Raw genomic sequence first — 57,671 nt, 5'->3', positions numbered from 1 at the left:
GACCCGCAGGTCCTTGGTGGAGCGGATTGTGAACGTGCCTTCCAGCACATCGACTTGCGGCAGTCGGATTTCGGGGATCGCGAATTCGAGCGGTTGGTCCTCGACCGGCCAATCATCCGGTCGCCATTGCGCGACGAGTCCGATTTGCAGCATTTGGTCGGCGGGGAGTGGTTTTTCAAAGGGAATTTGCACGTGCTGCACGCCGTCGGCCAGTGATGTGACGCGCCAGGCAGGCGTTGTATTGCCGACAGTGATTCTGGAAATTTCCCAGGCTGCCGGCAGCGAGAGATCTAATCCAAATAGCGGCACAAAACGTGGTTCGATGCTGATGCTGGACCGCAAGTCGAGTCCGATGGTGCCTACGTCTAATTGTGTGGCGATGGCCGCTTGCAGTTCCCCCGCCTTGGGTTGCGTGACAAAGGCCAGTTTGAAATCTTCTTGCCAAGCGGCGAAATACAATGACTGCCAGTTTTTTTCTCCCGGAGCGGTGTCGGCGGCGATGCGGCGGATTTCGGTGGCCACTTCGTCGGAATCGGCAATGCGGCGTACTCCGTCGAGTTGGTCGGCTCGCAAACGCAGCATCGGCGCGTGTTGTACGATGATGCGGCTGGTGTGCGCCGTGGCGTTGCTGAGGGTTAAGTTGGGAACGTTCCAAGGAGTTCCGGTCGTGGTGGAAGTCACGCCGCGAAAGACGATTCGGCGGGTATCGCGAAACGCCTGCCGGTAGGAGAGGGTCAGCATCGTACGTTTCTCTGCTGGGTTTGGTTCAAAGCCCCAACCTTCTAGGCCGGTGGATTCGACCGAGACGATGTCCAGTGAATCGGGAATGCTGAAGGTCAATCGGTCGATCGGTTTTCCGTAGACGCTCACGTCGCTGATCGCCTGCCAGGTCAGTTCTTCAGGAGCGACGCGGACGCCGATGCCGGTGGTTCCGAAGACTAATGCATCTTCGCCTTGTTGTGCTTCTTTGCCGGTGATGCGCAGGCTAATGTTTTGTTTTCCGCCAATGGCTTCGCGGTAGTGCGCCGGTTGGTCCTCGTCGGCCCCGCGTTGGGGCATCACGCTGTTGAGTACCAGATAACGACCGGCGGGCAAATCGATTTCTAGTGTGGCTGAGGGGATCGCCATGCAGCCGAATTTTGCCAACTGATCGCTGCCGCTACTGACCAAGGGGGCGGAAAGTTCCAGCGTGAGTGTTTGTTTGCCGACTTGGTCATTCAACAGATAGACCGTATCCAACTTTTGCGAGTGCCGGCCTAATTGCGCGGGGCCGTCGCCTAGTTTGGCCTGCTCCACCGACAATCCCGTAAAGCGTAACGGGACTGCGTGCCAACCTGCTTCGAGTTGTGTGACTTCAATCGTGGCGGTGATGAGCAAACGATCGCCGGAGGTGCGTGCGCGGTAGGCGGCCTGGGAGAGAATCACACCGTGGGGTGGTTCTGCGATTTGTTCGTTGTTTTTCTTGGCGGCGGCATAGAGTTCGGAGAACTTGTCGCGAGGCAGTAACACGCCTTGTTTGTCGCGGTTGAGGACAACGTCCAGGTCTTCGACGGGCACGAAGATGCGTCGTCCCGGAATTTCCGCCGTCGGTTGCTCCTGGGCGATGACTGGCCGTTGTGGAGAGAACGCGGCAGCGACGAGCAGTAAACCGACCGCTGCGATCACGCACCGTCGCGGACTGAATTCGAAACGGGCGGCCGACAAGTCGTGTGGGGTGCGGCGCTGTAACATGACGATTCCTACCTGAACTGAGTTGCATCTGGCTGGATGTTGTGACTCAACGATTCGGTCGACCGGGCGACGAATTAATCACGCCGCTTGCGGAAGTTTGCATTCCAGTCCGCAAACACGCCCGGAGGGGGGACGACGGTTGCGAGGGAAACCGGTTGCGCGAGTTGAGAAACGTTTTCGCCAATCGGCAAATGCGGACGTAGCCGGAATAAGCTATGCACACACCACAATGCCGCCATGGCAATGATTCCCAGTAGGGCAGCACTGAATGCGTGAACGGCGAGGTTCGGGAAGCGGACCGCCAACAGGGCCAACACGAATCCGCCGATAACCAACACGCTGAGTTTGTTGTGCCATGATGTTCTGCTCAAAAGTAGTGCCACCAAGAACAGCGCGCCGCTAATAACGACCATATACATCGCGGACCGCCAGTAGGTGACAGTAAAGTGGTCGGTGCCGCCCAGGTTGGTGTAACTATAGGCGTGTCCGGAGATGGGAAATTCAAACAGTCCCGCCGAGTCTCCGCCAATCCAGGTATTGAGGTCGTTGGGGTTGTCGGTCGAGGCGATTGCCGCGGGATTCCAGTTGGGGAAAGCCTGGCGGTCATTACTGAATTGCTCGGGAGACCCGACGAGCGCGTATTCGTCCGGGACCCAGGCGGCGACGCGAAGTTGCTGGACCGGTACGGCGTTGGAGCCGCCAATGCGGGGGATGTCGATCGTGAGTGGTCCGCCCCATTGGGGGAAAGTCGCAGTTGCGCGTTCCACGCGGAACAGGACCATTAAGTAAAACGGTTTTTCAGAGCTGCCTTCGCGGGCGACGTTGACAAAAAACGATTCCCAACCGGCCGGGGGTTTTGCGGCGGCGTTGCGTTCGAGCGATCCCCGTTTACCGGCGACCGTCACGCCCAGCAATTCTGCTTCGGCGGGTAAATCGATCGAGAGGCGTTGGCGTTCGCTAGAGGTGATTTTGTAGCGGCAGCGATAGGTCGTTCCCGCATCGGTGCTGGCCACGGCTTCGATTAAAGCGCGGGGGACGACTGTTTCGACGACCTCTTGGAGTTCGTGTTTCGAGGCGGTCAGTTGGACGTCGACCGGCTGTTTGAAGTAACGATAGGCCAGATCCGTGTTTTGATCGAGCAGTTTTAGTTCGCGTACGTCGATGGCTTCCAGCGTCTCGGTGGCAGCGGCAACGGACAATGCGCGATCCTTGTTGACGGAGACTTCGCCATAGACGCGCGCCGGGGTGACCGCTGCTGTGCCGCGGGAATTATTGGCCGGAACGTCCAAGATGCGCGGCGGTTCGATCAGCACCGTTGCGGTTGTCCCCTCGGTCTCGGGTTTGAGGTCATATTTGACGCGAAACTGTTGTGAACCGGTGACATCGCGTTGCATCACGACGGTCCAGGTGGCCCAACCCTCTTCAGCTTCGTCCGCGCGGCTTCTCTGTTTGATGGCGGTTCCGTTTCCGGAATCGACATTTTCGATTTGAACATCCTCAACGGACTCCGGCACGGAGAAGACAAACGTATCGATGCCGGCGTATTGAATGTTGAAGTGCAACAGAGCGTTGACTTCAACAAGTTCTTGTTTGATGTTCACCTGCGTTCCGACCGATGCGGACAAACGCGTCGGTTTGCGGAGCGTGGTGACGGTGATTTCCATGGGACGCCGCGTATACGCCCAGACGGCTGCGAGCCGCATATTGTGGACGGGATGGATGTTGCGGGGACGGATGGGTTGTGCGGCGATGACCGCATCTTCTTCGGTGACGATTTCTATCGCCTCCGGCGCGAAGACAGCGACGGTCCCCGTTTCGCGGGTGGTGCCGATGGGTGTCAGCACGGGGAGTTTGAGTTCGGTTTTTTCCTTACCGGCCTGGAAATCCACATTGCCGCTGATGGCGACACGGATCTGGCCCATGTTTTTTTGCGAGAGGGCAACCACCAATTCTTGCGTGTCGTCGGTGACCGTATATTTTTCCATTTGCTCGCAATGGACGGCGGTAACTTTGAAGTTTTCAGGTAACTGATAGCGGAGTTCAAAAACGCCGGCTCGTTCGACGGTATAAATTGAAATGGTGTCGACGTGCAGTTCATCATCCCGAAATTCCAGTCGCGTATTTTGCGCAACGACTATCCGTGGTTCCACGGGTTTGGCACGCAGTTGGAAGTCGAAGTCGCGGGTGTAGAATTTGAAGTACATGCCGCCCGGTCGCCGCAGGGATTTGGGGATTTCGGCCGATTCAATCCGTGTGAGGCCGGTTTGGGTTTCGATCGGCAGGGTGATGTCCGCAGCATGGTTGACGGAAATCAAACCGCTTTCCCGAACCGCGCCTCGCGCGTGAATCCCATGATTCACGCCGTCGGGATCGATGCCTGCGAGGGCAAACGTGTCATCCGGGACTGGACGTTCGGTATGGACTTCGATCGTGATTGTCCGTGATTTGCCCGGCAGCAGATCGACAGTGATCACCTGTCCCGATTGTTCCTTGGCCGCCTGCCAGCCTTTGAGCGCGGGAGAGGCGACATCGAGAATGCGATGCCCGGTGGGCACGGCGATGCGGACTTGGTCCAAATTGCCCCGTAGGACTTTGTAGGCAAGCGCTGCGTGCGTGTGGATCAGCCCGTCCGCGACGCGAATGTCCAATTGGTTTTCGACGCTGGCCAGCAGGTCCATTTCGGGAGCGGAACTAACACGGGGATGCCACCGCGCGGAAATGGTCTTCGTCGCTCCCAATCCCGCTTGTACGCGGGTGAGGTTCCCTTCGGTTTTGATCGGTGTCGAGACAAGATGCGGCGTGACTTCGACCGTTTGGTCGGCGGCGGGGATTTCCAAATCGAAGTTGGTGATGCCGACCGTGGGACATTGCAGTGAGAAACTTCGTCCATCGGGCGAGGTGCGGATTCGCGACACGAGTTCCAACGTCACCGTGTGTTCCCCTTTTTCGGGAAGCAGTAAGGCATACGTCCCTTCGCCGGTGCCACGTAATAGAATCTGTTCGTTACTGGCAGTCATCTTTCCGACAGCAGCGTCGCCGAATTGCAAGGGGACCTCAGCCCATGGTTTGCCGAGCACTTGCACGGTGAAGACCGCTTCGATTTTCACCAAATCATTGACGACTTTTCCGCGATAATCCGCCCGAGAAATCACAGCCCCGACCGGGGGTTTGGGGGTGTCGCCATCAGGTATGGTCTTGCCGGCCCAGAGTTTGAGGTACTGGGAGTACGGCATGAAAACGGTCGCTGTTTCCTTTTCAAAGACCTGTTTGAGGTTTTTGTAGGGCAGGTAAATCAGCCGCTCCCAGTCTGCCGCTGGATTGGTCTTCGCGGCCGGATTGGGTTCCTCGGGGGGACTGGTTTCCGGTTGCGAATCGTCCGCGACTTCCGTAGCGGGCGTCTCTTGGGGAAAGGCGTTGATGGGCAGTGCGGCGACTAATCCGCAGCACAATGCGCCAAATAACATGCGTGTGGTGAGCGAACGTATTCGCATGGGACAATGCCTCGCAGATTTATACAGAAGAGTTGTGGTGTCTAGCGGAATCAAATTGCCGTGAGCTAATTAACGGTCTTAGGCAGCGGCGGATGCAATGGTCCACGTTATAAGACGTCGGGAATGGTGAAATCATTGCAAGAAAACCAAGTTTTTTTAAAAATTGCGCAGCATTTCTCACGGGAGTGATTGGTTTTGTGACAACGGTGTCACAAACGCGAGCATGTCGCGTACCGCATAGGGGCACTGCGCGCAAAGATCGATCATGTCGGCGAGACGCCGAAAAGCGAATGTCGATGATTTCGTTCCCCCCGTGGTGACGCCGACTCCCAATCCCGTGGCGTTACGCGTCCCATACCGCCCCATGGGCGGCGGCTTCTCCGGCGCGGAGAAGCGAATCATTAACCCGGCATCATGCAGCCCGCGCCGGTGCAATCGTTTGGGATTTTTCGCTGTCCATCACTTCTTCGATGAGCGCGCCATAGTCTTCTGAGCCATGGCATTTGGGTGCATATTGAAAAATAGGTTTGCCGTGACTGGGAGCCTCGGCCAATTTGATGTTTCGGCGGATTTTGCTGCGGAAGATTCTAGCGCCCGCCCAAGGAGCGTGCGGATCGGCGTGTTCCAAGAATTCGGCCAGGTCTTCGGCAATGTCCGCTGCCAGACGTGTTCCCGTCTCATACATACAGAGCACGACTCCGCTGACCCGCAGTTGTCGGTTCAGTCGTCGATTGACGAGAGCTGTGGTTTCGAACAATTTCGACAGCCCGTGCAGTGCTAGGAAGTGCGGCTGCAAGGGGATGAATACTTCTTCGGCGGCCGCCAACGCGTTGACTGTCAACACGCCCAGCGACGGGGGGCAATCCATGACGACGTAATCGTAGGATTCATTTTGACGCAATTCGTTGATGGCAGCTTTTAAGATGAGTTCGCGGCCCGGGACATCGGCCAGTTCCATTTCGGCGGCGGCCAGATCAATGCTCGAGGGAATGCACCACAAATTCGAAGCGACCAGTTGTCGAGCGTCGGCCATGGTTTTAGAGTCGGCGAAGACATCGTAGATGGTGGGGGTATTGCCATGTGCTTCGATGCCTACGTGAAGTGAGGCGTGGGCTTGCGGGTCGAGATCGACCAAGCAAACGCGGCGTCCGGCATTTGCCAACCCGGCGGATAAATTGACGCTGGTTGTGGTTTTTCCGACGCCCCCTTTTTGATTCATTACAACGATCGTGCGCATGGGATTCCCTTCCCTCTCTGTTTTTTGGGCAACGTCTAAACGGCTCGTGTGTCGATCACCTGCTCGTGGCGCCCCGGTTTTCTCCTAGGGCAGGCAGGCGCGGAGTATAGACTTCATCCCAAAAGAGCGAAAGAGGAGTTCGGCGGCAGATTGCCCAGGGTTTTAGGATAGGAAAGCGGGGCAAAAACGGTGTTGCGTCAGCGGTCCGGATTCCGTAAAAACCGTTCCCCCGAAATTCCGAATTGTCGGACGGCCCCAGGTAACTAGTTGTGTTATGTCAAAACTCCCCAAAAATCGAATGATGCGGACCATGGGGTGGTTGCTGGTCGGGCTGATGTTCTTAGGGGTCGGCTGTTCCCGACGACCACGTACTTCGGCGCTGCCCCGTCCCTCGTCGGCCGGATTTAGCCGCGTGGACGGTGCGTCCGCTGCGCGAGATGTCGCCGAAACGGGCGATGGACAGGCTGAACAGGCTGGTGTGGTCAGCAACACCGCCACCGCATTGCAGGTCCCGGCCGCTGATGAAACCATTTCGGAGCTGGACGGCGCCATCGCTGCTGCGACCGAAGGTGTGGCGATCGATGATGAGACCGTGGCAGAGCAGCCGGCGGACAAGTCCACTGAATCGTTCAATCCACTGCGCCGGTTGATCAATTGGAATAGTGGCGATTCGCCGAAATCGGAAACGCTTGAAAACGTCGTTGAAGAGAACGACGCAGCTTTGGCCGAACAAATTGACACGAACGCCGATCCCGAAGCGGAAGAGGCACCCGTGCCTCCGGTCCGCACGCGTGGCCAACGATTGTTGTCGATGTTGCGGTTTCCTTGGGGGAATGGGGCCGAGGATGCTAACACGACTGAGACTGACGAAACAGACTTGGATGATGCCGGTTTAGAACCGGAGACCTTGGACAGCTTACCCGCGTTGGGTGCGAGTGAGGATCAGTTATCAGACGACGCGGAGTTGTCCAAAGAAATTGGCGTCATCGAGATCGACGAATCGATACCAGAGAGTGTGCCGACGATTCGCGAACCGCAACCTTGGAGCGAATCTCCTTCCACGACGCCGCCGACCGGTGTCTCCAATCAGTCCATCACAACGTTGGCCGACTTTAATTTCGACGAATCCGCCGAGGGGGGGGCCAAGACATCTTCTGCAGAGACTGCCGATACTTCAACCACTGAGAATCCGGCGGGGCGATCGAAACTTGCTAATCAATTCCGGTCGCCGGCACGGCCTTTGGCCGACAGAACGCCTGCGCCGGTAGACGCACTTCGCCGCGCCATTTTTCCTGAGGCGTTGATGCCCGAGGGAGAACTGGACGAGATCGACGCCGGTCTGGTTGACGAAGAAGAGCAACAAGCTCAAGCCGCTGTTGTGCAAATTCCGAATCGGCTGCCGGCTCCCAAATTCCGGGGGGTCGCCAAGGCTTGGCCGACGAAATTGGCGGATCGCAATTCGTTGCTGATCGGCTCGCTGGTGGGCATTGGGCTGTTGTTTGCGTGGGGCGTCTGGCGGCGATCGCGCGCCCGTGATGAGGTGTAAACCTCCGGTCCTGAAAAATACTCCTGCGCCGGTCAACGGCGCTGCTGAGTGATGCCCAGGGTACCCTGGACGTTGGGTGTCACGGTGGTTGTTCGCGAAATTCCGGTTGCAACGGTTGTCGGAGCAATGGATTTCACCCGGCCGGATGTGCACGTCCGCCTATCTGCTAGCGGCGACCTATACTTCAGGGAATTGAACCGCGTCTCCGTCCCGTTAATCAACGTATTTTCAACTTGGAGTGGCAGCGATGTCGAGCGATCCCTGGAGCCGACCCACAACAGATGACTTAAAACGTGTTCTGGAAAGCATCGGCGATTCTGAGGACCATCATGACCGGGCGGTGGAGCGATTGGATCTATCCGTCCCTGCTGAAATCGTCACTTCGCGGGGCAATATCATTGCCTGCATGACGCGTGAGATCAGCCGTCTGGGGATTGGACTGTTGCACAAAGGTTCGGTTTCACCTGGAATCGTGTTGGTGAAATTGGCCAGCGACAGCCGCGAGTTTCACTATCGCGTGCAGTTGGAGTGGTGCCATCCTTGCGAAGGCGGCATGTTCATCAGCGGCGGAACATTTCTGGAAAAGGTCGACCCCAACGAGTAGTGTGGGGGATGAACTTCGCGATCGCTCGGTCGAGCAAGTTGTGAAATTGTCGCACTTGCCGGGAATAAAATGCGTCTGCGTTGCATCGTAGTTTGTATGCAGACGCTGTATTCCCTACTTGCCGATGCCGTCGTGTTTCTGCACGGCGCCTATGTGGCCTTTGTGATCTTCGGCCTACTGGCCGTATTAGTCGGGTCGCTGTCGGGCAAACGGTGGGTCTCCAACTTTTGGTTTCGCAGCGTGCATTTGACGATGATTCTGATCGTCGTCATTGAATCCTGGCTGGGGATAGTTTGCCCGTTGACGACGCTGGAGAAATTCCTCCGCCAAAAAGCGGGAACCGGCGACTATCCTGGTGACTTCGTTGGTCGATGGGTGCACGATGTGCTCTTCATGGATTTGTCGCCTGCGACCTTCACGGTGATGTACACGCTCTTCGGATTATCTGTGGTTGCGACATTGATCATCGTGCCGCCCAGATGGCCCTGGCGGAAATCGGATTCGCGGCCTGCGGATCATATCAGCGGTTGATGACTTGGCGGTTCCGCCCCTGAGACTTTAAACTTGCGGGATGGAAACACACGCTCTCAACAACCTGCCTCGTTATGACCCGCGTCGAAGTTATGCCTGGAACTACGACCATCCGCCGGAACCGGTCGAGTTGGATCTTGCGCCCGTTGAGGGGACATGGTCGTTTTGCGGGTTGCCAGTTCCTTCACCGTTGGGAATTCCAGCCGGGCCGTTATTGAACGGTGCCTGGCTGTTGTATTATGCGAGTTTGGGCTTTGACGTCTTGACCTATAAGACGGTTCGCAGCAGTGCGCGGGACTGTTATCCGCTGCCCAACCTACAGCCGGTTGAAGTTGACGGCATGATGCGCGGCGGCGAGTCGGCGATTCCCGTTTCGGAGACGATGCGGGGGAGTTGGGCCGTATCGTTTGGAATGCCTTCGCAACCGCCGGACGTTTGGCGGGCGGATGTGCAACGTACACGCGATCAATTGGCGCCGGAGAAAGTGCTGTCGGTGTCAGTCGTCGGTAGCATCGAGCCGGGGTGGTCCATCGAGGATTTAGCCGCCGACTATGCACAGTGCGCGAAATGGGCGGTCGACAGCGGCGCCGACTGCGTGGAGACCAACTTCTCTTGTCCCAACGTCAACACGTGCGACGGCCAGTTGTATCTGCAACCCGATGCCGCGCGTTGTATTGCCGAGGCGGTTCGCCAAGCGGTCGGCCGCACACCTTACATCATTAAGATCGGCCATGTTACGGATGATGCAGCGATGTTGGCATTGATCACAGCTGTGCATCCGTATGCGGATGGATTGGCGATGACCAATAGCGTGGCGGCGACAGTGGCTGCTGATGGAGCGGACTTGTTGTTTTACGGCGATCCGCGCGGAATCTGTGGTCTCGCGACACGTGACGCTGCGCTAAAGCAGGTCGAACGCTTCCGGCAGGAGATCATCGAGCAGCGGGCTGAATTAGAAATCATCGGCGTCGGAGGGATTGGCAGTGCGGATGACGTGCGTGCTCATTTGAGTGCAGGGGCGTCCAGCGTACACATTGCGACAGCAGCGATGGTTGATCCATTGATCGGTGAGAAGATTCGCCGGGCATTCGGCTCCGAGTCACGGTGAAATGAGCGCACAAAAAAACGGTTCGACTCTTTTTTGAGAAGAGCCGAACCGCGTTGTGTGTCGTGGTTCATTGAGCATGGCCAGACAGCAGTTAACGCCCGCCGCCATAGTATTGGCTGTGGTTCATGAACGATGAGGTGTGTCCGGTGATGCCCAAGCGGGAGCCGGCGGCCTGTCGGCGAATATAATTCACCGTGTCTTGCTGTTCCAACTGCAGGTTGTTGGTTTGCTGCCGCAACTGTCCGATCTCTTGGTTGTTATTCACAATCCCTTGACGGAATTCTTGTTGCGGACGGACGAGGTTGAAATAATTCTCGCCAATTGAGGCGTCGCGGCGCAACAAGTTCAAGTAAGGGCTGACGGGAGGATTACTGCGGACGCTGGGCCGGCGCGGTCGTCGAGTTGGTGCTTGCGCATTGGCATCCACTTCAACAACGGTGCTCAGAATTAACATTACCGCGGGTACGAGCAGAGTTCGTCGTAACATGGTTCGTCACCCTATTTAAGTCGTTGGGGGTTTGTCACATCCGGTACCATCGAAAATCCGTTGATCCAAATGTGCTTGCCTTATCAACGATTATACCTGGAAAAGCAGCGAAGTAAACTAAAATGTCTAGGCCATTCGCCACATCAGACTTGGTAAACTCTTTACTCGGCATTTTGTGGATACCATCGCTTCAAATTTACCAAGTCTGCTTATTAAATATTCGGCATCCGTAGAACTAACAATTAGAACCCGCCGCCTCCGCCTCCACCGAATGAGGTGCCTTGCTGAATGTTCCGCACAGCACCGTTGCCGAGAATCGTGAATCCAAACAGTCGTTCAAACGGTGCAATGACTTTGGCAATGAAGATGTCTGAGGCGAACATCGGGTCAGCGGCTACGTAGATGCGGTCACCCGGGAGGATTTGGTAGTTCGTTCGCGTCGATCCCCCTTTGACGATGGCATCCCAGTCGACCGGCAGAATCTGTTCGGCATCCAACTCCGCCGGGGCGGGGCGTGCGATCCAGATTTTTTTCTTGCTCCCGATCGTCGGCAATCCTCCGACGAGTGCGAAGGCGTCGAGCACGGTTTCATTTCCTTTAATTGGCAGGCTGTAGAGTTGATCTCCTTCGCCGCCCCCGTCGTTGATGATGTAGTAGACTTTGCTGTTGTAGCCGGACACATCAACATTGACTTCCGGATTGAGAATATATTGCGACAGGTGCTCTTCGAGCAGCATCTTGGCTTGTTCCAACGTGTAACCGGCGACAACCACACTGCCGTAAACTCCCAGGTGAACGGTCCCGTCCATACGGACGAGGTGCGGACCATCGACGACTTGCTTGCCGCCGAGTTGTTCCAACTCCACAGAGAGCTTAGGTGGATTGATGAAGATTTCATTCAAGTGATCCAGCACCGCGTTTTGAGCTTCGTCGATGGTCATTCCAGCGACTTCGACTTTGCCGTATTCCGGCCCCAGGTTGACCTTGCCGTCATTCTCGATGAGATAGGCGCGGGCAATTTCCTTAAATGAGATCGTGACTTCAGTGTCTTCCGGCAAGATCGGAATGGTCGTGTTCGACAGGATCCGCAGGCTATCGCCGGGAAGAAGTTTATCGTCGCGACGACGGATGTTGTTGACCGTTTGGATCAACAATTCGTCAGGCGGTTCGATGACGTATGCCGGCATCATCGTTTTCTGCAGCTCTCGGGGCACATTCGTATAAATGGGCGTCGGAGTATCTGTCCGATTCGCCGCTGCGCACCCGGTGGCAAACAGAGAACTGATAGTAATCAAAGCCAATAGGCTAGCGCGTTGAAGGCGGCATGAGTGTCGCATGGCTGGGTCGATGCTCGCGAAAGGTTGGGTCGTTGTCCATCGAGCACGAGAACTAGTAGTGCGAGTGCGGGAACACCGCCCGTTGTTCTCGTGTTGTGTGACCGAACCGGTTTTGCCCGTCCGTCACACGATCTTCGATCTGAAACATTCCGTTCATCGACCAGCGGCTGAGGACCCTTTGAGCGAATCGTGACGATTGTGCCAGATTTTCCCCTTCTACCGTGATTAACATCTGCGCCTGCTCGGTGAGCAGTCGGCGTATTTCCTGTCCCCATCGAAACTTGCAGCGACGGGAGTGCCTAACTCGTTGGTTGAAAAGGTTTTGCAACTTTCAAAGGTCCGGTTGGGTAGACTTTAACGTTTGTAGCGATTGCGACGGGGCGTGATTACCGATCGTACGTGTTCCTCCGGCAAAACCCGATTGTATTGTGCCGGTTTTCCTGAAAATGTCGACGTTCGATACCACAAGACGTGGTCCCGCCAGTAAGGTTTCGGCGCTGCCAGTGGAGTCTTGTTTGCGACAAAATTTGCGATAACGAGCGGGTATTGATCAGTGGAGGAATATGATGGTGGCTATGATCCAAAAATACCGCGGACGATTTGTGAGCTTGTCCTTGGCGTTGGCCATCGGCTGCTCCGGATCTCAAGGGTACAACACTGTTGCTCGCCCAGCCGGTGAGTCGGATATTGCTCAGGCGCCACAGGCCTCCTCCTCAGCGGTTATGGTGCAGCAGATTCCACAACAGCAAACTCCACAACTTCAGGCTCCACAGTCACGTCAACCGGTGCAGCCAATCGCAACGGTTCGCCGTCCCACGAACGGCACAGTTCGCTTGGTGGGGCATACCGAACCACAGCATAAGGCGATTCAACGGGCAGCTGCCTCGCATCCGCAACATGTGGCCCCACCGATTAGCGCGCTGCATCTCACGCAGATGGAAAAGGACCGGCGTTCGATCGGTACGAAACCGGAAACACCGGTATTGATTCTCACAACGTTGCCTCCTCAGGCCGAAGGTGATGTTGCTGTATTACTGTCGCAAGTTCGCTCGGGTGATGCGGCGACGTGTCGCGAAGCCATTTATCAGTTGGGCCGTCGCGGAGAAGACGCAATCGCAGCCGCACCCACGTTGACGGTGATGCTCCGTGACCGTGATCACATGATTCGTGTTCAAGCGGCATTGGCGCTGTGGCGGATTACTCAACAAGCGGAGTTTTCAGTCCCCACCTTGGCAGATGCGATAAATTTCAGCACGCCGCGGGCCAAGTCGTTTGCCGCCGTCGCGCTGGCGGAAATGGGACCGGCTGCCCGTGAAGCGATTCCGGCGATGAAGATCGCTGCCCGGAAAAACTCAGGCAAAATTCGCGTCCAAGCAGCAGAGGCATTGTGGACGGTCACGGAAGGGAATCGCGATGCGCTGGAAACGATGGCCTTGGCCTTGCGGGATGACGATCCGGAAGTCCGTTGGGCCGCCGCTTATGCATTGGGCGACATTGCTCCGAAAAATGCCATGATTGTCGACGCCCTAGCGCGTCGCCTGCGGGATGTCAACGACGGGGTCCGCGTTGCGGCTGCCTTTGCATTGGGAGAAATCGGGCCGCCAGCGAAAGACGCCGAAACGGTTTTGACCGCCGCCGCCAGTGATCCGAACCAAGAAGTCCGCCAAGCAGCAGCGATGGCGCTCGATCGTGTGCGAGACTAAGCGGCCACTGGAAAAGCGATCATAGGAAACTTCGGTTGACGAAACGTGCGCAGTTCGGGATAAAGTGGGTCATTACCTAATGATTATCCCTTACTCCCATTGAACCGTTGGCGTTGTGACGAACGAAAACGATATCACTCTCGAAGACTTGGAACTAGTTCGGCAGAGTTTTCAACGTTGCAGAACGCACGCGGAGTTTTCGGATATATTCTACGATCATCTGGCGCAACAGTCGTCAGAAATCGGCCCCATGTTCGCCGCGACCGATATGGTTAAACAGAACGAACTGTTGCAGGTGGGGATTGAAAGTCTGATCGACTTTTCCGCGGGCGACGCGAACGTTGAGGTCGAGATCCGCCGCTTAGGTGTGCTGCATGATCGTCAACATCATGCGACGCGCCCCGAGCTTTATCCGTTGTGGGTCAATGCCTTGGTGGCGACCATAGGCGAAACCGATTCAGACGTTACGCCTGAAATCACGGCCGCGTGGCAGCGCGTGGTGGCTCCCGGGATTGCGTTGATCGGCTCGTACTATTGAGCATGGTCCGCAGGCAGCTCGCCCCGAGAGCCCTCCTCATCCTTTGAGACCTGTCGTGGCGATGCCGCGGATGAAGGTTTTTTGCGCCAGGAAAAACAACACGATGACCGGAGCGGTGAACATGACCGCAGCCGCCATTAAGGGGCCGAATTCGGTGTTGTAGGCGCTAACGAATTGCTGCAAGGCATAGGCGAGCGGAAATTTGTGGGGTGCATTGAGATACAGCAGCGGTCCGGCGAATTCGTTCCAAGTATGCAGGAATTGAAACAGCGCCACCGTGGCCAGCGCCGGCCAGGCCAGTGGGATGATGATCCGCGAGAAAATCGTCCATTCCCCCGCGCCATCCAGTCGCGCCGCTTCGGAGAGTTCCTCCGGAATTGTCAAGAAAAATTGTCGCAACAAAAAAACGTAAAACGCTTCTCCGGCCAACCAACTTGGCAGCACCAGCGGCCAGTAGGTGTTGTACATTCCCAGCGCGGCGAACAATTGGAACCGCGGCAGCATCGTCACATGAAATGGCAACAGCATGGTGGCGATCAGCACAAAGAACAACAAATCCCGCCCCGGCCAACGCAGCCGCGCGAATCCATAAGCAACAACCGAACAGGAGAGCAACGTGCCAAGCACGTTCAGCACACACAACACGATGGAATTGGCCAAGTAGCGGCCGAAGTTCCCGGCACTCAGCGCTTGCGCATAATTTTCCGCATGCCACTCGCTGGGCCACATCTCACTTTCGAGTTGCCCCGGCGGCTTAAACGAACTGAACAACATCCAGACCAACGGCAACGCAAAGCCGACGGCGAGGAGGATGAGCAGCGGGTGGGCGTAACGTGGGGTGCGTTGCATGGGGTGGTCTACTTCTCTTGCGGTGGGTTCGTGTCTGCACGCAACGCATCCAAACGCCGTTGGATGTCTTGCGTGGCCGTGTCGAGGGCTTGTTGGGGGGAGGCTTTTAAGGCCAGGGCCTCTTCGGTGGCTTGGTTGATGCGTTCGAAGAAATAGGCCTGTACGGGGATGTTCGGCGTGGGCCATTGGTTGGGGCTGTGGGCTTGTTCGACGAATAGGCGGAAGTTGGGGTGCTTGTTGAGGAATGTTTGGAACGTCGGTTGCGTGACGACGGTTGGGCTGGCGGGGATCCAGCCTCCTGCGGCGGCGGTTTGGGCGGCTTCGGCTTCGTGGCCATCGAACCCGGACCAGAATTTCATGAAGGCCCATGCGCCGCGCGGGTTTTTGCAGCCACGGGGGACGAGGAAAAAATTGCCGTTCACCCACCCGCCATTCGGGTTGCCCTCGGGAGGGTGGGGCAGGGGGCCGACGGCGTAATCAAAATCGTCGTTCACCGCCGCGTCCAACGGATCAATTCGCCATTGCCCATCCATCATCACACCATGACTGCCTTCGAGCAGCATCGATTGCGATCCGGTTTCGCGGTTCGTGCTGCGGAAGGCACGGATTTTTTCGAGGCCGTGCAGTTGGCTGTAGGAGACCATCCACTCCAGTGCCCGCACGATGGCCGGATCGTTGGCGGTAATTTTTCCCGTATCGGGGTCATAGAACCGCCCCCCGAAAGCAATGCCCCAAGCCCACAAGCGACGATCGTCGGGGAGGTAGACAATCCGCGTCGGGTCGTCACTCGGTTGCCGCGTGATGGCGTTGAATTCTTCGATGGTTGTGGGGACGTCGCGGCCAGCTAGGATGTCGCGACGATAAAACATCAAACGGATATCCAGGCCGTTGCAGAGCGCATACAGTCGACCGTTGTAGGTGCCGATTTTTTGTGCGGGGGGACTGAGCCAATCGTTGAGCCGGGCGTATTCTTCGGCCGGCATAAGTTGGTCGAGCGGCGTGAGTGCGCCGCGCTCTGCCCATTGGCCGATGATTTGATCGTCCTGGTTAAGCACATCGGGAAAGTCGCCGCCGGCAAGCGCCATGAAGAATTTCATGTCGAGGTTTTGTCCCGGAACGGCAATCTCTTCGACCCAAAATTCCGTCTGCGAGTCATTGAACCGCTGCACGATTTCCTGAACGACATGCCGGTACTTGCCGCCCCAGAAATGCCAGAACACAACGCGCTCGCGGTCGGGGGGGATATCGCTTTCCGGGGAACGCATCCCGACGGCCCAACTGAGACCGAATAGGCTCACAGCGATTGCTGCCAATAAAATCGGTCCGATGCGATCACGCATACGCTTGTGGTTACCTGTCGGGAGGGGATAGGGCTGTCATGGTCAATCTTATCGCTGTAAAGCGCTGATCGCTAGGCGTGAGTTTTGTGGTTCGTAAAAGGAGTGGGGATTGATTCTAGGCGGCGAGTTTCGTTCAATGACTGCGTTGAAACGTGATTGCTACAACTCGGGTGAACGAAGGAGGGGGGGCATGTCGACGGAATTCGAGTCGGACAGCGATGGTTTCCTCTGCCCGAATTGCGGTGCGGAGGTAGCAGGCGGGGCGACATTTTGCCGGGAGTGCGGAGCGAGCGACGATACGGGGTGGGGCGAAGAAGACGATGTCGACGCCAATTACGACGAGGACGACGACTTTGACTACGACGAATTCATCGGCCGCGAATTCCCACAGCATGCGCCGGACGGCATGCGGGTGACGGGCAAGCAGTTGGTGATTCGGGTGATCGCGGTGATCTTGTGCCTGTGTCTGTTGTGGCTCGGGCTGGGGTTTTGAGTCGAGCGTTTTTAGACCGGTCCAACGTTCCACTCATCTTGCACAAATCCCGTTGTATTGCCCATTGGAGCACGAACGTCGCAGAGATTAAAAACGAACGATCAGACTTGATCCGAGAAATGGGCCGGGTGCGATGTCGACGAGATCGTACAGCTCGTCGCGACGATTTCCACCTTCACCGTAGTAGCGTCCGAAGGCGTAGCCGGCATTGACGTCCAATGCGGCGTACCGCCAGACGTTCCACCGCAGGCCGCCGATGACGCGTTGTTCGGAGGCTAAGAATTGGTCGCTGCGACTGGCTCGGTCGGTGAGCAAAAACGTCTCGCGAATTGTTTCGAAACCGCCATAGAGTTGAAGATCGTCGGTCCAGTCGTACGTCACGAGCGCGTTGACATTGTATAGCGGGAAATAGGACGCATTGAATGCCAGCGCGTCCAGCGGTTTCCAGGTGACAGAAAACGGAATTCCAATATTCATTTGAAAAGTGTCCGACGGGTTCCAGCCGTAAGCGACGCCGGGAATGGGGAAGTTGAGATCAGAAAACGGCGCGTACATGACCGAGTATTGCCATGTGTCGCGGTCATTGCCGGCGGGCACTTGTAGGAAACCTAGCACCGAAGCACGGACTTCGTCGATGCTATGAAATGGTTTGTCGCTAGCGGACCCGACGGTTGTCATCAGGCCACCGGACCAGCCGTTGTCGAATTGATGGATGTAATTTAACCCGACGTTGACGGTCCACAATTCGTCGGGAAATGCGCGGCCGGTATCGGGCAAAATGGCATCGGTCGAGAACAGGGAATTCTCGACCGTCGTCCGCAAAATCACGATGTCGCCATCTTGCCGCCAAATGGGAGCGCCCATGGTGAAGAGTTGTCGCACGAGGCCGAAGTCTGTTTGTTGATCGTCAACGGAAGTCGAGGGATACCAAGTCGCGGAGTAACCTGGGCGACGCATGCGCGCTCCGCCGAAGGGGCTGCCGCCGCGGCGCGCGGAAGGGCTGGAGCGACGTTCTTCTTCCAGCATGTCTTCGACCTGAATGGCGGTCGGAGTGGTCATCACCAGCGGGGCATCATTCAGCGATTCCGAATCTGCAAAGGTTCCCGATGCGGGAACAATTTTGAGATCGGCCGTGGGCTGTTCTTCACACCAGGCTCTTGCCTGTGGAAAAAATGACACGATGAAAAACGCCACGCATGCGATGTGGGTCTGAGATGAATTCCACAGTCTAAAAGTCACAGCAACGGACCCACTGAAAGCACTCAGGTTTGATTGGCGATGCGGAAGTCTGAGGGACCGATCACCGCAGGGCAGGGGATTCTACAAGTCGTTTCAAAACCCTCTGACGCGTCTCACTGAGACGGTTCTAAACGTTTCTAGAACAAACGCAACCGGGTTTGGAAACTGGTTCTAGACACGCGCTGCGGTTCGGCAATTCGATTTTATTAAAAGATGGTTGGTCGTCGTGGCAGAGAGGTGAGCCGCCCAATGCTTGGACACGTGCGGACTGGTGCGTGATTAAGTGATGTTTTGGAAATACCAACTCAGCAGTTCGCGCAGTGGTGGTGAAAAGGTATCTGGTTGTGCGGCGAGCATGTCGCGGACTTCGTCCAGTGTGTGAAAGCGGACAAAGTCGATTTCGTATTCGTCGATGACCGGCTCGTCGTCGGAGACGGCGCGATAGAGCATGGAATGCTCCATGGCCAGCTTTGGCGTGGCGGCGAACTTGTGCAGCGGTTCGAGGGGGCAGGACAAACCGAGTTCTTCGCCCAATTCGCGCTGCGCGGCCACTTCGTAGGTTTCGCCCGTGTCGACATGTCCCGAACAAGAGGAGGTGTAAGTCAGTGGGTATTCGTCTTTGTGGGCGGAACGCATTTGCAGCAGGAATTCGCCGCGGCTATTGAACAAAAAGATATGCACGGCGCGATGCATCAGTCGTCGCGCGTGGACCTCCGCTCGAGTCGCTTGCCCGATCACGATGTCCCGTTCGTCGACGATGTCAAATATTTCCTGCGGCATGGCCGCATGGTATCAGAACGGGTAGGCATACGACAAACCGTTGAGTGACTCGCGCAATATGATCGAGACACGGCTCTCGCGTTCCCGGCTTATAATTCGGGAACCGTCATGAGCCGCGGCTTGGGATCCATGGTGAAGTTCAGCATGGGCGCTTCGTGGCCGTCTTTGAGATTGCGCTTGGCCTGAATCGATTCGGCAACGAGATGCGTCTGGCCCAGGTATTCTTTTTGTTTGGCGCGAAAACGCTCGTACAATGTTTGAATGCGGGGGTCGTGTTTATTATTGAATGAACCGACGGTCACATAGGACTGGTAGCGGTCATGCCAGACATAGGCTTCGAAGTTCTGATTGCGCATCAGTTGCACGAGTTGATAGGATTGTTTGTAGGCCTTGTCGAGACTTTGACTTTTTTTCAGGCCTTTTTCAAAGTTTTCGATTCGATTAGCACTCGTTGAATCCCCCGAGTCTTTCATTGAAATCGAGTCGCCGTGGAACGTAGCAACCACCAGCGTGAGTTTGCCGGGATTTTGGGAGAGGCTGTAGTCGATGCCTTTGTTTAAATAGCTGAGTTGCTTATTGTCCTTGCGTTGTTGTAACTCATCGGGCGAGAGTAGCGGGTTGGGGACCAGCATGGCGCGGCTAAACGGATTGGGTTTGCCGGGCGTCTTAATATAGCGGCCTTTGCCGAGCGACGTGGGAGTGAAATTTTTGATCCATTCCAACGTTTTTTGAGCGGTTTTGCCTTCTTTGGTCGTCGGATCGATCGAGGAATAGTTCCCTGCGATGACGGCAATTTGGTTGCGCTGAGCGGCGTAGGCGCCGGTTTGTCGGCGTCCCAATTGGTCGACCGCTTCAAAGGTTTGCAGCTTGCCTTGTTGGCTATACACGTAGGCGGGCAATCCTTTTTTTCGTAACTCCAAAACCAAAGCATCGGCCCCTTCAGCGGCGTTCTTGCGGGCTTCTTCGGTTTCTCCGCGGAGATTTGTGACCATGATCATCCACGGTCCGTGCCGTTTGTCGATCGTGTAGCGTCGTCCCGAGACGGCGGAAATCTTGGCCTCCGCCACAGAGGGGGTAAACAAAACGGCGGCGAGTGTGATGCAACCGAAAACAAGGGCGGCAGATTGTCTGCTTAACACGAGAAACTCCGTTTTCTCTTGTTGGACGATATCGCGGTCTCCGCATGGAAACCAACGGTTTCGTGGCGAATTTGGCGGCCGACAGTCGGCGCTGATTCGCACTGTAGAAAGGCTTGTGTGGGAAAGGGGCGGGATGCTAACAATATGCCGAAAACGAGTCCAGCCCCGCTGTCGGCAAAATGGGCGCACAACTTTATCTTACAACAGGTTTTTTTGCGTTGGGATAAGAAACGGGATTTGAGATTGCCGAAGGGGGATTCCCTGGGGGTGAAGGCGAGCGAAGTTGGCCGATTTCCTGCGCATTGATTCCGGGCAAGAATAGCCGGAAACATTTTTAGCGTGATGAACCCGTTCGGCCTATTTGTCGGTCGGTTCATCCGTGAAGCTGGTGTCGACGATGGCGGCACCGACGGAATCACCGAAGGCGTTGACGGCGGTGCGGAAGCGGTCCAACAGCCAATCAACCGGCAGGATGAGTCCCACCAGTGTCAGTGGCAATCCGACGGCGTTCAGTACAATGAGTAGCGTGATCAAACCGGCTTCGGGAATCCCGGCAGCGCCGACGGCAGCCAGGGTGGCGGTGATGGCGATCGTCATTTGATCGACGAAGGTCAGGTTGAAATTGGGGTCAATGGCCGCGTAAGCATTGGCGATAAATATTGCAGCAGCCGCTTCGTAGAGAGCTGTACCGTCCATATTGACCGTGGCTCCCAACGGCAAGACAAATTCCGTGCTGCGCTTAGAGACACCTGCTTGTACTTCGGCGCATTCCATGGTGATGGGTAGCGTAGCGGTCGAGCTGGCGGTGGAAAATGCGGTCAGGACGGCTTGCCCCATTTGCACCATGAAGCGAAACGGATTGCGACGGGTGAAGATGAACAACAACAGCGGCAAGGTAATGAGCGCATGGATGGCCAGGCCCGCGAGAACGGTGCCCATGTAGCCGGCCAGGACACCGGCGAGGTCATCGAGTTTGTCTTCGGCATTCGCTTTGCCGAATCGAGATGCGACGAGACAAAAAATTCCAATCGGCGCGACTTTCATCAACAACATGATGAAGGCCATTAACGTATCGTTGATGCTGATGACGAGCGTGGCTATGGTATGAGACCGCTCCCCCATGGTCGTGAGCATCCCCGCAAAAATGATGCTAAACACAATCAGCGGCAACAGGTTGACCTCGACCATCGATCCGAGCAGATTGTCCGTGAAGAGCATCAGTACGAGTTTCTTGAAGATCAAGCCGAGCGAGACCTCTTGCCCTTCCGCTGCCTTTTCAATCTCCGCAGTGGCTTTGTCGACATGTTCCGCGGCTTCCTCTTGGGCGCCGGTGACGATGGCCGGGTCGATGCCTTGTCCTGGATTGATCAAATTCACGACGAACAATCCGGTAGCGACAGCGAGAATTGTGGTGGACATGTAATACAAAACGGCGTACGCGCCCGGTTTGCCGAGTTTGCGGACGTCGCCCAATCCAAGGATTCCGCTCATCACACTGGCCATGACCAACGGCACCACGACCATTTGCAACAACCGCAGAAAGATCTGCCCTCCTAGTTCAAGGTGCATAGCCCAATCGGGGAGAATCCAAGCCATCGCGATGGCAGCAATAATCGCGATCACAATGTACAAAGTACCATGCCCAGCGGGACGAGCCTCTTTTTCCGGGGAACTCGTGGCGGTTTTTGTAGCAGGTTGTCCCATGGTGATTGCTCCTTAGGGGGCAAAACGATTGTTGGTGATTAAATATGGGGCTTGCTGGTCTTTGTTTAGTGATTTTGCATGAGGGTCGCTGTCGGCGGTTTATCAAATCGGGGTGACTGCTTCGTGCGACGTTTGGTGGCGCATCCGTAAGTGCCGGGCGAATAACGAGATGATGATCAAGACCATCACGATGCAGGTCAATACCAAGACATGGAGTTGCAGGTTTGACCACCGATTTGCAGCGGTCCACAAACTCCAAAATGGGATGAGAAATAACACTGTGATGGCGGGGAAAAAGACGGTGGGAATCCGTTCTAAGAAAGGGAGATGCTTGCCGAATAGGGATACGGTCAATAAGGCAATGACGGTGAGACCGGCGGCAAGCAGTGACATGTCCCAGCCAAGGTAACTGCCGATGATTGCCAAAACGATTGTGAGGTTGCGTTGCCGCTTTTTTCCGTCGATGTCATAGCGCTCCGCGATGCCAATGCAGGCGCCCAGTAGCCCACCAACAACCAGTCCCAGCGCGGCTTGGGTTAGATCAGCGGCGGGCCAGTTGGCGGGAAGAGGGAGTGAGGTGTCTGCGCGAAACGGTGAGAATATCCCGACGACGATAGTGGGGATCACCAGCGACTTGGGCAATACGTGTCCATCGGCCGCGATCAGGACACAGCACAACAGCGCGCTGGCCAAAAAACAATGCGTGAAGTAAATGCCGATCAACTCACCGTTGAGCGCAGCTAAGGGTGAGACGGACGTGTCGACCAACCCATAGCCCGGTAAATTAGCGCCGCCGGATAATAGTTCGACGATGGCCAACATCAAGAATATCAATGCGGTGGCCAGCTCCACAAACATGTAGCGTGGCGGAATGGGCGCGGCGCATTCGCGGCAGCGTCCTCGCAATTTTAGCCACGCAATAATCGGCACATTGTCCCGAAAGGCAATCGGCATTTTACAGCGCGGGCAATGGGAGTCAGCCCGCAATAATCCCATGCCTAATGGCAAACGGTAGATGACGACGTTGAGAAAACTGCCGACGCAGGCGCCGATGATGAACGAGCAGGCGGCAAAATACCACTGAATGGCACTGAATCGCCAATTGGATTGCAAATTCGTTTGCGGGGGGTTCTCGACAGTTTGGCGACGCAGGGGTTTGGCGGGGATCACCGAGATGCGTGCGGGGTCGTCAGCGCTGCGTGCGGTGGGAGAGTCCTCTGCCCGCAACGTTGACTGCGGATTCGCTAACCACAGAACTCCCGTAATCAGGATAACGGCTCGCAAAATTTTTGCGGCGTGTGCGGACTCGACCATTCGCGGTTTGTTTTCCCAGTTAGTGTTCGGCCTCGGACAATCATGGGCCGATCATTGCGGCGGATCGAAGTTGACTGTTGTGATGACACGTTTTTGTCAAATGCCAATTCCAAGTTGCATCTCGAAAAGCGCCTTCAAACCGACGACAGGATTCGCGATTTTGAGACAGTTCGTGTTTGCATCACAGGGGACATTCTAGTGAGTTGGCAGCGCGCAATCGACCGTGAGGCATGACGTTACCGCAACGTTGCTGAAATTGGTGGAGTGAACGGTCCTGTTTTTGCGGGTGAGTCTCAACGATTTCATCGGGGTAGTGAGAACAGAATTAAAGGAATTCCGTGTGGAATTCCTGATTGTTGTCTTCCGTTCGTGTTCGAGGAGCGTGTGATGAGGAAACTGCTTGTGTTGGCCGCACTAGGTGTCGGATTATCGGTGATCGGTGGTGCGAGCACTGCGAAGGCGGGGTGGGGCCCCGGTCCGGTGGGATATGTCTACGATGATTGCGGATACGGTTACGGCGGCCTGTATACGCGGAATGTTTATGTGGAGCCTATCTATCCCGCACCGGTTTATGTGGGACCCGATTTGCGGCGGTTCACTGCGTATGGTGCTCGATTTGGCTACCGGGGAAATCGGTTTGACGTTCGGTATCGTGGCCGCTATGGGCGGTTTGGTTATCGGGGAAGATATCGTTATCGCGGCCGGTATTAACAGCGCATTTTGATCGGCCCTAGTCTGTTGGTCATTGGCGTTGGTTGCGGGATGCGTTGGACCAGCAGCGCCCGCCTGGCCCACGTATCCTCAACCAGCGCGATCGGTCTGGCCATTTCCAGCGGAGCTGCGTTGTAGCTGCGCTGGAATCTGCAAGGTAAGGACGTGTCGATAGGCGTTGGCGGCAAGTGCCGTCAGCGTCTATTTGCGATTGCGGGGAGTTGCCTCTAATTGGAGTCAACGATTACGTCGCGTGGCAATGTGGTCGTCACGTGGTTTCCCGAGAGGCAGTGTTACGAATAGGAGGCGGCTTCGCGTTACTCAAAAAAGGCGACCGAAGTGAACGGACAGTTTACGCAAAAAACAGTCCCGGTTTGCCTTCGAATGAGCGCATGCGTCTGTGCGGTTGCAAACCGATTGATAACGCGTGCGCGTAGCCTGGTCTCTGGAAAAAGTTGGTTTTATGTGCCGTCAAAATCGAGGCGGTTGTGGTGGAGTTTTACTTACTGGTGGCGCGTGGTCTGTTTTTGTTGATCAACTCGAAACGTTTTGGCAAGTGGGTTTGGGCCGAAAAAATGATTCGTGGAATGTCGACGGAATTGCCGAATCCGGTTTGCATTTTCTAATCCACCTGATACATACTGTAGCCAGCACACACGAATGGTTTCAGTTGCATTTTGACGACAGCAACAGTTGTTCTTTGCGAGTTGAAACCACCATGAGTCGCGCACGCCGATACACTCCGCCTTATTTTATTTGCCAAGGAGATGACGATGACTGATGATCGACGAAGTCCGGATGTTGTAGGGAATGGCTTGGTCTCCTTGTCGCGTCGCGAGTTTGTTTCCACCGTCGGTGCCGCAGCGACTGTCGCCTCGGCGGTCTCTTTGCCGAGTGTGATTTTGGCAGATGAAAAAAAACCACAACAACCAGAATCCTTGGTCAAAAAGCTATACGGTTCGTTGTCCGAAACACAACGAAAGCAGATCTGTTTCGATTGGAATCACGTGGACGATGAGCGGGGGCTTTTGCGGTCACGCGTCGCCAACAATTGGCAGATCACCGATAAAGACAAGTACAACGTCGCCAGCGCTTTTTACACCAAAGATCAGCAGGAAATGATCGAGGCGATCTTCTATGGGTTGTACAACGCCGATTGGAAAAAGCAGATTCTCAAGCAACTCAAAGACGATGCCGGGGGATACGGCAAGCAGCAAACGATCGCGATTTTTGGCCAGCCGGATACCGGGAAGTTTGAATTTGTAATGACTGGACGACACTTGACCGTCCGTTGCGATGGCGACAGTGCGGACCACGTGGCGTTTGGCGGTCCGATTTTTTATGGCCATGCTGCGCAAGAGTTCGACGAAGCACCGGACCATCCGGGGAACGTGTATTGGCACCAGGCGATGAAGGCCAACGCTCTGTACAAGATGCTCGACGGCAAACAGCGTAAGGTGGCACTCGTTGAAGCGGCTCCCGAAGAAAGTGCGGTTGATTTCCAAGGCAAACAAGGCGGCTTTGACGGAATTCGAATCAGTGAACTCTCGCGGGATCAGAAGGAGCATGCTCAGGGCGTTCTCAAAACGCTTTTAGAGCCGTATCGCGATTCGGATCGAGTTGAGGCGATGAAGTTGTTGGACAAACAGGGAGGTCTGGACAACTGCCATTTGGCATTTTATCAGTCTGACGATATTGGCGACGACGGCGTCTGGGATATCTGGCGACTGGAAGGTCCGTCGTTTGTTTGGCACTTCCGCGGCGCTCCACACGTCCATGTGTGGGTCAATGTTGCCGATGACGATTCTGTCGAATTGAATGCTTAGCGCCGAACGATCTTAAATCGGGGAGCGCCTGTTTTGAAAGGGCGCGGTACACGATGCTTATTGTGCCGCGTCGTTTGATTTCAAAACTCGCATGCTGCGGATTCGCTCGTTGCGCCGTATCGCACCCGAATGTCGAATCGCAGTGATTTCACATTTGTACCGATTGGCGCAGGACGATAGGTGGTTCTGGTTTTAAAATGAAATGCGCGGGAAAGCACTGCTTGACAGTCACGGCTATCTCGCGATATATCTGGGCTGCTAAGAAAAGTACTTGGTCCGGCGGCACGGAGTGTTGTATTCGTGTTGCCGATTCACGGAGCACATGTTGTCGGTTGCTGGAAAATAATTAACGGCCATCTCGCATAGATTCTCATCTGGTTCGCTGTAAAACGTTTCTTTCACACGTTCGCCCGCCCTTTCTTGGCGTGGCACATTATTTTGTAACGTGTGTTTTTGTGATTAGTTGACATTCCTAGTTTCGGCTTTCGAGTTTTGCGACGGATGGGGTTTGGACGATTGTCCAAATCGTAGTCGCAGAGGTCGTTTGTGCGGAACATCCTTCATATAGAGGAATTGGGCGCATGCCGAAGATGTCGATGAATGAAGTGACCACCTTTCGTTGGTCATTTATCGAAGACGTCATAGCATTTTCTAAAGCGGGCCTGGATGGCATCGGTGTTTGGCGAAACAAGATCGCGGAGTTTGGAGAAGAGCGCGCGGTTGAATTGTTACAGGAGTACGATCTGTCGGTTTCCAGCTTGTCTTGGGCGGGTGGATTTACCGGGACGAACGGTTATTCCTATCGGGAAATGGTTGACGATGCTCGGGATGCCATTCGGTTGGCCGGCGATATGCGGGCGGCCTGTTTGGTGTTGATTAGCGGCGGACGCAACGGACACACAGTCAACCATAGCCGTCGCTTGCTGTGTGAGGCATTGGCGGAGTTAGGTGATTTTGCCGCCGAACACCAAGTGGAGTTGGCGTTACAACCGTCCCGTGAAGAGTTGTGCGGACATTGGTCGTTTCTCTCGTCCATCGATCATGTCATGGACATTCTGGACGCGTGCGACCATCCGTATGTCGGCATGGCTTTTGATACGTTTCATTTGGCCGGTGAGGCGGACATTGTTTCCCGTATCGGTGCCATTTTGCCCTACGTCAACACGGTCCAGCTCAGTGACTCCGGCTCCGCGCCACGGACGTTGACCGACCGGGTGATGCTGGGGGACGGACGGTTGCCGTTAGTCGGCATTATCGACGCCTTTGAACGGGGCGGGTATGACGGATTTTTCGACGTGGGGATTTGGTCCGATCGTCTGTGGAAATCCAACTACGACCGTGTGATTGACCGATGCCGCTTGCGGTTTGATCGGTTGCTCTTGGATGCCGCGGGTCAAAAAACTCCGCAGGCGATTCCCTCGAAATAGTCCCTCTACAACGCAAATTGCCAGGTGGATTGTGGAAAATCCCTGGCCGGGGTTGCGGGGCACAAGCGGCGCTGTCATCTTTGTTTGAGTGCACGCGCGCACCTTTTTCCGATAGTCAGGCTCCAGGTTTGTGGGGTCGCTATTGCGGTGCTTCGCTAAATGCCTGCCGCGCAAAGTATTGGCGCGGAAAGTAATGACGCTCCGGTTGATCGAATCACCTCGGCGTCGCGCACCGTTTTTACCCCTTTCCTTTGCGACCTCCATTCCTTTGCGACATAGAGAAGTGCAGTCCATGGCTCACGAATTCATCACGTTGGAGCAATTGGCCGAACAATTGGGGCGTGACCGTCGCGACTTGGAAAAGCAAGTGAGCCGCGGCCGTCTGCCCGGGCAGCGCGTTGAAGGCCAGTGGCGGTTTCATCCAGCGGAAATCACACAGTGGTTGGAAATGGAGATGCGGGGATACAACGACGAAGAGTTGTTAGAGGTTGAAGAAGCCCAAGTTTCAGAGGAGGTCGAAGGGGGGTTGCCGGTCAGCAGCTTTTTGTATCCCGAAACCACGCAAGTCCCGATGGAAGGCAAGACCAAACGCTCGGTTCTGGAAGAACTGATCGAAGTGGCAGGTCGGACTTGGCAAGTGTGGGAGCCGGCGTCGATTCTGTCCGCGGTCCAGGAGCGTGAAAGCGTAATTCCCACCGGTTATGAAAACGGCGTTGCCATTCCGCACCCCCGTACACCGATGGCCGATGCGTTGGGCGAGTCAATGATTTCCTACGGCCGCACGCAATCTGGAATTGCCTTTGGAGCGCCGAAACGCCAGTTGACCGACATGTTTTTTCTGGTGCTTTGCCGAGATTCACGCACGCATTTGTTGGTACTGGCTCGGCTGGGGCGGATGTTGCAATTGCCGGGATTTATCGACGAATTGCGCGAAGCGGCCGATTCGCTTACGTCTTACGAAATCATTTGTCAGGCGGACAATCGATTGACGGAAGAGGCATGAGCGCAGCACGCTCCCGGGGGGATTACCATGGCAGGTATTGATTTCTCCTGTCTGACTTCGATAATTACTATCCTGTTTGCAACTTCAATTGTGCCCAACGTTTCATGATCATGCCGTCCAATCATTCACAATCAGCCACTGCAAATGATGCCGATTCGGGAGCATCTGATCTGTCTGAAGAAATAGAGGAATCGTGTTGCGACGCTTCTTCCCCAGACTGTGGTGAGGATGCGGCAGCTGCCGGTGGTGAGCCGGCAGAGTCGGGCGGCACGTGCCCGACACCGATGTCGTGGCGGGGGGTGATGAAGAAGTTTGGCGAAGAGGCAACCACAGCCGTTGTGAATCGCGATGGATATTCGTTGTATTGCCGCGCCTGGGGCGAGGGCGAGCCGCTCTATTTTCTGAATGGCTTTGGCGGGACGAGCGAATTGTTCGTATTGACCGCTGCGGTATTGCGGGATGAATTTCGTTGCGTATTTATCGATGAGTTTTCCAGCGAACCGGGTGCGCATTTGCCTCCACGTACGGTTACAGTGCCGGAGGCTGTTGCGGACTTGTTCGCGGTTGCTGACCATTTTGGCGACGATGTGATTTCGCTATATGGCGCGACATTGGGGGGAGCGTTGGGCCTGGCGGCGATGGATACTCAACCACAACGTATCCACCGCGCGGCATTGCAAGGTGGCTTTGCCTTTCGACATTTTTCGCCGGCCGAACGGTTGTTGATCGGGTTGGGACAATATGTGCCCGGCCGATTGCAGCATGTGCCGTTGCGGGCGAGCGTGCAAAAGCAAAATCACGGTCTGTGGTTCCCGCCGTTTGACGGTTCGCGGTGGAAGTTTTTGGCCGAAAACTGCGACTCGGTGCCACTACGCATCATTGCCCGGCGAGCGGCGTTGGCGCATCAGATTGATTTACGCTCCCGGTTAGATCAAATCACACCGCCGACTTTGATTGTTCAGACGGAAGGGGAAGGCCGCATCGCCACGGCCTGTCAGGCGGAGTTGAAATCCCGTTTGCCGCATGTCGAAGATTTCTGGATCGACAGCACGGGACAGGTGCCGTTTCTAACGCACCCGCATCGCTTAGCGAAATTGTTGAAACCTTTTTTTCGCGGGGAGCCGTTGCCCGAATCAGGTAGTGCCCCTCCCGCCGTGCAGGACGTAACGGCGACACCTATCGCGAACACAACGGAGTCCCATGACGATTGAACTTCCTGAAGCATTGGATGTCGTAGCTGTCGGTGCTCATCCGGACGATGTAGAAATTGCCTGCGGGGGAACCTTGGCGAGCTTGGTCCGCCAAGGGTATCGGGTAGGGATCATCGACTTGACCGACGGAGAGCCGACGCCGAGAAGCCCGGGGCCGGAAGTTCGGTTGGCTGAAGCGCGCGAGGCGGCGGAGATTTTGGGGGTGCAAGTTCGCGAGACATTGGACTTACCCAATCGCAAACTGTTCGACAGCTTCGAGACGCGGGTGGCCTTGGCCAAGGTCTTTCGCCGTTATCGACCGCGGGTCGTCTTGGGGTTGGCAGGCAAGACCCCGCTGGCGTCTCCGGACCACTGGCAGGCGATGCAAATCACCGATGCGGCGATATTCTATTCGCGACTGACCAAGTGGGATGCTGATTTCGATCACCTGCCGGTCCACACGATTTCTAAGCAATTGTGGTATCCACTGGGGCTTTCGACGTTGCAATTTCCGGAGAGTTCGGGGCATTTTGTAGTGGATATTAGTGAGACAATCGAGCTAAAATTGAAGGCGATCCGTGCCTATCGCACGCAATTTCCTCCGGAAAAGGATCGCGTTTTCCGCCTCGTCGAAAGCCAAAACCAGTTTTACGGGGCGAGCGCAGGGTTTGAGGCAGGAGAAATGTTGCTGTGTGCGACTACCTTAGGCGTACGGGACTTGTTAAAAACAGTACTGCCGGATTCGTAGGACTGAATTCGGCAAAAATGTTAAATTGGGGCAAGGAATTGGCTCGGGGCAAGAATTGAACAGGAACCGTGGGCTGGTTACGATGGATCATTGATGATTTAAAACACGTCATTCAGGCGTGTCAAAATGTAATGCGGTCGGTTGTCGGCCGTCGATGGCGACGGGAATCGGGCGGAAAGGATAGTCGGGTGGTGGCAAAAAAATTCCGCTGGGGTGCCAAGAGCATCACCAATAAACGGGATAACAATGAAGACCGGTTCATGATCGATCCCGATGGGCGGTATTTCATTGTCGCCGACGGTATGGGTGGTCAAGCCGCCGGGGAACGCGCCAGTGAAATGGCTTCAGAAATCGTTCCCGTGGAATTGGAAAAACGTCTTGAGTTCAAAGACGAGTCGCCGGAAACCGTCGAATCGGCGATCAAAGACGCGATCAGCCACGCAAACGCCGACATCATGACGCTTGCGGCAATCGACGTGAATTCGCTCAACATGGGGACGACCATTGTCTTGGCGGTCGCCGTGGGCGAATCGTTGTATGTGGCGGGAGTGGGCGACAGTCGGGTTTATCGATTTGCCGACGACAAGCTACTGCAATTGACCAAAGACCATTCGCTCACACAGGCGCTGGTCGATGCGGGAACCATCTCCGAAGAAGATGCAAAGACACATCGGTTCAAGAACGTGTTGCATCGCTATTTGGGATCCAAAGAAGGGAACAACGGCGCAGAAGTCAAAATGCTGCCGTTGACCACCGGGCATCGCTATCTACTGTGTAGCGACGGCGTGAACGAAGGCGTGGAGGATGATCAGATTGCTGAGATTCTGAAGCGTTGTGCCGAACCACAGGAAGCCGCCGACGAGTTGGTAAAAGCCTCGCAAGACGGCGGCGCCAACGACAACATCACTTGCGTGGTGGTCTACGTGGACTGACTCGGCTGTTGCGAGCCACTGCCGGATAAGTCGGCAGCGCTACGCCATGTTATAGCCAGAGGTGGAAGCGGTCTTTTAGCTTCGCGGGCAATCGCTTTTCGACCGCGCGGCGGATCTCTTTTTCGTGATACCGCGTGCTGAAATGCGCCACGATGATCAGTTCGTTTTGGAACTTCTCGGCGCGGGCGATTAGATCGTCCAGATGCATGTGTCCGAACTTGTGGATTTTTTCCTTACGATGCTCGGGGCGAAAGAAGGTCATCTCCGTGATCAGCACGCGGGCTTCGTAGGTGGCCACGTCGTTGTCGAGTCCGGGCGGAGCTGTGTCTCCCGTGTAGCAGACGAGCGGATAGCGGATCTCCCGCGTCACATCTTCGCCTTTCAAACGGAGATCGCGAATCTGATCGCCGGGGAGGCCTTGATATTCGGCTTTCAGTTTGCGGCGACGATCCCACACGATAAAGCCGACCGAGGAGACGGTGTGGACCGTCTCGAATACGGTGACCACATGCTCGCGTGAAATCTCGAATTCATCGCCCGGACGCACGCCGACCAAGTCGCACAACATGCGTCCCCGGTCGAGGCGTTGCCAAGCCTGCAACATCCGCCGCACTTGATCGACCATGTCCGCGGGAAGATAGATCGTGGGCGGTTCCATCTTCATCATCCGCCGCCGCGCGACATAGACTGGTATTGCGGCTAGGTGGTCCAGGTGGCAATGCGAGACGAAAAACGTTGAGGTGCCCATGAATTCCCAAGGGCTGCCACCTAGGTCGAAGCCGAGTTTGAGTTCGGGAATTCGCCAGTAACTTTGGACAGCAGCGCGGGAATAGCCCTCGATGGTCAGTCCCTTGAATTCCAATGTTTTCAGCGGCAGATTATTCAGCATGCTCGTCGTCGGTTCCACCGGCCGAGCCGGGGGGAAGGGAAGTTCGTTGGTAGGTTGAAACGACACTCCGCGTTGGAAAATGTTCACCGCGTGTGTGTGAATTCATGTCGCTTTGGTGGTGCAGCTTCGGCGGTGCGGTTCCGGTATATAGCCGTTTTGCGAAAAGCCGGTCTGCCGATGGTAACACCGTCGTGGGTGATGGCAAGCCGACCGCCGCTCCCGCAGTTGGGAGAACAGCGGCGCGCATTGGGGCGAGGATGCCGGATTGCCCGTTTTCGCTGCTAGGCGTCACCGTCCATGGAAACCGGTTGTCCGGTGGCGATGCTCTGGGCTTCACAGTGGCAAAGTTTGAGGGCATCGCGGGCGAGTGCGCCGGAGAGCAGACGGGGTTCTTCGCCGCTGCGGACAGCGTCGACGGCGACCTGCAGTTCGGCGGTAAAGGCGGCGCACCACTCATCGTCGCCATCGAGTTGTGGGACTTCGACCGTTCCGTCCGCGTGCAGCACGGTAAGCGGCTGGCTGAGTGTTGGTTCGCTTCCCAGCGTAGCGAAATCATAAACCAACGTCGCTTTTTCCAGATAGATTTCGAAACCGTGGGCAAAGGGCATTGCCGCGGCTGAGATGCCGCCACTGACACTACTGACGGTCAATTCGGGATCGTCGAACAGGTACTGCGTGTTGAGGTACTGCGCGTAGCCGTCTTCTAAGATTCCCCGCGACTGCACCGCTTTGGGGGTTCCGCAGACCCAGCCGATGAAATGCGTATCATGAATGTGCAAGTCGATGCCCGGTCCGCCGGTTTTGGCCGGATCGGCCATGTCATCCGACCAGTCTGGCTTGGAGATCATCCGGCGAAAATGCGCGGCTCGCAGTTTGCCGTATTTGCCACTCATGATGGCGTCGGCGGCGAATTTGAATTCAGGGAAAAACGGCAACACGTGGGCCACCATGAATAGCCGACCGGCGGCGCGGGCGGCTTCGACCATACGGTCGGCGGCGGCTATATCCAGGGCGATCGCCTTTTCAACGATGACTGCTTTCCCGGCCGCGATCGCTTCGAGCGTGACGGTTTCATGCTGATCGAGTGGCAGGCAGATGTCGACGAGATCGATATCGGGGTCGGCCAGCAGTTCGTGGTAGTCGGAATAGGTTTTGACGTCGGACAGATCGACCTGTCCGCCGCGGGGGCCGAAGTTGCCTTGAATGCTGGTCCAATCGCCGGCGAGTTTAGCGGGGTTTCTGGTGGCGATGGCAGTGACTTTTGCGCCGTCGACTTTTTTTGCACCTTCAAAGTGCGTCATGCCCATGAAACCGAGTCCGATGATTCCTATCCGTACCATGCGAAAAGCCTTTTGTTATTTGCGCGGAGTGGCAAGTGGGTTTTTTCTTAAACAGTCCCTAGCATTGCGCCCGTGGTGGTATCCGTCAAGTCGTGAGGCGGATTCTTAGCCACAGATTGAACAGGGATAAAACCCAGCGCGACTATACCTCAAACAAGTTTTTGAAAACAAAAAGCCACAGAGATCACAGAGGCCACAGAGAAAAGCTGTCGTCAGCAGTCATCGTGGTTCATAACCCAATGAATAACCAATCACATTCGAAAGCCAGGTCTCGCTGCAGGCTTGTCCAGCAGTGTTTTTCTGGTCACACAGTTTCCACTGGCGAACAAGTCGCATATGGCCACCATTTTGGGCGAGACGTTCAATGGAATTCTCTGTGAACTCGGTGATCACTGTGGCTAATACTTTGCCTGCGAGCTTAAGTCGTTACGAAAAAAACGCAGAAATCACAGCGGTTTCAGGGGGCGATGAGACTGAGAATGTGTTGACTGGCGGAGGGGAGAATTCTGTCTGGAGAGGCGGTAGCGGGGGGTTTGGACTTGAGTTGGTCGCCTGGCTGCGTCATGATATTGGCGACGGTCCTATATGAACCTTTGGGGCCGTCGTTAAAGGATTGGGTCGTTCGTCGATTTTAATCGCCTTCCAACTGGTGCAACATGCGGAAGGTGACCGCTGAGGGTCTCGACGGACATAAACAAGGACGCTGTTTGGAAGGGGACCGAGATTATGCTTGTTCTGTCACGCAAGACGGGAGAGCGAATTCTGATTGGGGACGACGTCGCGATTACGGTCATCCGTGTGGGGCCGAATGCAGTGCGACTAGGATTTGACGCCCCCAAGCATATGAATATCGTACGTGAAGAATTGTGCGTCGAAATCGAGTCATCCGATTCATTCGACTCGACACCGCGTACCGATGGATTCGCCGCAGCCGGTTAATGGTTGGGCGGATGCCGCATGCTTTTCGAGAAAACGGATGATTCCGCTGACAATTGGCGGGGTCATCCGGATTTCACGCTGCGCAGATGCCCGGATTGCCCTCTACGGCGCGTGTTGGCAGTTGCTTTGGGCTTCCTCGGGGCGGTATCATCATAGTTGTGGTGATCATATCGGCCACATGTTCGCAGACTCTCGATTGATCCATGCCCAGAACCGAGTTGCCGTTTGTAGCGATGCCGGTCTTCTCCCATAGCAATGTTGTATTGGAGACGTAGCGATGATGAACCTAGAAGGCGCCGGACGCGTTCAAACGTGTGACGGTGTGTCGCGACGCGATTTTTTGCAAGTGGGATCATTGGGCGCGCTTGGGTTGGGCATGTCGGAAATGGCGGCGCTTGAGGCGCAAGGCGCGGTCGCTCAAGATAAAGACGTCAACGGCATCATGCTGTTCAATTTGGGAGCGCCGAGCCAGCTCGATACCTGGGACATGAAGCCCGATGCGCCTGCAGAGATTCGCGGCCCGTTTCAGCCGATTCAAACGGCGGCTGAGGGAGTTTTGATCTCCGAGATGTTTCCGCAGATGGCGAAGATCGCGGATAAGGTTTCGTTCGTCCGCAGCGTATACCACACGGCTGCCGCCGTCCACGATACCGGACACCAGATGATGCAAACGGGACGCTTGTTCCGTGGCGGATTGGAATCGCCGCACGTGGGATGCACGTTGGGTTTCATGAAGGGGCGACGCGGCGACTTGCCGCCGCACGTTGTCATTCCCGAACTGATGGGCCGCACCGGCGGCAATCTGCCGCACGGGCAAGAGGCGGGATATTTGGGCAAACAGCATGATGCGTTCGTGCTGAATGCCGATCCTTCGGTCAAGGATTTTAAAGTCCCCGACTTGTTGCCACCGACGGATCTACCCGCCGTGCGGACGGATCGTCGGCAGAAGTTGCGTTCGTTGGTGGATCAGAACGTAGCTAAGTTCGAATCCGCTCCACGGGCGCAGTTGTTGGACAAAAATTTCGAGCAAGCGTATCGCCTGATGACGTCGACTCAGGCGCGTGAGGCGTTTGATTTGAATCAAGAACCGGACTCGGTTCGCGATCGTTATGGGCGGACGCGGTTTGGTCAGAGTTGTCTGTTGGCGCGAAGGTTGGTGGAGCGCGGCGTGCGATTTGTGACAGTCAATACATTCCTAACCGTCTTTGGAGAAATCACCTGGGACATCCACGGTTCGAAGCCGTTTACGTCGATTGAGGGGATGAAGAAGATCGTCGCTCCCAGTTTCGATCAAGGGTACTCGGCGTTGATCGAAGACCTGGATCAGCGCGGGATGTTGGCGAACACGGTGGTTTCGTCTTTAGCAGAATTTGGACGGACGCCGAAAGTGAATCCTGCGGGGGGACGTGACCACTGGCCGCAATGTTGGACGGTGTTCTTTGCCGGCGGCGGCATTCAAGGGGGACGCGTCGTGGGGGCCAGTGACGACACGGGCGGCTACCCGGCCGATCGTCCGGTGAATCCCGCTGAGATCGCGGCGACGATTTATGAAGCGCTCGGCATTGATCTGGAGCACTTGCTTCCCGGTCCGCAAGGGCGACCGATTCCGGTGGTGGATTCCGGTGTACGCGCGGTTCGCGAGTTGTTTGCTTAATGCGGTTTAGGATTCTGCACCCGCGCACGTGGGGGTGGGCGTTGGCAGTTCGACGCGAATGGTCGCCAGGAGTAGCACCGGTATTTGACACGTGATGGGCGTTTCCGGCCTGTCCCGAACTCTGTATTTTGAGCAACGGTTTTTCATCATGATGCAACATATTCTCGTGGCGACTTGCCTGTTGCCGGTCATGGCCAACTTGGCGGCGGCGGACGGCCCTGTGGTTTTGCCGGCCCAGGTGACGTTGGATGGTCCGCATGCCGGGCAACGGTTGATTGTGGAAGAGATGAGCGGCGGGAAGGCGTTTGGTGATCTGACCGGACAAGCCAAGTTTTCCACCGCTGATCCCAAGGTCGCCACGGTCGATGCCCAAGGCCGCGTGCAACCAGTTGGCGATGGAGAAACGGTGATTCGTGCGGAAGTTGCCGGTCAGACTTCGGAGGCGAAAATCGTCGTGCGTCATTATGGGCGGACGGAGCCTTGGAGTTTTGCCAACGATGTCCAAGCTGTGCTGACCAAGACCGGTTGCAATATGGGGTCCTGTCACGGCGCGCAGTCGGGCAAGAAGGGATTCAAATTGGCGCTGCGGGGCTATGACCACGAGGCGGATTATGACACGTTGACGCGCCGCTCGCGGGGGCGGCGGGTGATTCCCAGTGATCCGGCGCGGAGTTTGATGTTGCTCAAAGCGACCGGCGCAATTCCCCACGGGGGCGGAACGCGCTTCGGAACCGACAGCAGGGAATATCAGATTGTCTCGCAATGGATCGCCGAAGGAGCGATGGGGCCCAGTGAAGCGGATACGCATGTGGCTGAACTGGCGGTGCTGCCCGAACAGGTCACGCTCAAACCGGGGGATGCGCAGCAAATTGTTGTGCTGGCAACCTACAGCGATGGCACTGTGCGCGATGTGACGCAATGGGCGATGTATGACACGACGGAAATGGGCGTTGCCGCTGTCGACCAACAAGGGAAAGTTGACGTGGTTGGGGCGGGGGAATCGGCCATCACGGTTTGGTTTGGCAGCAAGGTTGCCGTGGCGACAATCAGCGTGCCTTATGACAACAAAGTCGACGGACAACTTTTTGCGCAAACATCGCAAGTGAATTTTGTCGATGACTTGATTTTGGAAAAACTGAAGACGCTCCGCATTCCACCATCGGGACAAGCCGGTGACGGGGAATTTTTGCGGCGGGTGTATCTCGACACGATGGGCATTTTGCCGACTGTTGAAGAAACGCGAGCGTTTTTGGCGGACGAGTCACCCGGCAAGCGGATGCGGTTGATTGATCAGATTTTACAGCGATCGGAGTACGTCGATTATTGGACCTATAAGTGGTCCGATTTGTTATTGGTCAGCAGCAAACAACTGGACGGAGCAGCAGTTTGGGCGTTTTACAGTTGGTTGCGGAAATGCGTTGAAGAGAACAAACCGTGGGATCAACTGGCCCGGGACGTAGTGACGGCGCGGGGGAGCACGTTGGACAACGGAGCGGCGAACTTTTTTGTGTTGCACAAGGATCCGCAGCAACTGACCGAGGCGACGTCGTTGACGTTTTTAGGAATGTCGATCACCTGCGCGCGGTGTCACGATCATCCGATGGAACGTTGGACGCAGGATGATTATTACGGCATGGCCAATTTGTTCGGCCGTGTGCGACAAAAGGACGGGACTGTCGGCGGCGAGATTGTTGTGTTTCCCGTGACTGAGGGGAACGTTCCGCACCCGCGGCGTCTGGAAGTTCCCATTCCGCAACCGCTCGACGGTGAACCATTGGCGGTGGATGATCCGCGTGACCGCCGTGCGCATTTGGCGGACTGGTTGACGGCGGCAGAGAATCCGTATTTTGCGCGGGCCATCGTGAATCGAGTCTGGGCGAATTTCATGGGGCGGGGGTTGGTGCAACCAGTGGACGATTTGCGGTCAACGAATCCGGCCTCGAATGAAAAATTGCTGTCCGCCTTGGCCGATGACTTGCGGGAGCACAACTATGACGTGAAACATCTGATCCGCACCATTCTCAATTCGGCCGCTTATCAGCGCTCAGCGGAGCCGGTGGCGGGAAACGAAGCGGACGATCGTTTTTATTCGCACTTTTTGTTGAAGCGGATGCCGGCCGAGGTGATGCTGGATGCGTTTTCACAGACGACCGGTGTGCCGACCCAGTTTCCCGGGTTTCCCAAAGGTTGGCGGGCGCAACAGTTGCCCGATAGCAATATCGTCTCCTACTTCTTAAGCGCCTTTGGCCGCCCGTCACGGGAGTTCGTATGCACTTGCGAGCGAACCGAGGATCCGAATGTGACGCAGACGTTGCATTTGACCAACGGCAAGACGCTCAATGACAAGTTGAAGTCGGATGACTGTGTGGCAACGACGATGACCAAGGAGAAACTGACGGACGAGCAGGTCATCGAGCGGGTTTATTTGGGCGCATTGACGCGGTTTCCCACGGAAGCAGAAAAAGCGGCGTTGTTGAAAGCGTTTGCGGAGTCGTCCGCCAGCGCGGTTGATGCAAAGCAGGCGGCGGATGAAAAAGTGGCGGTAGAACAACGCCAAGCACTGATCGCCGATTTCATCTGGGCGACGCTGTCCAGCAAAGAGTTTTTGTTCATTCATTAGAGACGACAGCGATTTTAGTTGTTTCGATACTGGGGTGCGATTGGCGGCTTGTTTGCCAGTGAAAACGTGTGACCGGAAACACTACTGGGCAAGCCAGCAGTGGCACCCGGCGCTGTGAGGAATGTTTGGGTATGCGAAGAATTCCACTGATGATTGTTTGTATCGTCGCCGCGTGTGCGGCGCTGCCTGCCGGTGCTGACGAACCGGCGGAAAAACAAAAGCAACCCGCGCCGTCGTATTCCCGCGATGTGCAGCGCGTGTTTAAGAAGTATTGCATCGCGTGCCATAACGAGGACGAGCGTGAGAACGGGCTGAGTCTGCATGGTTTTTCAGCGTTGATGCGTGGGGGAGATAGCGGCGAGAAACTGATCGTTCCCGGCAAACCTGCGGAGAGTTGGTTATTGCTGCTGCTGCAGGGTGAAGAAGAACCCCCGATGCCGCCGGAGGGTGAAAAGCAACCCAGCTCTGAGGAAATTGCCGGCATTGCGCGGTGGATTGCAGCGGGTGCCAAGAATTCCGATGCGGATGAAGTGAAGTCCACCGGCTACGATGCGCCGGACGTGCCGCAGGTTCTCCCCAAAGGGCCGGTGACGCCGGCGATAGTCTCGGTTGCGGTTTCGCCTGACGGCAAAAGTTTAGCAGCTGTGCGGCATCGCGAGGTGGTTTTGCTCAATGCGGACGATGGAAAAGTGATCGCCAAATTCGAGGGCGCCGAACATCCGCTGAATGCAGTTGCCTTCAGTCCCGATGGACAATGGATCGCAGCGGCGGGCGGTCCTGCGGGAATTGGCGGGAGTGTGCGGTTGTGGGAAATCGAGGGAGAGCCGGCGGGTCTGTTCAATGGGCATGACGATTCAATTTATGGATTGGCATTCAGTCCCGATGGGAAACTGTTGGCCACGTCGAGCTACGATAAGCTGATCAAATTATGGGACGTGGCCACGGGCCAGGAGGCGGCCACGCTCAAGCATCACACGGCTGCCGTGTTTGATGTCGCGTTCAGTCCCGATGGCAAAACGTTGGCCTCGGTCGGCGACGACCAGACAGTCAAGTTATGGGACGTTGCTAGTAGGAAGCGGATGGTCACGCTCAGCGAACCGACCGGCAGCATGAATGCGGTCGCGTTTCATCCGTCGGGCAAAGAAGTGGCGGCTGTGGGAATCGATAAGACGTTGCGGGTTTGGAGCTGGGACGGCAAGTCGGCCAAGATTCGCAAAAGCGTTTTCGCCCACGATGCGATCCTATTGGATGTGGCGTATGCACAGGACGGAAAAACATTGTTTACCGCTGCGGAAGATGGTCGAATCAAAGCGTGGGATGCCGTCGGGCTGAACTTGTTGCGGACGGAAGAAAATCTGACGGATTGGCCGCATGCCTTGGCGGTTCACCCAGACGGTAAACGGATCTTCGCCGGTCTGTATGACGGCAATTTGCTGGCGTTTGACACGGGGAAAGCTCAGCCACCGCAGGTGCTCATTGCTGGACGTCGCGCGGAACCCGTTGCCGAAGAGAAGCCGGAATCCGCCAAAGTGGCCGAACGTCCGCGCGATCCGGAACTCTCCTCAATCAGCCCACGGACAGCGGTGCGGGGGACGACGGCGAAGTTCACTTTGTCGGGACGGAATATCGCCGATGCCGACGCGTTGTTTGTCGCTCCGGGAGACCTGAAAGCCAAACTGTTGCCGTCCGACGGTAAGGATCCCAACAAGATCCAATGCGAAGTGGAACTTCCCGCTGACTTGATGCCGCGGATGGTTTCCCTGCGACTGCATACGCCAACCGGCAGCACCGGGAGTCGGGCATTTTATGTTGGCCCGTTTGCAGAGCAGAAGGAGAAGGAAGCGAACGATACGCCCGAAACGGCGACCGTGACGGAGTTGCCTAAAACGTTGGTGGGGACGATCAACCGTAAAGGAGACCGCGATCTGTGGCGATTTGACGCGCCCGCCGGAGCGGAGATTGTCTTTGCGCTGCGGGGGACCGGCTTTGGATCAAAATTAGATGCGGAGTTAACGATCTTGGACGATGCGGGGCAGGTGTTGGCCCGTTCGCAGCGGCATCCCAACAAGCGGGATGCGGTGATCGGGTACCGGTTTGAAAATGCGGGATCGTACTTGTTACGGGTCGAGGATCTGCGTTTTTCTGGTGGCGGTGGACATTATTATTACATCCATGCCGGCCAGTTTGCCTTCGTCGAGGGAGTGTTTCCGTTGGGGGTGACTGCCGGAGCGAAAAACGACGGTCTGCTGCAAGCCCGGGGTTTCAATCTGGGCGATGCGGCGCGAATTGACGTCGAGGGCAAATCGCCCGGCGACCGTAACGACCGGTTGCAAACTGAAATGGGACCGACGTTGAACACCGTACGGTATGAGTTGAGTGAATTTCCCGAGGTGGTTGAAGTCGAGCCCAACGACATGCCGGCACAAGCACAGTTGTTGTCGGTCCCGGGCGCCGTGTGCGGACGAGTTATGACCAATAGCGAAGGCGGCGGCGCGGCGGATGTTGTGGCGTTTGAAGCAAAGCAAGGAGACCGGCTATTGATCCAGGTCGAGGCGCGACGGGCGGGGTCGCTGTTGGATTCGGTGATCGAAATTTTGACCGCAGAAGGAGAACCGGTCGGTTGGCAAACGTTGCAGGCGGTCTCTGAGACGTTTATTACACTGCGGGACCATAGTTCGAAGCGGGACGGGATTCGCCTGCAGAACTGGGATGGCTTTGAGATCAACGACTATCTGATGTTGGGCGGCGAAGTGATCAAAATCCGTGCCTTGCCATTGGGGCCGGATGAGGATGTGAAATTCTTCGCCAACGGGGGCCGTCTGGGATATTTTGGCACCACCCCGCAGGGTCATGCTGTGAATTCGTCGGTGTACAAAATCGAACTGCATCCGCCCGGACAATCGTTTCCGCCCAGCGGCTTGCCAATCGTGGCCTTGAAATACCGGAACGACGATGGCGGTCCGGGGCTGGGGAGTGATTCCCAACTCTATTTTGACGTGCCGGCTGACGGCAAATATCTGGTGCGCATCAACGATGTCCGCGGCCTGTCGGGCGACGACTTTCATTACCGCCTCGTCATTCGACGGCCGCAACCCGATTTTCGGATCTCGATGAACCCAGCCGATCCAAACATTCCTCGCGGCGGAAATCTGCCGGTGACGATCAATGCGACGCGTCTGGAAGCGTTCGACGGGGCGATTGACGTGCGGATCGAGGGGTTGCCTGACGGCATCACCGCAACAGCCGGTCGGATCGGCCCCGATGATTCTTCATGCGTCGTGACGTTTTCGGCGCCGGAGTCCGTCGAGACCTTGGATGCCGCCGCGGGAAGCGTACAGGCGATTGGCAATGCGACGATTGGTGACAAAACCGTGGAGCAGCGTAGTTCGACCGGTTTTGGATTGCATCAAGTCTCCTTGGCGCCGCCACCGACATTAGAGGTGGCTGTGAGTCCGCAGGAGGCGGTGATTGAACCGGGACAGGAAGTGCGGTTTCAGTTGAAATTGAAGCGGAACTACGGATTCAACAGCCGGGTGCCGATTGCGGTCGAGAATCTGCCGCATGGAATTCGGGTACTGCATGTGGGGCTCAACGGAGTGTTGATCCCCGAGGGCCAAACTGAGCAGTCATTTGTGGTGAAATGCGAGCCGTGGGTGCCGCGGCAAAAGATCTCGTTTTATGCGACCGCCCGTGTCGAGGCGACCGGGGAGCGAAATAGTTCTGTACCGATCCTGCTGGAAGCAACCGGCTTCACCAGCGCCCTGGCGGGCGGGAGGTGAAGCGTGAGTGAGGATGCTGAGGCACAGCCACCATATGCTGAACGGGTGATTTTTCGAGGTCAGGTTCAAGGAGTCGGCTTTCGCTACCGGACGCGTCGCTTGGCAAGGGTTTATCCTGTAACGGGTTATGTCAAGAATCTCGCCGACGGCACGGTCGAGCTGATCGCTCAGGGGGCTGAGGATGAGGTCATCACGTTTGTGGACGAACTGGGCCGGGTCATGGAGAGGAATATTTCTGCAGTGGACCGTAGTCCGTGGGATGGGAGCGAACGGTTTGCCGGGTTTTCGATTCGCCGTTGAGGCAGCGGTCTTGTTGGACCGATTTTAGGGCCGATGGGCGGTGTATCTGTTAAAAAATCGGTGACAACCGAGGCTTAGGCTATGACAAACCCCCGTGGATTCGTTCTACTACAACTGGTTTCAAAATCCTCTGATGCGGCGTGTAGGTCCCTGTTTTTAGGAGCCGGATTCAGCCCCAGCGAGTTTTGAACTGGGTTCTCTGAGAAAAGCGTCAGAAAAGCGTCCGCGCCGCCCAACGGCCGATGCGAAAATGACGTAAAACGGTCATTCGCCGACGTTGCGCTGCTGTATGATCGTACATCCGGGGGATGATGATCCGCGGTCGACGGATTCGACCGGCGTGGTGTGTTTTGGTGGCCTTGTGTGAATCCCGTCTGATATTTTTGCGGAAACGTCGTTGTAAGGGAACGTGATGAGAAGTTTTTCCGGCACGTGGATCATAGCTGTGGCCACGATGAAAGAAGCGATTCGGCAGCCGTTTTTTTTCCTGCTGATCGCGATTTCAGTCATCCTGATGGTGCTGAACACGTTTTTGCCATTCTTTTCGTTGGGCGATGACGTGAAGATGCTGAAGGACTGCGGATTGGCGACGCTGTTGATCAGCGGTTTGCTGTTGGCGGTCTGGACGGCTAGTCAAAGCATTGCGGCAGAAATCGAAGGGAAGACGGCGATCACGCTGTTGTCCAAACCGATTACGCGGCGGCAGTTCATCATGGGGAAGTATATTGGGATTTTGATGGGGGTGTTCATCTTTTTCGTCCCCGTCGTCCTCGTGTTTCTGGCCTGCATTTATTACAAGGTTCCTTACGATTTTCGGGAGGCCTCGGAGGTCAACTATATGGCAGCGCACTCTTGGATCGAGATTATCCAAGTCTTGCCGGGAATTGCGTTGATCTTTATGGAGGTCAGTATTCTGGCGGCGATCAGCGTGGCGATCTCCACCCGTCTGCCGATGGTCGTCAACATGGTTGCCTGTTTGGCAATTTTTGTTGTGGGGCACTTGACTCCGACGTTGGTGAATTCGGGAGCGTTGCAAAACGAGTTGGTCGATTTCTTTGCCCGACTGATCGCGACGGTCTTGCCGGCCCTTGAGGTCTTTAACGTCCAGGCGGCTGTTGCGACCGGTGCTCCGGTTCCGGGGATCTATTTGGGTTGGTCCGCCATCTATGCGGTTGCTTATAGCGCTGCGGCGATATTGCTGGCATTTATTCTTTTCGAGGACCGCGATCTGGCGTAAAATGGCGGAAGACGGGGGCGACGTGCTATGAGCCTAATGTAGGTGGCGCGTCGGCCGAGTGATGATGCTTCTTCACCCAGCCCCGTTTGGCTGGGTTTTTTAGTTGGCAAAATTCGGTTTGCGTTGCCCAGCCACAGGCATTGCGTCTTGCGAGGAACCGACTCGCGGTCATTCATCGCGATTCGCCCTGCTGCCGGCTGTGCGAGATGCGGCCGACCGATTATGGAACGTTTATCGCAGGGAGGGAGCGTGCCTGATGTCGTGGCACGGTTGCGCGGGAAGTGTCAAGTTGAGTGCGGTGGGTTTCTCGGAAGAATTTGCGAAATCCGCTGTTACAGTAAATTAAGTGCAACTTGATCTCGATCTGTCGCCGGTGTCGTATTTGAGTTGAAGGTAGTGATTGTGATCACCAAGCATCCTCATCCCTTGGAACGTCTCGTTTCTCGGAAAATGTTGTTTCAAGGGCAGGCACTCCGGTGCTTGTTGTGGTTGACCGGCGGGTCGATCATGCTGTGTCTGATGCTGATGTTCGGTTGGCTGATGGCGAGCGTATTGGTCGATCATGGACGGCTAGAGTTGACCGCGGCCGAATTCAAACAGTTGCAGTCCACTGCCAGCCCCTACGAGATTCCAGTAGGCGATGAGGTCATCGACAATGTCGAATTAGCCGATCGCGGAATCTTGCCGGCGGTTTGGCAGGCGCGGACGTGCGTGTGCGGAAAAGTGTTGGCAGCGGCGCATGGACGAATTCAGGCACTGCAAAGAAACTCCAGCGCCGTGACGTTCTTAGCGGTCATGATCGGACTAACCGGCGCGCTGTGTGCGATGATGTATTCACGGGGCCGGACGTGTGCCATGCGCGAGGCGGTGGGTATCACCACCGCGCAGCGGCGAGCCGTGCATCGGCAAACCTTGCGATTGGCTCCTTCGGCACTGCCGGATCATCGTAATGGAGAACTGCGGACGCTGTTCTCGTCGGACATGGATCAATTACAGGAGGGGCTGTATTACTGGACGCTGCGTTGGGCGCGGGAACCGGTGAAATTGATACTGTTGGCCGTGCTGGCGATTGCCACCGGGCCGATCGTCGCTGGAAGCGTGATGTTGTTGTTGCTGGGAAGTTGGTTGTTGATCGCTTGGCAGAAGCAGCAGGGCCGCGCATTGCGGGCATTGGGCAAATCGCGTGCGGAAGAGAAATTGCGGTTGCTCGCTGAAAGCCTAAACACCACGCGTTTGGTGCGGGGGTATGGCAAGGAGATGGAAGCGTTTGAGGACGAACAGTTCCAGCAGCATTTGGCGCAGCTCTCACAGGAAACGACACAGTGGATGCGGCAGGATTGGGTGCAGCGTTGGGGGTTGACGATGTTGGCCGCATTTGTGGGCGGCGTGGTGCTGATGTTCGTCGGGAATCAGATTCTGAATCCAACAAGAGCGTTTTCCTTGCCCTCGGCGATACTACTGATTCTGTCTATCGGTTGCATGCATGGGCCGCTGCGCAATCTGTGGAATTTACCACGGGACGTCGCAGACGGGGCGCGGGTCTCGACGCGGATTGAAAATTACCTTGGGCGAACTCCGCACGTGGGGCAGGCAGTGGGGGCCAAATTCCTGCAGCCAATGGCGAAGTCGCTGATTTTTGACAATGTCGTCTTTGAAGGTTCGGATCATGAGTCGCTTCTGAACGGCTGCAGTTTCCAGGTCAAGGCCGGGACGCAGGTGGCGGTGGTGTCGATGGATCCCTGGGAGGCGCGGACGGTGGCGCACTTGTTGCCGCGATTCATCGAACCCAAGTCGGGGCAGATTCTCATAGACGGCGAAGACGTCGCCTGGGTGACGCTCGATTCCCTGCGGGCCGAAGCAATCATGGTCAGTGCCCGCGATCCGTTTTTTACCGGGACCGTGTTAGAAAACATCCGCTGCGGCGATACGCATTATTCATTGCAAGACGTGACCGATGCGGCGAAGCTGACGCACGCGCACAACTTCATTCTCAAATTGCCGCTGGGTTACGAAACGGTAATCGGCGAGCATGGGGAACAACTCGATCCGGGACAAGTGTTTCGTTTGGGACTGGCGCGAGCGGTACTGCGCGATCCGGCGCTGTTGATCATCGAAGAGCCTGAGGAACCGATGGACGAGGGGGCCAAGTCGCTCTTAGACGATGCCTACAATCGCATCCGATCGGGGCGAACGATCATCTATTTACCGCACCGCATGGCGACGCTACGCCGCGCAGATGAAATCATCGTGCTTCACAAAGGGCAAGTCGCCGCGATGGGGAACCATGCGGCGCTCGTGAAATCTTCGTCGATCTATGCGCACTGGGAGTATTCCAATTTCAATACGTTTCGGCATAAAGTGGAAGCGAAAACATAGGCGCGTCGGGAAAAAAATCTCGCGCAAAGACGCAGAGCCGCAAAGGGAAACAAGAGGAACCGATTGAAAACTAGTGTTCATCAATTAGTAGCACCAGGTTTCAACTAAGCCGCTCGCGACCAATCCACATTATCCCCCCTCAAGATAACTCTTTGCGTCTTGGCGCCTCTGCGCGAGGCCATACATGCGTAGGGTGCGTCGCGACGCACCTTTCTACATAGGACGAAAAACGTCCCCCAAGAAAACAGATCAGGAAAAGTTCCACTCGCAAGTCCAACCGTGCATATTTTGCACTGGCGGGCAAGCCGCCAGTGGCACCCGTTGCGGGTGTTGATTCAACGGCGCTGCAATTTTGAGTAGCAAAATTGGTGTCGCGAATTGAACAAGCGGCGAAAGCCCAGCAGGACGACGCCCACGGTTCCCATGGCGGTGCCTGATGCGATGAGAAACATGATCACGATTTGGTATTTGACCGCTTGGCCGGGGTCGACGCCGGCGATGAGTTGTCCGGTCATCATGCCGGGCAGGCTGACGATGCCGACGACCATCATGGAATTGATGATCGGAATCATGCCGGTGCGAATCGCTTGGCGGACCGGTTCGCGACCTGCTTCCCAGCGCGTCGCACCCAGTGACAGCAGCGTTTCGACGCGGTCGCGGCGGCTGGAGAGTTCTTCCCCGAGCTGATTCAGTCCCAGCGCGATGCCGTTGAGTGTGTTGCCCAGAATCATGCCCAACAGTGGAATCGCATACTGCGGGTCGTACCAGGGAGTGACCTGCCGCATGACGGTGAGCAGCGCAAAGGCCGACACGATCCAGCAACTGGCGCAGATGGAGAGCATGCTATCCAGATAGACGCCTGGATAAACCAAGCCGGTGCGTCGCACGGCAGCGATGGCGGCGATGGTGGTCATGACCAGCATTACAGCGACGACGATGTACCACTGTTGGACGTCGAAGACCCATTTGAGCACAAAACCGACCAGCACCAATTGGACGATCGTACGGAGTGCTCCGAGGAACAACATCCGCTCCAGGCCGAGGCGTAGCGAGAGTGAGATCAGACCGTTGATGATGATCAGGGCAGCCGCAAAAGCGACTTCATAGTTCGAGAGTTCGACGTAAGTGGCTTTCATGTGCTGTCACTCCTTCTCCGCGCCGTGGTCCAGTGCGAATTCGCGGGTGGCGATCCGCAGGACTTGTGCGGGGTCGTGGCTGACCCAAATCAGCGCGCGGCTGTCATCGGCCTGTTGCCAATCGACGACCATCTGTTCGACAGCGGTTGCCGAGTCGGGATCGAGCGAAGCGGTCGGTTCGTCGAGCATCAGTAATGTGGGATCGCATTGCAGCGCACGGATTAGGGCGGTGATTTGGGCTTCGCCGCCGGAAAGCTCGGCGGCCGACTTATCAAGAAAATTCTCATCGCGACCCGCTTGTATTAAAAGATCGATCACGCGTCTTTTTTGAAACTCTAAATTCCCGCGGATGCGAAGCGAATAGGCGATGCGGAGGTTGGTTGCGACGGTTCCCTCGAAAATCGCGGGGCGCTGACGCAGGTAGATCGCTTGACGACGAAAATTCGGGACATCTGCGTTGGTGATCGTATTGCCGCGCCAGAGGATTTCGCCGGCATCGATGGGATCGAGCATCGACAGAGCGCGGAGCAGTACGCTTTTACCGGAACCGGTGGGGCCGATGATCGCCAAGCGTTCGCCGCCGGCGATTTGCAGGTTGATGTCTTTGAGCAGCCACTGCTGCGCGCCGGGAATCTTGCGACCGAGGTGACGGGCTTGGAGCAAAGGAGGGGCGGACGACATCGGCATACCAACGGGTCAAACGGAATACAAAATGACGGCGGACCGGGCGGGGATCAATCGAATTCGCCGTCGCTTTGTACCGACTCATCAATGGTGCGTGCAATGCGAATGGCTTCGCGGATTGCGCGGTCCATCCACGATTTTTCTTCGCCATTGGGGACGCGTCCGGCAGTAATATAAGCGGCAAAAATCCCGGCAGCAGCGGTCGTCAGCGTTTGCTCGGTCGGTTTGAGGGAGATATAGGGTTTTGCCATGTGACGGCTCCTGGATGCTGAGGAATCGAGGTCCAACTATTGGAGTTTCATCGTAACAGATTGAGGGGCGTGGGCAGTAGGCTGTGGAAGAGTGGCCGGTGGTGAGTGGCCGGTGGCCAGAAGAGTGGGGGGAGCGGTTGGAGTTTGTGCGTGCGACCGGTTTGCGTGCGAGTCGATTATTGGGGCTTGATAGCGTGCATTGCTTTGAGGACCAGGCGCCGCGTTTCTTCATCGGGATCATTGCGCAGTTTTTCGATTGCGGGAATCACCGATTTTGCCGCGGGGCCGATTTCAGCTAAGTAGATCAGTCCCAGGCGGCGGTGGGTGGCGTTGCCGTGGGTGAGCATACCAGAAATGCCTTCCATCAACTCCGGCGGGACGTCATGAACGTCAAGGACCTCTTTTAATCGCAGCGCGCCGCTGGCGACGATCTTTGCGGCTCCGGTTTCAAATTCTTTGCGTTCATCCGGTGGCAAATTAAGAACGCCAGCGATTTGTGGAATTGCCGCGGCATCTTGTTCGATAGCCAAGATTGCGATCGCGGTCAAATAACGGATGGATGGATCGCTGTCGGCCAAATGTTTCCGCAGACCGGGCAGGGCGGCGCTGGCTTCGGACTGCAGTGTCATCAGGATAGAAAGTGCGGTAGAGCGGACGATCAGTGGGTATTTTTTGTCGGTGGCTTGTAGAAGCGAGGGGACTTCGACGCGGGTGTGGCCGGCAGCTAGCAGGTGAGGGATGATGATTTCTGAAAGGAAACCATAAGTCCAAACTAACATCGAGTTCCGACTCGGGAAATTAGGGAGATTGACCGGACGTTCTTCATTTTCTTGTAGATCGCCTACAAGTCGGTCGCGTTTTTCCTTAGGAAGGCCATCGAGCCATTGCAGCGCCAAAGGCATGACTGCCTCGTCTGCGGGTGTTATGTACAACAGGGTGACGAATATGCCAAACGGCGGAATTTCTGCATCGTGTGTTTTCTTGTCGAACAGCATTGCCTTGAGCTTAGGAATCGCTGCTTTGGCGTCGGGGCCCGTAATTGTCAAAACGCCCAGGGCAATATTCACGTCTTCCACGTCGTCGCTGTCGAGCATTTCGATCAGTTGTGGGATCAGTGGTTCGGCCTGTCTTCGGTACTCGCGGATTACAGAACGTATATTGGGGGTGAAGAGGACTGGTGTCATGCTTGGCGGATAACTATCGAGGATTCCTTGCAGGTTTTCTTTTGCCTGGCGCCGTTCTTGCGACGCGCCGGAAAGGTCCGTGAGCCATTTTTCGAGCTGAATCAACTCGGCCAAGTCGGGCTCCTGGCCATAGCTAGGCGTGGCGACAAATAGCGACAGCAGGAGTGCAAATATTATGAGGCAGCGCATAGGATTCCCTCCGTGAAACGCATAGTCTGGTCGTCCTCATACGACTCGCTGTGAAATCTGTCAAGATAGGCTTGTATTCAGGTGGGTTCGGCTTGCTTTCACGGTTTCTCGGCATTCGCTATAGTCGGGTTGTTGTTTATTCCCCCGATGGGTAGCGGCCTCGCCCTTCCGGTTTTACTGGCTGCTACCGACACTCTTCTTGAATGATCACCGAGGATATCCATGGCTGATACCGCGAAACTTTTCGCTGCTTTGGCGAAATATGATACGCCGACCGTTTGCAACGTGGTGGAGCTGTTTGACCTGCATCCGCGGAGCAGCGGGTATATGGACGATTCGATTCGTGCCTGTTTCCCGGAAATGCCACCGATGGTGGGTTATGCGGTGACGTCGACGTTTCGCAGTTTCGCTCCTCCGCGTGGAGGAGACGTCTATGCGGGGCTCAAAGAGCAAATCGAAGCGTTTGGCGAGTTGCCGGGGCCGGCGGTTGTGGTGTATCAGGACTTGGATGAGCCGACGGCGGCCGCCACGTTTGGTGAGGTGATGTGCACGACCTATCAGACATTCGGCGCAGCGGGGTTGATCACTTCGGGCGCGGGACGCGACTTGGATCAAGTGCGCGACATCGGTTTTCCCGCATTTACGAATGGCACGATCTGTGCGCATGGATATTGCCATACGTTGGCGGTAAACGTGCCTGTCACTGTGGGTGGCATTTGTGTTTATCCCGGCGACTTGTTGCACGGTGATTGCAACGGCGTGACCACGATTCCTGATGAGATCGCTTCGGAGGTACCCGATGCGTGCGAAGAATTGATGGCGGCCGAATCGATCATTATGAACTACCTCAAAGAACCGAATCCCACCGTGGCGGGATTTGTTGAGGCTCGGGAAGCGTGCGGCAGCCGGATTGCAAAATTGGGTGCTCGGTTACGGGATGACTCGTAACGCCGTCGTGTCAGCGACCGCGGATTGTGGTGTAACGTGTCGTGGTGGGATGTGGGTTGATCGGTATGAGCAGTAGCCGCGATGATGCGATGCCGACCCGTCTTCCGCTGATGCGTGCTGTCTTGGAGCGTGTGCCGGCGAGTTGCCGCCGCGCGTTGTACTTCGAGACGTTTTACAGCGTGGGCAGCGGCACGTTCGTCGCCTTGTTTTTGCTTTCGCTGGCCGCGCTCAAGACGGTGCTGCATGGGCAAGCGGTGCACCTGATGATGCTGGGCGCGATGTTCGGTGGCAGCAGTCTGCTCAGCCCGCTGGTGGGCTACATGGCGGGCAGGGTGCCGATGCGGTTGTTGGTGATCGTGCCGAATTTGGTGACAGCCGTCCTCTTGCTGGCGATTGCATTGCCGGTGGCCGGGCCGATGTATTTTACTTGCGTGGTGGGTAGCTGTTTTATCTTGCGCGTATTTCCCCGCGTGGGAGAGATGAACATGTACCGCGTGTTGTACCCGGCGACGCATCGCGGTCTGGCGGTGGGTTGGCTGAAGGCGATTGCCGCGATTTCGGCGCTGTTTTTGACGGTCGCCGGAACATGGTGGTTCGACAATCACGGCACACAGTATTGGGCGGTCTACGCCTATGCCGCTTGCATGCTGGTGATGGGTTCGTTTTGTTATTCGCGAATTCGCAAGCGCGAAAACGGCGCGTTTGGCAACGGCGATCGTGTCTCGCCCTGGGTCGCCATGCGGAATGGTTGGAAAGTATTCACCGCCGACCAACGGTTTGTGCGCTACCAAAAGGGTTTTGCGTTGGCCGGATTTGCCAATCACATGGGGATGGCCTTTATCCCGGAAATTTTGCGAAACGCGGATTACATCGCCGCCACCGATCGTCAGGTATTCGTGATATCCGCAGTGATGCCAGCGATGTTGATCATGGCTTCGTCGCCGTTTTGGGGACGGTTTTTAGACAAGATTGATCCCATGTCGGGCCGCTCGCTGTTCAATTTGTTGCAGACGTTCGGCTATGGCATGTATTGCTATGGCGGGGTGTCGCGGCAGATCTGGCCCATGTATGTGGGAGCGGCATTTCATTCGATCAGCAATGGCGGCGGAACAATCAATTGGTCGACGGGCAGTTTGTATTTTGCGAAGCCGGAAAACGTTTCGCTGTACAACAGTTGGCACGTAGGATTGACGGGAATCCGCGGAATGATCGCGCCGCTGTGTGGGTGGTTGCTGCTCTCCTATTATGGATTGGGGCCGTGGATGTTCGCGGTTTGTGTTGTGCTGTCGCTGGCGGGGAGCATTTATATGTATCGGTTAGCGCAGACCGATACGGGGTCAGTGGAGCAATCACATGATCGTGTGGTCGACGTATCCGCATCGAGTGGAGCGGGGTGATTTCTGTTTGCACTCGGTTTAGATTTGCGACTTACTCATTGGAAATGCAAAAAGGCCGCGCGCAAAGACGCAGAGCCGCAAAGAAGAAAAAGAGATAAAAACTTGGGGGTTTGTGCTCTTCAACTCTTCACGTTGCAACGGACTTCCACTGCGGCTGGGCGTCACTGCGTGAGGCTTTTTTGAGAGGCAGATCGTTTGTCTTACATCGAAAGGTGCGTCGCGACGTACCCTACGGTTGTACTTCGGCGGCCCATTGTTTGTGTAGGTTGGTTAAGCGGGTGACGATGTCTCGGTGTTGGGCGGCGATGTTTTTGGTTTCGGTGACGTCGACAGCCATGTTGCTCAAGAAAATACGGTCGTCCCCTTCGAGGCGGGTTTTGTGTTTGGTGTCGTTACCGTTGACGACCAGTTTCCAATCGCCGTCACGCACAGCCCATTGGTGGCCGAGTTGCCAGTGAAAAGTCGGATGGGGTGTCGCAGCGTCCGGGTCGTGGATCACGGCTTTTATGCTGCGGCCGTCGAATGTTTGATCGGGCAGGTTGACATCGCAATAGTCGGCGATCGTGGGGAGCCAATCGATGCTGACCGCGACTTGGTCGCGGGTTTGGCCTGCGGGGATGATTCCCGGCAGGCTGACGATGGCGGGGACACGGATGCCCCCCTCCAGCACGCTGAATTTCGCACCGCGATAGGGACCGGCATTGCCGCCGCCGAAGTTGGCGCGTTCTTCGGTGGAATGCCCGTGGTCGCTCAGGAAAATGACCAACGTCCGCTCGCGCAATTTGAGTTCATCCACCTTGGCCATAATCTGGCCGATGGCATCGTCCATGTGGGAAGTGATGGCGGCATAGGATCGGCGCGGTTCGGGGAGATCGGCGTACATTTCACGAAACCGGTCGGCGGCTTGCATGGGGTAGTGTGGAATGTTGAACGGGACGTATAGCAAAAATGGTTTGTCTTGATTATCTTCGAGAAACTGCTTCGATTCACGCACGATTAGATCGCTGAAGTGCGTGCCTTGCTCCCAATGTTCCTGGCGGTTACGCCACATGTCGTGAAAATGGGGGCCGGCCCAGTAGAAGAAGTGTGAATAGTTGTCGATGCAGCCCGCTTTGTGGCCGAAGAATTCTTGGAAGCCTTGGCTGTTGGGATGGTAATCGGGCAGCGTTCCCAGATGCCATTTTCCCATGAGTGCGGTCTTGTAACCGGCGCCGCTGAGGATCTCGCCGAGAGTGACCTGTTCGGGGGGCATCCCGCGGTGGCCGCGTTGGGAAGGGACGTTGCCGGGTACGCCCGCGCGTTGTGGATAGCGGCCGGTGATCAGCGCGGCTCGCGATGGTGAACAGACGGGGCTGGCGACGTAGAATTGCGTGAACCGCACGCCGCGCTCTGCGAGATCATCTATGTGAGGCGTGTTTAAATCGGTCGAGCCGTAACAGTTTAGATCGATTGAACCGAGATCATCGGCGAAGAAGAGAATCACATTCAGCGGCCGGTCTGTTTCAGCAGCCGAGCATGTCGACGTGAACAGGGGGAAGGCCAGCAAGATGGCCGCGATTGTACACGACGGTTTGATGAAAGACATGAACGGCCTCAGTTCCGAGAATAGTAATAGTCTGCAAGGAAGGAAAACGTTGCAGTGCTATTAGAGCCGGAAATGGTAGCGGTTGTCTACCGGGTGAGGCGACTTACAGAGGCGCAAAAAAAGGACCGCGGCCTTCTCAAATTTGGAAGGCCGCGGCCATGGTTCAGGTCATAGGTCGATGGCGACGGTCGAGTCGCTGCGAGAATGACGAGGGTCCGGCTCCGCTAGGCGAACACCGATCAGTGACCCCGGCCAACGCAAAAAATTTGGTCCCTCCGCCGGAATGCGAGACGAATGACTTGAACCTAATAGTATAAAAATCGCGACGGCTTTTTGAAACCCGGTCGTCATCGATCAAACTTTCGTTTGCCCGTCCGAAGCCGTCGTCGATAACTGACTTCATCGACATCTCCGCCGTTTGTCGTTGAGTTTTTTTTCTGCCGTGCGGCGGGGGATGGGGAATAACAAAATCCGCTCGGGCGGGTCAACATCGGTTTTGGCAAACAGTACCGATCTAAAATACCCGATGCGAATGAAGTTCACGCACGTCCCTTATTTTTTATCGAGAGACTCGCCATTTTTTGGAGACGGTTTAGGTTTGGAATTTGCCTTGGGGGTGGGGAAAGGAGTGGGGATGGGTTTCGAGGGATTGTTTGCAGCCTCGGCTTTTTTCCGTTTATTGTGTTCCTTGTCGTGGAAGAATTCCCGCCAACTTTTCAGACGGACATCGACGGAGATTTCCTTGCCATTGCGAAGAAACCCGACCTTGACCGTGTCGCCGACTTTATTTTTTTTGATCATCTCGACCAATTGTTCAAAATTATCAACGACTTGACCCGCGTATTCGACGATCACGTCGCGGTCCCGTATTCCGGCGGCGGCGATGGAGCCTTCAGGTGTGGCTTTTTGAATTTCAAACCCGCGTGCTTTCGGGAGACCTGCTTGGAGGCCCAAGCAAGCCACGCCACGTTCTTGCACGCTTGAGTTGGGGATTTGTTGCTCAAGTTTTCGGACGGCATCCAGGGAGGCGGGGCAGTCTTGGACACGGTATACAGCCTGTAGCCGACCCGGGCGGAGACGCCGAAACTGCCGCAGTTCCTTGTCGCCACCTTGCCATTGATCGTCGATCCAAATTTGCAGCGGACCGCCGATATCTACGCTGGGGCCGCTAATCCCCACTGGTAGAACCATCGCCTTCAATTCTTTGAGTTTTTTAATGGCGCGGCGGTCACGGTCGTCGGCATGGACCGCGATGGCTGCTGCGGCGCGTCGCGCGGCTGAGGGGGCTGCGGATTCGACGAGTTCCTCTAAAGCGGCATCCAATTCGTCGAGAGTCGCATCATCGTTGTTGTCGTAAAACGATGCGAGAACTAGTAGGACGCGATTCGTGGTTTCCAGTTCCGCGTTCGATGCGGCTTTGGCTAGCGGGGCAATTGCTGGACGGCCCAGGGTTTTTAGCCGTTTTGTGGCAGCTTCACGCTCGGCGAAGTTATCACTGCTCAGCGCTGCGATATCTTGTTGAATCATGGCGGACTGCTGAGCCGAATCGTCGCCCAGTAGGGGCAACGGAAACAACAGAATGAAGGCTGTCAGCAGTAGCAGTTGATCTCGAAACGTCATGTTCGGGGATACCTTTTGAAATGAAACGTCGCGACGCGTCACTGATCACGCAAAGTTTGTTCATACTCGGCTTGTGTTCGTTCGTCCATCGGGTATGTCCCAACCAGTGATGCGCCGCCGCGGATTTTGTCGATGATGAAATCCTCGCGATGTTCCTGGGCAGCCGCTTCGCGTGCGACCTCTTCGGCCAGATGCGGGGGAATGACGACGACCCCTTCGTCATCGCCAATCAGCACATCGCCGGGGTAGACGGCGACACCGGCGCAGGCGATCGGCAATTGGAAATCGCAGGGATGGTGGATTGTTTTGTTGGTGGCGGCGTGAGCGGAGCGGGCGTAGGCGGGCATACCACATTGGGCGATGACGGGAGAGTCGCGAAAGGCGCCGTCGGTGACCACCCCCGCTGCGCCGCGGACCTGCATACGCGTTGCCAGAATGGCTCCCATGGTTCCACCCCGTTCATCACCACGGGCATCGATGACGAGGATTTCTCCCGGGCCAACTTTTTCGATGGCCAGTCGTTGAGGATCGGTCAGGTTGTCGAATTTGAGCGACGTATCCAAATCCTCGCGGGATGGAATATAGCGCAAAGTAAACGCGCGACCGGCCATGCGTTGTCCGGCCGCGAGTGGTTGGACCCCTGTCAAAAAGGTGTTCCACAGCCCTTTTTTAGCAAGCACGGTGGTGAGTGTGGCGGTACTGGGAGTATTCAACAGGTCCCAAGTCTCGGCGCTGATCGTGATTTGTTCCGGCATGGAGATGTTAATCTTGATGTTGGGAGGGAGTCTGTTCGGGGAGCATGGTCTTGATGATGAAATTATACGTTGTTCGCGTATAGTGTGCACCATGAATCCCGTGTTTAGCGCGGGGATAGAGCATCAGCTCGAAATCTTTGTCCGCTCGTTGCAGCGCGTTGACCAGTTGCGTCGTGTTTTGCAGGTGGACATTGTCGTCGAGCATGCCGTGCAACAACAATAACCGGCCATGTAGGTTTTTCGCGGCTTTGACAACCGACGTTTCGTCGTATCCTGCGGGGTTGGAGGCGGGGGTGTCCATGTAGCGTTCGGTGTAGATCGTATCGTAGTTTCGCCAGTCGGTCACCGGCGCACCGGCGATACCGGCGGCAAAGGACTGGCTGTGGGTCAGGGCAAAGGCGGTCAAAAACCCGCCGTAACTATGGCCGCCCAGGCCGATCCGCTTTGAGTCGACCCAGGATTTCGATTTCAACCACGTGACGGCGTGCTCCAAATCGCGGAGTTCGTTCACGCCGAGTCGGCGGTAGGCGGTCCAGGCGCTTTGCGCGCTTGAGCCGGAAGCGGAGCGGGGATCGACGCGAAGAATCACAACGCCCGAAGTCGCCAGGACTTCATCGAATAGACGGTGTGTCTTTGTCCAGCGGTTGCGGATGGTGGGATAATGGGGGCCGCCGTAGATCTTGATCCAGACAGGGTATTGCCGCGAAGAATCGAAATCCGCCGGCAGCATGAGACTGCCATCGAGCGTGCCGCCATCGCCGGTCTCGATGGAGACCGTTTTGTGTGTGCTCCATTGATATTCGTTGAGGTCGGTGGTGTCGGTCTTGTGCAACTCGCGGATTCGATGGCCGTCGCCGCCAGAAATTTCGGTCGTCGGGGGACGTTCGAGAGAGCTATGCGTATCGAGATAACCGTTGCCGCTTGGAGAAAAACGAATGCGGTGGGAACCCTCAGTGCTCGTCAGTTGCACCGGTTCACCGCTATTGAGGGAAACTCGATAGAGGTGGTCTTCGAGATGTGATTTTTTTGCAGCTGAGAAATAAACGTCTCCGGCAGGTTCGTTGATGAAGTGGACTTTGCTGACCTCCCACGGTCCGGCGGTGACGGCGCGGCGGAGTTGGCCGTTCGCGGCGTAGTGATAGAGATGCCGCCACCCTGAGCGTTCGCTTTCCCAGAGGAATGAACCGTCCTCGAGGAAATGGGGCGGCGCAAGGTTATTCACCCATGCTGCGGTGGTTTCCCGAAGCAATCGACGGGGCGTTGAGCTGCCGGGATCGACGACGAGCAGATCCAACCAGGTTTGCGCGCGGTTTTGCAGATAGAGATAAACGGTTTGGTGGTCGGGCAGCCAACCGGCGCGGACGACCAATCGATCTTCGGGTGGGTATGCACTGAGGTCGACCCATCGGACGACTGCGTCAGTCAGGGAAGCGATGCCGACTTGCACAAGGGGGTTTGCCGTACCGGCTTTAGGATAGCGCATTTCATGAATGCGTTGGGTATCCGGAACGTTGTTGGGAATGCTGAAGGGCGCCACCGGTGTGTCGTTGAACTGCAGGAACACAATCTGTGTGCCGTCGCCGCTATACCAAAAGGTTCGTAACTGCCGGTTAAATACCTCTTCCCAATAGACCCAATCGGCTTTCCCGTTACGGATGAGTTCGCTGCCGTCGGTCGTCAATCGCTGCTCCGCCTGTGTAGCCAGATCGACGGTGTAGAGATCGTTGTCACGGACAAATGCGACGGATTCTCCTTGGGGGCCGAACTGTGCTAACTCAGC

At 56.2% G+C, this 57,671-nt stretch carries 46 protein-coding genes (2 of these 46 running past the window's edge); 23 read left to right on the top strand and 23 right to left on the bottom strand.

Annotation, left to right across the window (positions count from 1 at the left end; all coding sequences use genetic code 11):
- From CA54_RS04070 to CA54_RS04055, 4 genes are all read right to left on the bottom strand, one after another.
- Nucleotides 1-1,731 carry the 5' end (the start) of a hypothetical protein gene (locus CA54_RS04070; protein ID WP_146369576.1) on the bottom strand. The gene continues 6,627 nt to the left of window position 1, outside the view, so the window shows 1,731 of its 8,358 coding nt (coding positions 1-1,731); it begins with the start codon at nucleotides 1,729-1,731; its stop codon lies beyond the left edge, outside the window.
- A 74-nt stretch (nucleotides 1,732-1,805) separates the two neighbouring features.
- A complete protein-coding gene (locus CA54_RS04065; protein WP_146369575.1) occupies nucleotides 1,806-5,222 on the bottom strand; it encodes a hypothetical protein in 3,417 nt (1,138 codons plus the stop codon).
- 177 nt (nucleotides 5,223-5,399) lie between these two features.
- A complete protein-coding gene (locus CA54_RS04060) occupies nucleotides 5,400-5,624 on the bottom strand; it encodes a hypothetical protein (RefSeq protein ID WP_146369574.1) in 225 nt (74 codons plus the stop codon).
- 10 nt (nucleotides 5,625-5,634) lie between these two features.
- A complete protein-coding gene (locus CA54_RS04055) occupies nucleotides 5,635-6,459 on the bottom strand; it encodes a ParA family protein (protein WP_146369573.1) in 825 nt (274 codons plus the stop codon).
- Nucleotides 6,460-6,733: 274 nt separating this feature from the next.
- Between CA54_RS04055 and CA54_RS04050 the strand changes: the two genes are divergently transcribed.
- The 4 genes from CA54_RS04050 to CA54_RS04035 all read left to right on the top strand — a co-directional run bounded on the left by CA54_RS04050 (nucleotide 6,734) and on the right by CA54_RS04035 (nucleotide 10,248).
- Nucleotides 6,734-8,005, top strand: a complete 1,272-nt coding sequence (locus tag CA54_RS04050; RefSeq protein ID WP_146369572.1) for a hypothetical protein — start codon at nucleotides 6,734-6,736, stop codon at nucleotides 8,003-8,005.
- 247 nt (nucleotides 8,006-8,252) lie between these two features.
- Nucleotides 8,253-8,609: a PilZ domain-containing protein gene (locus tag CA54_RS04045; RefSeq protein WP_146369571.1), complete on the top strand. Its 357-nt coding sequence runs from the start codon at nucleotides 8,253-8,255 to the stop codon at nucleotides 8,607-8,609.
- Nucleotides 8,610-8,678: 69 nt separating this feature from the next.
- Entirely contained in the window at nucleotides 8,679-9,140 is a 462-nt protein-coding gene (locus tag CA54_RS04040; protein ID WP_231962957.1) for a DUF2784 domain-containing protein, read from the top strand.
- Between the two features lie 40 nt (nucleotides 9,141-9,180).
- Nucleotides 9,181-10,248 carry a hypothetical protein gene (locus CA54_RS04035; RefSeq protein ID WP_146369570.1) on the top strand — a complete coding sequence of 356 codons (1,068 nt, stop codon included), beginning with the start codon at nucleotides 9,181-9,183 and terminating at the stop codon, nucleotides 10,246-10,248.
- A gap of 91 nt (nucleotides 10,249-10,339) precedes the next feature.
- On the opposite strand, the gene CA54_RS04030 is transcribed toward CA54_RS04035, so the two are convergent.
- Both CA54_RS04030 and CA54_RS04025 read right to left on the bottom strand, forming a co-directional pair.
- Nucleotides 10,340-10,735: a hypothetical protein gene (locus CA54_RS04030; RefSeq protein ID WP_146369569.1), complete on the bottom strand. Its 396-nt coding sequence runs from the start codon at nucleotides 10,733-10,735 to the stop codon at nucleotides 10,340-10,342.
- A gap of 242 nt (nucleotides 10,736-10,977) precedes the next feature.
- Nucleotides 10,978-11,925 (bottom strand): polysaccharide biosynthesis/export family protein, encoded by a 948-nt coding sequence (locus tag CA54_RS04025; RefSeq protein WP_197532190.1) that lies wholly within the window; start codon nucleotides 11,923-11,925, stop codon nucleotides 10,978-10,980.
- A gap of 722 nt (nucleotides 11,926-12,647) precedes the next feature.
- On the opposite strand from CA54_RS04025, the gene CA54_RS04020 reads away from it, so the two are divergent.
- Together CA54_RS04020 and CA54_RS04015 are read left to right on the top strand one after the other, a co-directional pair.
- On the top strand, nucleotides 12,648-13,775 hold the full coding sequence (locus CA54_RS04020) for a HEAT repeat domain-containing protein (RefSeq protein WP_197532189.1): 1,128 nt from the start codon (nucleotides 12,648-12,650) through the stop codon (nucleotides 13,773-13,775).
- Between the two features lie 250 nt (nucleotides 13,776-14,025).
- Nucleotides 14,026-14,313: a globin gene (locus CA54_RS04015; protein WP_146369566.1), complete on the top strand. Its 288-nt coding sequence runs from the start codon at nucleotides 14,026-14,028 to the stop codon at nucleotides 14,311-14,313.
- Nucleotides 14,314-14,349: 36 nt separating this feature from the next.
- Here CA54_RS04015 and CA54_RS04010 read toward each other — a convergent pair whose 3' ends face one another.
- Both CA54_RS04010 and CA54_RS04005 read right to left on the bottom strand, forming a co-directional pair.
- Entirely contained in the window at nucleotides 14,350-15,162 is an 813-nt protein-coding gene (locus CA54_RS04010; protein WP_146369565.1) for a carbohydrate ABC transporter permease, read from the bottom strand.
- A gap of 8 nt (nucleotides 15,163-15,170) precedes the next feature.
- On the bottom strand, nucleotides 15,171-16,502 hold the full coding sequence (locus CA54_RS04005) for an extracellular solute-binding protein (protein WP_146369564.1): 1,332 nt from the start codon (nucleotides 16,500-16,502) through the stop codon (nucleotides 15,171-15,173).
- A gap of 190 nt (nucleotides 16,503-16,692) precedes the next feature.
- On the opposite strand from CA54_RS04005, the gene CA54_RS04000 reads away from it, so the two are divergent.
- Entirely contained in the window at nucleotides 16,693-16,995 is a 303-nt protein-coding gene (locus tag CA54_RS04000) for a zinc ribbon domain-containing protein (RefSeq protein WP_197532188.1), read from the top strand.
- An 87-nt stretch (nucleotides 16,996-17,082) separates the two neighbouring features.
- On the opposite strand, the gene CA54_RS03995 is transcribed toward CA54_RS04000, so the two are convergent.
- From CA54_RS03995 to CA54_RS03975, 5 genes are all read right to left on the bottom strand, one after another.
- Nucleotides 17,083-18,174, bottom strand: coding sequence for a hypothetical protein (locus tag CA54_RS03995; RefSeq protein ID WP_146369562.1), 1,092 nt, complete (start codon nucleotides 18,172-18,174; stop codon nucleotides 17,083-17,085).
- Nucleotides 18,175-18,513: 339 nt separating this feature from the next.
- Nucleotides 18,514-19,014, bottom strand: a complete 501-nt coding sequence (locus tag CA54_RS03990; protein ID WP_146369561.1) for an NUDIX hydrolase — start codon at nucleotides 19,012-19,014, stop codon at nucleotides 18,514-18,516.
- Between the two features lie 89 nt (nucleotides 19,015-19,103).
- Nucleotides 19,104-20,153 carry a hypothetical protein gene (locus tag CA54_RS03985; RefSeq protein WP_146369560.1) on the bottom strand — a complete coding sequence of 350 codons (1,050 nt, stop codon included), beginning with the start codon at nucleotides 20,151-20,153 and terminating at the stop codon, nucleotides 19,104-19,106.
- Nucleotides 20,154-20,510: 357 nt separating this feature from the next.
- A complete protein-coding gene (locus CA54_RS03980; protein ID WP_146369559.1) occupies nucleotides 20,511-21,857 on the bottom strand; it encodes a dicarboxylate/amino acid:cation symporter in 1,347 nt (448 codons plus the stop codon).
- 102 nt (nucleotides 21,858-21,959) lie between these two features.
- Entirely contained in the window at nucleotides 21,960-23,171 is a 1,212-nt protein-coding gene (locus CA54_RS03975) for an A24 family peptidase (protein WP_146369558.1), read from the bottom strand.
- 387 nt (nucleotides 23,172-23,558) lie between these two features.
- Between CA54_RS03975 and CA54_RS03970 the strand changes: the two genes are divergently transcribed.
- The 7 genes from CA54_RS03970 (at nucleotide 23,559) to CA54_RS03940 (ending at nucleotide 31,008) form a co-directional block, all read left to right on the top strand.
- The gene (locus CA54_RS03970; protein ID WP_146369557.1) at nucleotides 23,559-23,882 is read left to right on the top strand and encodes a hypothetical protein; all 324 of its coding nucleotides are present in this window, start codon (nucleotides 23,559-23,561) and stop codon (nucleotides 23,880-23,882) included.
- Between the two features lie 773 nt (nucleotides 23,883-24,655).
- Nucleotides 24,656-25,708 carry a DUF3500 domain-containing protein gene (locus CA54_RS03965; protein ID WP_231962956.1) on the top strand — a complete coding sequence of 351 codons (1,053 nt, stop codon included), beginning with the start codon at nucleotides 24,656-24,658 and terminating at the stop codon, nucleotides 25,706-25,708.
- 581 nt (nucleotides 25,709-26,289) lie between these two features.
- Nucleotides 26,290-27,135 (top strand): sugar phosphate isomerase/epimerase family protein, encoded by an 846-nt coding sequence (locus CA54_RS03960; protein ID WP_146369555.1) that lies wholly within the window; start codon nucleotides 26,290-26,292, stop codon nucleotides 27,133-27,135.
- Nucleotides 27,136-27,427: 292 nt separating this feature from the next.
- Nucleotides 27,428-28,138, top strand: a complete 711-nt coding sequence (locus tag CA54_RS03955) for a PTS sugar transporter subunit IIA (RefSeq protein WP_146369554.1) — start codon at nucleotides 27,428-27,430, stop codon at nucleotides 28,136-28,138.
- Between the two features lie 110 nt (nucleotides 28,139-28,248).
- Nucleotides 28,249-29,349, top strand: a complete 1,101-nt coding sequence (locus CA54_RS03950; protein WP_146369553.1) for an alpha/beta fold hydrolase — start codon at nucleotides 28,249-28,251, stop codon at nucleotides 29,347-29,349.
- The gene (locus CA54_RS03945) at nucleotides 29,339-30,076 is read left to right on the top strand and encodes a PIG-L family deacetylase (RefSeq protein ID WP_145423747.1); all 738 of its coding nucleotides are present in this window, start codon (nucleotides 29,339-29,341) and stop codon (nucleotides 30,074-30,076) included. The genes CA54_RS03950 and CA54_RS03945 overlap by 11 nt, the downstream gene beginning before the upstream one ends.
- Nucleotides 30,077-30,267: 191 nt before the next feature.
- Complete coding sequence (locus CA54_RS03940) at nucleotides 30,268-31,008, top strand: PP2C family protein-serine/threonine phosphatase (RefSeq protein WP_231962955.1); 741 nt, start codon at nucleotides 30,268-30,270, stop codon at nucleotides 31,006-31,008.
- A 49-nt stretch (nucleotides 31,009-31,057) separates the two neighbouring features.
- Here the strand turns inward: CA54_RS03940 and CA54_RS03935 are convergent, their stop codons facing one another.
- Together CA54_RS03935 and CA54_RS03930 are read right to left on the bottom strand one after the other, a co-directional pair.
- Nucleotides 31,058-31,897 carry an MBL fold metallo-hydrolase gene (locus CA54_RS03935; RefSeq protein ID WP_146369551.1) on the bottom strand — a complete coding sequence of 280 codons (840 nt, stop codon included), beginning with the start codon at nucleotides 31,895-31,897 and terminating at the stop codon, nucleotides 31,058-31,060.
- A 281-nt stretch (nucleotides 31,898-32,178) separates the two neighbouring features.
- Nucleotides 32,179-33,237, bottom strand: a complete 1,059-nt coding sequence (locus CA54_RS03930) for a Gfo/Idh/MocA family protein (protein ID WP_146369550.1) — start codon at nucleotides 33,235-33,237, stop codon at nucleotides 32,179-32,181.
- Between the two features lie 726 nt (nucleotides 33,238-33,963).
- Between CA54_RS03930 and csrA the strand changes: the two genes are divergently transcribed.
- From csrA to CA54_RS03895, 7 genes are all read left to right on the top strand, one after another.
- Nucleotides 33,964-34,176, top strand: a complete 213-nt coding sequence (gene csrA, locus CA54_RS03925) for a carbon storage regulator CsrA (RefSeq protein WP_146369549.1) — start codon at nucleotides 33,964-33,966, stop codon at nucleotides 34,174-34,176.
- A 277-nt stretch (nucleotides 34,177-34,453) separates the two neighbouring features.
- Nucleotides 34,454-35,830, top strand: a complete 1,377-nt coding sequence (locus CA54_RS03920) for a DUF1501 domain-containing protein (RefSeq protein ID WP_146369548.1) — start codon at nucleotides 34,454-34,456, stop codon at nucleotides 35,828-35,830.
- Between the two features lie 148 nt (nucleotides 35,831-35,978).
- Nucleotides 35,979-38,450, top strand: a complete 2,472-nt coding sequence (locus tag CA54_RS03915) for a DUF1549 domain-containing protein (RefSeq protein ID WP_197532187.1) — start codon at nucleotides 35,979-35,981, stop codon at nucleotides 38,448-38,450.
- A gap of 131 nt (nucleotides 38,451-38,581) precedes the next feature.
- Entirely contained in the window at nucleotides 38,582-42,229 is a 3,648-nt protein-coding gene (locus tag CA54_RS03910) for a c-type cytochrome domain-containing protein (RefSeq protein ID WP_146369547.1), read from the top strand.
- A 3-nt stretch (nucleotides 42,230-42,232) separates the two neighbouring features.
- Nucleotides 42,233-42,529: an acylphosphatase gene (locus CA54_RS03905; RefSeq protein ID WP_146369546.1), complete on the top strand. Its 297-nt coding sequence runs from the start codon at nucleotides 42,233-42,235 to the stop codon at nucleotides 42,527-42,529.
- Between the two features lie 412 nt (nucleotides 42,530-42,941).
- Entirely contained in the window at nucleotides 42,942-43,766 is an 825-nt protein-coding gene (locus tag CA54_RS03900; RefSeq protein WP_146369545.1) for an ABC transporter permease, read from the top strand.
- Nucleotides 43,767-44,168: 402 nt separating this feature from the next.
- Nucleotides 44,169-46,142: an ABC transporter transmembrane domain-containing protein gene (locus CA54_RS03895; RefSeq protein WP_146369544.1), complete on the top strand. Its 1,974-nt coding sequence runs from the start codon at nucleotides 44,169-44,171 to the stop codon at nucleotides 46,140-46,142.
- 335 nt (nucleotides 46,143-46,477) lie between these two features.
- Here CA54_RS03895 and CA54_RS03890 read toward each other — a convergent pair whose 3' ends face one another.
- The 4 genes from CA54_RS03890 to CA54_RS03875 all read right to left on the bottom strand — a co-directional run bounded on the left by CA54_RS03890 (nucleotide 46,478) and on the right by CA54_RS03875 (nucleotide 49,586).
- Nucleotides 46,478-47,278 carry an ABC transporter permease gene (locus CA54_RS03890; protein WP_146369543.1) on the bottom strand — a complete coding sequence of 267 codons (801 nt, stop codon included), beginning with the start codon at nucleotides 47,276-47,278 and terminating at the stop codon, nucleotides 46,478-46,480.
- Nucleotides 47,279-47,284: 6 nt separating this feature from the next.
- Entirely contained in the window at nucleotides 47,285-47,959 is a 675-nt protein-coding gene (locus CA54_RS03885) for an ABC transporter ATP-binding protein (protein ID WP_146369542.1), read from the bottom strand.
- A 53-nt stretch (nucleotides 47,960-48,012) separates the two neighbouring features.
- A complete protein-coding gene (locus CA54_RS03880; protein ID WP_146369541.1) occupies nucleotides 48,013-48,213 on the bottom strand; it encodes a hypothetical protein in 201 nt (66 codons plus the stop codon).
- Between the two features lie 176 nt (nucleotides 48,214-48,389).
- Entirely contained in the window at nucleotides 48,390-49,586 is a 1,197-nt protein-coding gene (locus CA54_RS03875) for a HEAT repeat domain-containing protein (RefSeq protein WP_146369540.1), read from the bottom strand.
- A 222-nt stretch (nucleotides 49,587-49,808) separates the two neighbouring features.
- Between CA54_RS03875 and CA54_RS03870 the strand changes: the two genes are divergently transcribed.
- Together CA54_RS03870 and CA54_RS03865 are read left to right on the top strand one after the other, a co-directional pair.
- Nucleotides 49,809-50,534, top strand: coding sequence for an RraA family protein (locus CA54_RS03870; protein WP_146369539.1), 726 nt, complete (start codon nucleotides 49,809-49,811; stop codon nucleotides 50,532-50,534).
- Between the two features lie 89 nt (nucleotides 50,535-50,623).
- Nucleotides 50,624-51,931 (top strand): MFS transporter, encoded by a 1,308-nt coding sequence (locus tag CA54_RS03865; protein WP_197532186.1) that lies wholly within the window; start codon nucleotides 50,624-50,626, stop codon nucleotides 51,929-51,931.
- A 229-nt stretch (nucleotides 51,932-52,160) separates the two neighbouring features.
- On the opposite strand, the gene CA54_RS03860 is transcribed toward CA54_RS03865, so the two are convergent.
- From CA54_RS03860 to CA54_RS03845, 4 genes are all read right to left on the bottom strand, one after another.
- Nucleotides 52,161-53,516: a sulfatase family protein gene (locus tag CA54_RS03860; protein WP_146369537.1), complete on the bottom strand. Its 1,356-nt coding sequence runs from the start codon at nucleotides 53,514-53,516 to the stop codon at nucleotides 52,161-52,163.
- Nucleotides 53,517-54,068: 552 nt separating this feature from the next.
- A complete protein-coding gene (locus CA54_RS03855) occupies nucleotides 54,069-55,136 on the bottom strand; it encodes a PDZ domain-containing protein (RefSeq protein WP_146369536.1) in 1,068 nt (355 codons plus the stop codon).
- A gap of 38 nt (nucleotides 55,137-55,174) precedes the next feature.
- Nucleotides 55,175-55,891 (bottom strand): ribonuclease activity regulator RraA, encoded by a 717-nt coding sequence (locus CA54_RS03850; protein ID WP_146369535.1) that lies wholly within the window; start codon nucleotides 55,889-55,891, stop codon nucleotides 55,175-55,177.
- Between the two features lie 7 nt (nucleotides 55,892-55,898).
- Nucleotides 55,899-57,671 carry the 3' portion of a S9 family peptidase gene (locus CA54_RS03845; RefSeq protein ID WP_197532185.1) on the bottom strand. 408 nt of this gene lie beyond the right edge of the window, so only the last 1,773 of its 2,181 coding nucleotides appear in the window; its start codon lies off the right edge, out of view; its stop codon occupies nucleotides 55,899-55,901.

The organism is Symmachiella macrocystis (assembly GCF_007860075.1).
Classification (GTDB): Bacteria; Planctomycetota; Planctomycetia; order Planctomycetales; family Planctomycetaceae; genus Symmachiella; species Symmachiella macrocystis.
This window is presented reverse-complemented; position numbering and strand designations above follow the sequence as displayed.

Excerpts from the sequence above, each read along its gene's own strand:
- CA54_RS03930 (WP_146369550.1), bottom strand. The coding sequence starts at position 33,237 with ATGGTACGGATAGGAATCATCGGACTCGGTTTCATGGGCATGACGCAC.
- CA54_RS03945 (WP_145423747.1), top strand. The coding sequence starts at position 29,339 with ATGACGATTGAACTTCCTGAAGCATTGGATGTCGTAGCTGTCGGTGCT.
- CA54_RS03910 (WP_146369547.1), top strand. The coding sequence starts at position 38,582 with ATGCGAAGAATTCCACTGATGATTGTTTGTATCGTCGCCGCGTGTGCG.
- CA54_RS03885 (WP_146369542.1), bottom strand. The coding sequence starts at position 47,959 with ATGTCGTCCGCCCCTCCTTTGCTCCAAGCCCGTCACCTCGGTCGCAAG.
- CA54_RS03915 (WP_197532187.1), top strand. The coding sequence starts at position 35,979 with ATGATGCAACATATTCTCGTGGCGACTTGCCTGTTGCCGGTCATGGCC.
- CA54_RS03990 (WP_146369561.1), bottom strand. The coding sequence starts at position 19,014 with ATGCCGCAGGAAATATTTGACATCGTCGACGAACGGGACATCGTGATC.
- CA54_RS03980 (WP_146369559.1), bottom strand. The coding sequence starts at position 21,857 with ATGGGACAACCTGCTACAAAAACCGCCACGAGTTCCCCGGAAAAAGAG.
- CA54_RS03900 (WP_146369545.1), top strand. The coding sequence starts at position 42,942 with ATGAGAAGTTTTTCCGGCACGTGGATCATAGCTGTGGCCACGATGAAA.
- CA54_RS04025 (WP_197532190.1), bottom strand. The coding sequence starts at position 11,925 with ATGATGCCGGCATACGTCATCGAACCGCCTGACGAATTGTTGATCCAA.
- CA54_RS03960 (WP_146369555.1), top strand. The coding sequence starts at position 26,290 with ATGCCGAAGATGTCGATGAATGAAGTGACCACCTTTCGTTGGTCATTT.
- CA54_RS04065 (WP_146369575.1), bottom strand. The coding sequence starts at position 5,222 with ATGCGAATACGTTCGCTCACCACACGCATGTTATTTGGCGCATTGTGC.
- CA54_RS04020 (WP_197532189.1), top strand. The coding sequence starts at position 12,648 with ATGATCCAAAAATACCGCGGACGATTTGTGAGCTTGTCCTTGGCGTTG.
- CA54_RS03935 (WP_146369551.1), bottom strand. The coding sequence starts at position 31,897 with ATGCTGAATAATCTGCCGCTGAAAACATTGGAATTCAAGGGACTGACC.
- CA54_RS03890 (WP_146369543.1), bottom strand. The coding sequence starts at position 47,278 with ATGAAAGCCACTTACGTCGAACTCTCGAACTATGAAGTCGCTTTTGCG.
- CA54_RS04045 (WP_146369571.1), top strand. The coding sequence starts at position 8,253 with ATGTCGAGCGATCCCTGGAGCCGACCCACAACAGATGACTTAAAACGT.
- CA54_RS04055 (WP_146369573.1), bottom strand. The coding sequence starts at position 6,459 with ATGCGCACGATCGTTGTAATGAATCAAAAAGGGGGCGTCGGAAAAACC.
- CA54_RS03965 (WP_231962956.1), top strand. The coding sequence starts at position 24,656 with ATGACTGATGATCGACGAAGTCCGGATGTTGTAGGGAATGGCTTGGTC.
- CA54_RS03870 (WP_146369539.1), top strand. The coding sequence starts at position 49,809 with ATGGCTGATACCGCGAAACTTTTCGCTGCTTTGGCGAAATATGATACG.
- CA54_RS04000 (WP_197532188.1), top strand. The coding sequence starts at position 16,693 with ATGTCGACGGAATTCGAGTCGGACAGCGATGGTTTCCTCTGCCCGAAT.
- CA54_RS04060 (WP_146369574.1), bottom strand. The coding sequence starts at position 5,624 with ATGATTCGCTTCTCCGCGCCGGAGAAGCCGCCGCCCATGGGGCGGTAT.
- CA54_RS03875 (WP_146369540.1), bottom strand. The coding sequence starts at position 49,586 with ATGCGCTGCCTCATAATATTTGCACTCCTGCTGTCGCTATTTGTCGCC.
- csrA (WP_146369549.1), top strand. The coding sequence starts at position 33,964 with ATGCTTGTTCTGTCACGCAAGACGGGAGAGCGAATTCTGATTGGGGAC.
- CA54_RS03880 (WP_146369541.1), bottom strand. The coding sequence starts at position 48,213 with ATGGCAAAACCCTATATCTCCCTCAAACCGACCGAGCAAACGCTGACG.
- CA54_RS03850 (WP_146369535.1), bottom strand. The coding sequence starts at position 55,891 with ATGCCGGAACAAATCACGATCAGCGCCGAGACTTGGGACCTGTTGAAT.
- CA54_RS03975 (WP_146369558.1), bottom strand. The coding sequence starts at position 23,171 with ATGGTCGAGTCCGCACACGCCGCAAAAATTTTGCGAGCCGTTATCCTG.
- CA54_RS04035 (WP_146369570.1), top strand. The coding sequence starts at position 9,181 with ATGGAAACACACGCTCTCAACAACCTGCCTCGTTATGACCCGCGTCGA.
- CA54_RS03860 (WP_146369537.1), bottom strand. The coding sequence starts at position 53,516 with ATGTCTTTCATCAAACCGTCGTGTACAATCGCGGCCATCTTGCTGGCC.
- CA54_RS03970 (WP_146369557.1), top strand. The coding sequence starts at position 23,559 with ATGAGGAAACTGCTTGTGTTGGCCGCACTAGGTGTCGGATTATCGGTG.
- CA54_RS04040 (WP_231962957.1), top strand. The coding sequence starts at position 8,679 with ATGCGTCTGCGTTGCATCGTAGTTTGTATGCAGACGCTGTATTCCCTA.
- CA54_RS03920 (WP_146369548.1), top strand. The coding sequence starts at position 34,454 with ATGATGAACCTAGAAGGCGCCGGACGCGTTCAAACGTGTGACGGTGTG.
- CA54_RS03955 (WP_146369554.1), top strand. The coding sequence starts at position 27,428 with ATGGCTCACGAATTCATCACGTTGGAGCAATTGGCCGAACAATTGGGG.
- CA54_RS03865 (WP_197532186.1), top strand. The coding sequence starts at position 50,624 with ATGCCGACCCGTCTTCCGCTGATGCGTGCTGTCTTGGAGCGTGTGCCG.
- CA54_RS04015 (WP_146369566.1), top strand. The coding sequence starts at position 14,026 with ATGTTCGCCGCGACCGATATGGTTAAACAGAACGAACTGTTGCAGGTG.
- CA54_RS03855 (WP_146369536.1), bottom strand. The coding sequence starts at position 55,136 with ATGACGTTTCGAGATCAACTGCTACTGCTGACAGCCTTCATTCTGTTG.
- CA54_RS04005 (WP_146369564.1), bottom strand. The coding sequence starts at position 16,502 with ATGCGTGATCGCATCGGACCGATTTTATTGGCAGCAATCGCTGTGAGC.
- CA54_RS03950 (WP_146369553.1), top strand. The coding sequence starts at position 28,249 with ATGCCGTCCAATCATTCACAATCAGCCACTGCAAATGATGCCGATTCG.
- CA54_RS04030 (WP_146369569.1), bottom strand. The coding sequence starts at position 10,735 with ATGTTACGACGAACTCTGCTCGTACCCGCGGTAATGTTAATTCTGAGC.
- CA54_RS04050 (WP_146369572.1), top strand. The coding sequence starts at position 6,734 with ATGTCAAAACTCCCCAAAAATCGAATGATGCGGACCATGGGGTGGTTG.
- CA54_RS04010 (WP_146369565.1), bottom strand. The coding sequence starts at position 15,162 with ATGCAACGCACCCCACGTTACGCCCACCCGCTGCTCATCCTCCTCGCC.